Below are 57671 nucleotides of genomic sequence, written 5' to 3' on the forward strand. Positions count from 1 at the left end.
GGTGAGGGAAGGAAAAGCGGACACATCTGAAGGGGCAGCGGCCGGAAAGAAAAAAGAAAAGCCAATCACTTATCGGATGGCTTTTCGCAATCGTGCACTCATGAGTATGCTGCTGCTGCTCGTTATCGTTCAGCTATCGATTAATATGATACAGCCGCTCATTACCCTTCATATTGCCAAGCTGCAAGGGGGGCTGCAAGGAGCGGAGCTGTCAGCTGGTTTTGTGCTCTCGCTTATCGGAATAGCAGGCATTTTGGCATCGCCAGTTTGGGGAAGGCTTGGTGAGAAGAAGGGCTTCTACCGGATTCTCGTCGTATGCCTGCTCTGCGCGGGATCAATCATTAGCATGCAGTTTTTTGTCCAACAATTATGGCTATTCGCTATCGTGCAATTCATATTCGGTTTGTTTATGGCTGGCATAGCGCCTATCGTCAATACGCTGGTTGTCCAAAGCACAGATGAGCAGTTTAGAGGCAGATCATTTGGGTTAACGACAAGTGCGAATCAGTTCGGTGCGATGCTTGGTCCACTCATCGGAGGTTTGTTAGGCCTAGCCTTAGGCATCCACTGGATCTTTGTCGCCACGGGGATGATTATGGCAGCAGCCGGCGTGAGCGTATGGATAAAGCGGAGACATGAGATGGGGAAAACGAAGACAGCTTACCGAGCTTAACTCGGAGAAAAGTGAATAAATAGACAGCACAAGCCAGGCGGAGTCTAGGGGAAAGCGCTCTAGTTCCTCTTGGCTTTTGTTGTAAATAATAGGAAATGTTCGTTTCTATTTAAACAAAAGTCTGTTATTCTACTGAAGAATAGAACTTTGGACTGAGGAGTGAGCTGCTATCAAGCCGGTTACTGTATATGATATTGCTAGGGAAGCGAACGTCTCAGTAGCCACTGTGTCGCGCGTCATTAATAATACGGCTCCGGTAAAAAAGTCAACCAGAGAGCGAGTTATGGAATTAATTGCGAAACATCAGTTTCAGCCGAATGCCATTGCAAGAAGCCTGTTTAAGAAGGAAACGGGAATGATAGGCGTTATTTTGCCAGATATTACGAACCCCTTTTTTCCAGAGGTTTTGTCAGGTTTGGATCAAGAAGCGCGAAGCAAAGGCTACACTTTTTTTCTATGCGATACGGTATCAACGAACGGAGATTCAGCAGAGCAATATGTGCGAGAGTCGCAATATTTGAGTATTCTGATGGAGAAGCAAGTAGACGGCATTGTGATGATAGGCGGGCGAATTAACCTTGCTAAGCCAAGTAAAGATCTTGTAAGCGAAGTGGTTGAAGCTAGTAAACGCGTGCCGCTGCTGCTCATTAACGGCAATCTCCCCGGTGAAGGGATGACTCGTGTATATGCCGATGAGCTGGAGGGTGCAGAGCTTGCTACACAGCATTTGATTGACTTAGGGCATACGGATATTGCATTTGTTGGCGGATACAAAAACATGTCCAATACGATTCAGCGTACTCGCGGTTTTGTGAAAACGATGGAGAAAAACGGAGTCCAGACTCGCAAGGAATGGATACGCGATGGCGGTTTTTCCGTTGAAGCGGGTAAGAAGCTAATGCATCAACTGCTGGAGCTGCCCGAGCGTCCAACCGCTATATTTTGCGCGAACGATTTAGTGGCTATCGGCGTTATGAAAGTTGCTCACAAAGCTGGGCTTCGCGTGCCGCAGGACCTATCGCTGATTGGGTTTGACGATATTCCTTATGCCTCGAACAGCATTCCAGAATTAACGACGATTTCTCTAAAATGTTATGAGGTAGGCCGGAACGCAGCGGAACTGCTCCACCAAATGATTACGAAAAATAAAGTTAATAAGAGCACCAAATTAAGGCCGGAGCTCGTTGTCAGAGAGTCTACAGCTGCACCTTCAAAGCAAAATAATGCTTAAAATTGCGTTTTAAATAATTATTGACAACGCTTACAATGTTGAATACAATCAAAATGTGAAATGATAACAAGGTGTCACCTACAATAATGTAACCCGTTACATTTACAGCGAGATCGCTTCTTTCCAGAAGCTAGCACATAAATACACATCAGCGAACCGTACAGAATTGCGTTCTGTTTATCCCGGTCATGACGTGTATTTATTTTTATCTAAAAATGTAACGGGTTACATGAAACGGGTTACACATTTCGGGTTTTTAGCCTAATTCGTTGGAGGTTTTGACATGGTCATGGACATTGGAGCGAAAGCAGCCGTGCGATTTGATGCGGATGCCGTGAAGATTCAGGAAACCCCTCATATTTTGCTATGTGCTTCGCTGTTTTACTTCCGTATTCCAAGCGCGCTTTGGAAGGAGAGGATGGAGCAGTTGAAGGCATTTGGGTATAACAGCATCGATGTGTATTTTCCATGGAACTATCATGAAACAGCTGAAGGAGAATGGGATTTCAGCGGAGAGCGTGACATTGCCGCATTCCTGACAACGGCTGCCGAAGTAGGGCTATACGTCGTCGCAAGACCTGGCCCCTACATTTGCTCGGAGTGGGATGGCGGAGCGCTTCCGGCTTATCTGCTTACGAAGGGACTGAAGCTTCGCGATAACGATGCTGAGTTCCTTGTCCATGTTTCCAAATGGTTTGATCACATCCTGCCTTTGCTAAAGCAGAACCAAGCAGGTGAGGGCGGAACAGTAATCGGTGTTCAACTGGATAATGAGCTCGATTTCTATGATTGTCATGACCCCAAAGGATATATTAGTGCACTGCGCGATATGGTGCTTAATCACGGAATAACCGTGCCGCTGTTCGCTTGTGCCGGTCAGGGCGGCTTGCTGCAAGCATCGGGACTCGCAGAGGATGTGGTGCCGACCTGTAATTTCTATCCGGATAATCGAGAGGCCGAATTTGAAGACAAGGTGCTTCACTACAGTGGAACCTTAGCTAAATTAGGTTATCCGCTGCTCGTAACGGAGACGAACCGGGCACATTACCTCCTACGTAGATTGCTCTCCTGCGGCGCCAAGCTGCTCGGTCCGTATTTGCAGGTATCGGGAACGGATTTTGGCTTCACGAATGCGACGAACAACTGGGGCAAGCCGTTAGCGTTTATGACGTCTGATTATGATTTTGGCGGCATGATTTCTCCAGAAGGGCATATTCGCGAGGAAGCGTATGAGGGCAGGCTGCTTGGACGGATGATTGCAGCTTACGGTACTCCGCTCGCTGAGGCTGCAAGCCAAGGCTTAAGCACGGATTGGAAGCTGATTGGACAAAGCGATAGAGTCGTTGGCCCATATGCCCTGCAGTTAAAGGGCGGCGGAAATCTCCTATTTGTTACGAATTTAGATGATCAAGATAAAGAACTAGCCATCGTGATGGAGAATGATACGAATACAAAAGCTGCGAGCAGCTTTAAGCTCAAATCGGGCAGGTCACTGGCGCTGCCTTCACAAGTTCCTCTACAGCATTGGGGTGCCGAAGGATTACTAGAGAGCTCGACAGCGGAGCTATATATGGCAAAAACAAATGATACAGGTGCAAGTCTTGCATTTCATACAGAAGGTTATGGCGAAATTGTATTGCTGCTAGATGCAGCGCCGGTGGATATGAAAACTCTGAATGCAACTGTGGAAACGATAGAGGGAGGCAAGGTTAGAATCGCCTTTGAAGGTAAAGAAGATAGCGTCTGTTCGATTATTACCTCGGATGGGCATACGTTGAAGCTATTTATTACCGACAGAATGAAAGCGCTTTATTCTAAAAGGGTAAACGATGCTGATGACACCATTAACCATGGCAAGCCGCTCCATTACTCGGATCGCACTGAAATGGCAGCTGCTGAGTGGCGCCTAAATCATTTTGATGCGGCATCACCTATGAATAAAAAGGATAAGAGAGGCCCATCCGCTTCAAGAAAAGCAGATTACTTAGAACAGCATGAAATTTACCGAGGGTATGCTTGGTATGAAGCGACGGTTCGACTGCCTGAAGACAAAGCGGTAAAAGGTATTCTCATTCGCTCAGGCAGTGATGTTGTGTCGCTGTATGCGGGAGGAGAATACGCAGGAACGGCAGTGGCTGGCGGAGGCAGTTCTTATCTTCATTTAAGCAATGGCCTACAAGAAGGAAAGCTGCTTGCCAGAGTGGAGATATGGGGTCATTCGAACTTTGACGATGCTAGGCTTCCCGGGCTTCGATTGCATGCGATGAAAGGGATTAAAGGACTGTCAGCCATTAAAGAGGTTAGAGACCTTAGCCGTAACTGGAGTGTTTACCGGGCTGCAGATCGGATTTTGCGCAAGGAGCTGATCGAGTCGCCCGATTGCAGCATGTGGCCGATCGTTAACTTTGGCGGCTGGATGTCTCCTGATCATCCGGCTTTCGAATATTACCGAAAAACATTCCGTGCATCGGAATCGGCGGACTCGTGGACGCTGCATTTCCAAGGCATTCAATCGCTTGCTCGGCTCTTTGTAAACGGAAAGGAAATAGGCGAGGTACATCCGTTTGATCCATACTTTAATATCTCTGAGCATGTGACGGCAGGGCAATTCGTAGAGCTTACTATATTCGTTGAGAGAGTGCTCGGTTTACCATCTGGGCAGGTTTACTTGTATGAAGGCCAAGAGGCGGACAACTTTGCAGTTTATGCGGCAGAGGAGGAAGAGCTTCTGGAGCATGCGGAAAGCTTGCGGTCGCAAAGCGGAACAACCGAATTCCCCATCTCATTGGAGCCAGGAGAAACGGCATGGCTGTATGCGACTACCGTGAATTCGGAAGCAGGCAAAGGCTGGAGAGCGAAGGTTTCCGGCACTAGCCTTAAAATGACAGTGTTTCTGGAAGGAAGGATCGTTGGACGACTATGGCTGCCAAGCCAAGCGAGCAGGCCTGTCATGTCAGGCGGAAGCCCGGATTCCTTTTACTTGCCGGGAGCTTGGTATGAGGGAGGAGAAGGAAGCTTAACGATACTGCTGGAAGCGGTTGATCAAGAGAAGCAAGGGCGTTTGGAATCAATTCAATTCATATCCGTCTAGCAATGACGACAAGGGGGAAGAAGGATGGAAACGACCATAGTCGAGCGGGCTCCCCAAAGGAAGCAGAAGCGAATGAGCAGCGGCAAGCTTAGACGATTTTGGAACAACAAAACGTTATTAATCATGTGTTTGCCGGCCATCGCTTTCTTTCTTATATTCGCTTACTTGCCGATGCCCGGCTTGTATCTAGCTTTTATTAACTACAATTACTCCGATGGCATCTTCAAAAGCCCGTTTGTTGCATTTGACAACTTTCGCTTTCTCGTCATGAATGGTGATCTATGGCGGCTCTCATTTAATACGGTAGCTTACAATTTGGTATTTATCGTGCTGGGAAATGTCATGCAAATTTTTGTAGCTATTCTACTGAATGAGATTCGGCGCAAATGGTTCAAGAAGATCACGCAAACGCTTATGTTTTTACCTCACTTTATATCTGCCGTTCTAATCGGGCTTATCGCCTACAACATCTTGAGCTATGACTACGGCTTATTGAACAGCTTGCTGGAATCGTTAGGCATGGAGCCTGTCAAAACCTATTCTGATCCGAAAATATGGCCGTTTATCATCGTACTCACCTACCTATGGCAGTCCACTGGATACGGCTCGATTATTTATTTTGCAGCCATCATGGGGCTGGACAATGAAATTATCGAGGCATCCGAGATTGACGGCGCCAACGCCTTCCAACGCATTATTTACATCGTGCTTCCTTGGTTAAAGCCAACCTTCATCATCTTGATGCTGTTCTCGCTCGGCGGCATTCTTAAAGGCAACTTCGGTTTGTTTTTCAACTTAGTAGGCGCAAACAACACAGCCCTATATCCAACAACGGATATTATCGAGACTTACGTATTCCGTGCCCTGATGACAAACTTCAACTTCTCACTTGGCAGCGCAGTAAGCTTATATCAATCCTTGTTCGGTTTTGTAGTCGTCTTAACAGCCAACTGGCTTGTGAAGAAGGCTTCGCCTGAAAACTCGTTATTTTAGGAGGTGTCACATATGGAAAATAGGGATGAATCACGCAGCATTCGGACAGACATAAGTGGCATCATCGTCAAAGGTTTTGGTTATCTTTTCATTACATGTTTTTCGATATGCTGTTTGTTGCCCTTCTTGCTCGTGCTTGGCACCTCACTGACAGCAGAAGGCACGATTAAAAAGTACGGCTTCAACTTGTGGCCGCGCGATTTTAGCACCTTTGCCTACAAAATCGTGTTCGAAAACCCCGATCTCATTATTGGCTCTTACCTTGTCACGATGGGAATCACCATTGTTGGAACGGTCTTTGGTCTCTTTCTCGTGGCGATGACGGGTTATGCGCTTCAGCGCCCTGACTTCGGCTATCGAAATGGCATTTCGTTTTTCATTTATTTCACGACGCTGTTCTCCGGCGGCCTTGTGCCCTTTTACTTGCTGATGACGCAATATTTGACGCTGAAGGACAATTATCTTGCTATTCTTCTTCCGGGACTGCTCAGTCCATTTCTCATCATCATGATGAAAAGCTTTGTTCGTTCAATCCCGCATGCCATTACCGAATCAGCGAAGATCGATGGAGCAGGCGACTTTACCATTTTTCTAAAGCTGATTTTGCCGATGACTACGCCGGCGTTAGCAACCATCGGGCTGTTTATCGCCCTTGGCTACTGGAATGAGTGGTACAACTCGATGCTGTTCCTTTCGGCGGATATGAAGTACAGGCCGCTTCAGCTGTTTTTGTACAATGTCGTAACCAGCGCTGACTTTATCCGCAATTCGTCCGCTGCATCAAATGTGCAGCTTCGTGATATGCCGCTGGAATCGATGAAGATGGCTACCGCGGTGGTTGCGACGGGTCCTGTCATTTTGTTCTACCCATTCGTGCAACGGTATTTCATTAAGGGAATTACAGTAGGTGCTGTAAAAGGCTGATGTGCCGCAGGCCTGCAAAGGTCTCTTCACATAAAGGGCGAAGCCCGAATCATGAAAACAAAGGGGAGAAGTGAGATGTCGAACGTCAAGAAGATTTCCGCTCTGCTAATCGCTGTAATGATGATCATCAGCCTTGCGGCCTGTTCCGGCAGCAACGGAGATAAAAAGGAAAACGGCAATAAAGGGAGTACAAACACGGAAAGCGGCAATAAGGGGAGCACGAACACGGAAGATGGCAATAAAGCAGCTGATACGTCCAAATTCGTAAAAATCAGCTATGTCGTACTTGGCGATAAGCCGAAAAACGGTCAGTTCGAGAAGGTACTGACTGAGGTTAATAAACTGATGAAGGAAAAAATCAACGCCGAGCTGGAGTGGAAATGGGTCGAGTGGGCAGATTGGCAGACGAAATACAATCTGCTGCTGGCATCCGGCGAAGCGGTGGATTTGATTACGATTGGTACGGACTGGCTTGATACATGGGGCAATGCACAGCGTGGTGCGTTTATGAATTTGAATGATTTATTGCCGCAATATGCGCCGCAAACCTGGAATTCAATTCCTGAAGAGGACTGGTCGGAGAGCAAATATAAAGGAAATATCGTTTTGATTCCAGAAAATGATTACACACAGTGGGTTAACCATGGCTTCTTCTATCGTGGAGATTGGGCGAAGGAAGCGGGCATAACGGATCCAATTAAAGATTGGGAAGGCATTGGCAAATACCTGCAATATATTAAAGATAACAAAGAAGGCGTTATTCCTTGGGATGCTGTTGCAGCAACAAGCACATTTGGCGGGTATGCTGCGTCCTACACGGACCAATTAGAGCTACCAATTTCAACTGGATATTTGCCAGTGTACACGACCAAATCATTTGAAGAGAAATATACGGTAGTCAGCCCTGTATTCGAAGACACATTCCTTAATTTCGCAACGTTAATGAAGGAATGGGCAGATAAAGGTTACTGGCGCGAGGATGTGCTGAACAACAAAAACGACAACCGCTCCGCACTGCGCGCTGGATTGTCGGGACTAGATCAGCATCATACACAAACGTTTGGCGGGCTGCGCGTTAATATGGATAAGGATCAACCAGGTTCTGAGCTGCAAATGTTCCCATTTGCTCGAACAGGCGGCAATAACTTGACGGAGCTCTCCATCACGCACGGAGGAACATCGCTTGGAGCGCACAGCAAAAACCCTGAGCGCGCTCTAATGGCTTATGATTTAATTCGCAATGACGAGCAAATTTATCATTTGATCAACTACGGTTTGGAAGGCGTTCAATACGAAGTGAAAGACGGCAAACGCCAGCAGCCAGCAGCCTACAACGAGGCTAAGGATTCCTTCTATTCGGATTTCTGGGGTGGACGTGTCGACAAATTCGAAATTCCGAGCGTAACAACTTGGGATCAGCTCGAAGAAACATTGTACGCGGAATATGACAAAATCAAAAAACCTTACCCTTACGGCCAATTTGTATTTGATAAAACGCCGGTAGAAGCTGAATTAACGGCGATTACACAGGTGTCGGGCGAGATGGGGCCTGCGATTACGTATGGTAAAGCAGGGGATCCAGCTCAAGCCGTAGAACAATTCCGCAGCAAGCTGAAAACAGCTGGCTACGACAAGGTGCTTGCAGAATTGCAGCGTCAAATGGATGCTTACAAGAAGCTGATCGAAGGTTAATGAATAGATAAATTGCTAAGCGCAATAGGGGTTTCCAAGCACGAAAGTGCGGGGCTCCTGTTGCGCTTTTTTCAACACCTGTAAGAGAAAAGCGTCCTTTTGGTCAATTATAATCAATTGGCAGGGTATGCTTGGTTAACCTCAGTAAAGTAGCGCTTTCATTAATAATGCTACAATGAATCTATAACCATGTAAGCTAACCCAAATCTATGATAAAGGCGGCGAAGAAATGAACTTATCAAATATTGCAGTACAGTTGTACACGTTGCGTGACTATTGCCAGAATGAAGCGGATTTGGAGCAGACGCTGCGCAAGGTAAGAGAAATCGGTTATGAAGCGGTTCAAGTATCGGGAATAGGCCCTATTGCTCCAGAAAGAGTGAAGCAATTAGCAGATGCCGAAGGGCTTCGTATTTGTGCAACGCATGTAAGTCTTGATTCTATGGTCAATGACTTTGACAATACCGTGCAAATGCATAAGCTGTGGAACTGTAAGTATGTTGGGTTAGGCTCTATTCCGGATGAATACCGCACTAACGGGGAGGGCTATTCCACCTTTGCGAAGCAAGCGACAGAAATTGGAAGAAAGCTGAAGGAGCATGACTTGCAGTTTATTTACCATAATCATCAGTTTGAGTACCAGAAGTTTGCAGGCAGAACAGGAATGGATATTTTGCAGCAAGAAAGCGACCCGGCTGCAGTTGGATTCGAGCTCGACACCTATTGGGTACATGTTGGCGGAGTAAACCCGGTGGATGCGATTCATCAGGTTAAAGGCCGTATGGGTGTTGTTCATCTCAAAGATTTGGAAATCGTTGACTATAAGCAAGTGTTCGCTGAAATTGGCGAAGGTAACTTGAATTTTAAAGCGATTATTGAAGCATGCAGAGAGATTGGAGTAGAGTGGTATGTAGTCGAGCAGGATGTATGCAGACGTGATCCGTTTGAGAGCTTGGCTATTAGTTTTAACAATTTAAAACAATTTCTATAGGAGTAATGCTAATATAGAAGCGAGAGGATGATAGAGATGAAAATCGGCATTATTTGCGACGATTATTGGCACCCGGGCAAGCTGATCAAGGAAGGCTTGGAGCCGCTCGGCAAGCAAGGTTTTCAGCTCGATTATACCCAGCATGCATCAGAATGGTCGCGCGCGTGGATGGATCAGCAGGATGTGGTTGTGCTTGCCAAGTCGAACCAAGTGTCGGCAACAGACACAACGCCTTGGCTCACTGAGGAGATTCAGCTGCAATTCCAGAGCTATGTCGAGCAAGGAAAAGGATTGCTGGTGTTGCATGCAGGAACGGTGGGCTATCGTGATGAGCCTGTTTTCTTTGAGCTTGTAGGCGGGGTATTCCAGCATCATCCGGCCGCTTGTTCCGTTACGATCGTTCATAAGGACGAAACGCCATGGGACAAGGCGCATGCACAGGACTTTACAGTACATGACGAGCATTATTTTATGGAGGTTATCGACGATCGCATTCAAGTGTTGATGACTTCGGAGTCAGAGCATGGCACGCAGCCAGCAGGCTGGATAAGGGAGCAAGGTAAAGGTAGAGTTTGCGTGCTTACACCAGGGCATCTCTTATCCGTGCTGCAGATGGAAGAGTATCAAGCAACGATAAAACAGGCTTTGAAATGGTGCGGTGGAAGCGACCGATAATAGGGAGCTAACAACAAATGTACATTTTTTATTCAGAGGAGTGAATAAGGATATGTCGGTACAAACAATGAAATGGGGCATCTTGGGTCCAGGCTGGATTTCCTCAAAGTTTGTTAAAGATTTAGCATTTGCAGAGGGCGCAGAGCTAGTCGCAGTTGGTGGCAGAAACCTAGAGAAAGCAGAGCGTTTTGCCAAAGAGTATAATATTCCACGCGCTTATGGCAGCATTGAAGAGCTGACGCAAGATTCCGAGATCGATATTGTTTATGTAGGAACGCTGCATCCCATCCATAAAGATAATGTGCTCGCCTTATTGCGTGCTGGCAAAGCTGTCATTTGCGAGAAGCCATTCACAATGAATGCTGCGGAAGCAAGAGAAATCATAACATTAGCCAGAGAGAAACGAGTATTTCTTATGGAAGCGATGTGGACACGGTTTTTACCGCCAATTCTTAAGGTTATGGAATGGATTGCGGATGGTAAAATCGGAGAAGTGCGAATGCTTAAAGCTGACTTTGGCTTTGATATCGGCTGGGCGCCGGAAAGCCGTCTGCTTGATCCTGCGCTGGGCGGCGGGGCACTGCTGGATGCTGGTATTTACCCCGTTTCCTTCGCATCATTAATTTTCGGAGGGGCGCCATCCAAAATTATGAGCAGTGCTCGTCTTGGCGAGACGGGAGTAGACGAGCAGTTTTCATTGTTGTTTGAATATGAAGGTGGACGTACTGCATCGCTGAATGGAGCGGTACAGCTTGAAATGGTTAATGATGCTTATATTTATGGAACGAAGGGGCATATTCATGTGCCAAACTTCTTGTTCGGTAAATCAGCATATCTGCACCCGAAACAGGGTGCTGCAGAGTCGATCGAGGACGACCGTGAAGCAGAGGGTTATTCATTTGAAGCTGAGGAAGCGATGAATGCGCTCCGTGAGGGAAGGCTCGAAAGTTCAATCATTCCGCTGGATGAGACGCTAGCAATCATGGAGACGCTTGATACGATCAGGAAGCAGTGGGGTCTTCGTTATCCTGCTGATGAATAATTAGTAAAAAAAAGGAGTAGGCTGCGTATGCGCCTACTCCTTTCTTTATAAGTATCGCTGCCACTAAGCAGAAGCCTTCTAAATCGCTTATGCTTTGACCGCTTGAAGCCATGCTTCAGCAATGAGTGCGGCACCTGCAGGAGACGGGTGAACACCGTCGGGAGCCCAATAAGCCGGTCCTGTCTGCGTTGCAGCCTGTGCGAACAAACCATCAAGCGGAACATAAATGGCTTTAAATTCTCCAGCGAGTTCGCGGACAGCTTGAATTTTTGGATCAAGATCTTCACGCCATTGCTTCTGGCTATCATTTACTGGAAGCACGAATGGCTCGACTAGAACAAGCTTAGCGTTCAACTGCTCTTTTGCTCTGCTCAGCAAGCGGCGGTAAGTGGTATAGTATTCCTCCGTGCTAAGTGGATCATTATTGTCATAGCGGCGCCAAGTATCATTAATGCCCACATAAACAGACAACAGGCTTGGTTTCAAATTAAGGCAATCCACTTCCCATCTCCGCTCCAAATCAATGACACGGTCACCCGATATCCCGCGGTTCAGAAACGTAGCTTGTTTCTCAGGATATTTACTCGTAAACAAAGACGTTACAAGATTTGCATAACCCGATCCTAGATTTGCCCAGTCATTTCGGTTGCGGCCAGCATCCGTGATGCTGTCGCCTTGAAATAGAACAATTGCGTTTTGATCGATTAATGTCATTTTTTAGACCTCCAATGAGTTCAAATACTAGTCTTCATAAGATAAAACATGTCTTGAAGCGGGATAGCTGTGAGCGCTTTCTATTTGTCAGCAAATTCATAATACAAAGGATTCCATTCTCTGGTCAATAAGCAGCTGTTTTTTCTGCCATAAAATAAGAAACAATTATAACTGAAGTTTCTATTTAACTTTTCTGTTATTTCCTATTTAATAGTATAGAGAAGGATAAATAGATTGGGGCAGCATTTGTTAATGGTGTGTAAACATTTTTGGGAATATTCAGAAAACTTTAAAATATACTATAAACGATAAGAACAGAAACAGCTAGAATGATTTTATGTTTTTCCTCCTATTTTTTTCATAAAATCTTAATGTTCTTGCTCTATAATCGAATTAAGGGAGTGATGGGAATGATCTCTTCTTACTTCAATGAATGGCTGGATGAATATAATGATTATATGAGATTATACACGCTTTTTGGCGACGAGTATTACCTCGAACAAGCTGGTGAAGCGTTAGCTGCGCTAAAGGCTTTGGTCCTTAGAGCTGAGCGACATAAAAATATTCTTCGGAAAATCATGAGCGATAAGGTTCATGTTTATTAAGAATAACAAACGAAGAGCATAACGAAATTTAAAATTTAAAAGCCGTCATAAGAATCCAAGTGCAGGATTAATGGTATACTGATAAGTAATGATAACGAGGAACAAGATTCTGATAGATGCTTTAGCTGCATTTTATGAGGTTTAACTCGGCATAGAAGACATGATGGAGTGATAATATGAGTAGTACAAAGGGTAAAGGCGGAACCGGCAGAGGAACGGACAAAAAAGGCTGGAATCGCTGGCAAGCAGGGGAAAAAAAGAAGTTAGCGAAAAAGGTATTTGGCAAAAACCAAGGTGCTAAAGGCGCTGAAGGTGAAAAAGGTAAAACGGACGATAAAAATACGCCTAATGCTAAAAGCGCTAACATGACTAAAGGCAGTACCGTATTTAAAGGTGGAAGCGCGGCTAAGGGCAGAAAATAGAAATAACAAAGAGCAGCCCGCGCGGTGAGCCATGGCGCTCTTATGAAACGAAAGACGGTTAGACAGGGAAGCTCTCTGTTTAACCGTCTTTTTCTCGTTGTCCTGCCGATATTTAAGTTTTATAATGGTACTATTGCTTGGATAAAAATGTGAATTGTATTTTTTGAATAATGTTCAGCGAGGTGGCTTCATCATATGAGTGACTATCAATCCATAATGCTTCTGCTCTTCTTTATCTTTCCCGTCATGTATATGATTGACACCGCTTTAGTTATTATAAGACGAAACGCTAAGCATATTGAGAATCGTCTTGCCTTCCTTACCATTTGTTTGCTGGCGAGTATGATTTTTTTTCAATACCTCGAGCAGCTGTTATCTGCCGAGTATGCACTGAATATTTCTGCTTATATGGTTTACCCGGCTTCTATAGCCGCGGTAAGCATGAGCGTTTTGCTTCATCTTACGGCAACAAACAGTTATCATCGGCTTTCTCGATGGAGCACCATAGGCATAGCGTTTATACCATTTATAATGTATTTTCTGCTTCTAGCCATAAGAGGAAGAGAATATTTGCTTGAAGGGGTTCGGGTAGAAGGTTTTTGGAAGCAAATCGAAGTTGCTCCAGCTATGACTGTTATTTATGGTTTTTTGGTCATGTATTCATTGCTTAATGTAGCTATTTGTCTAATAGCCCATTATAAAGCGAATAACAGCGTTGATCGGAAACGATTTATGGTGCTGTTTAAAGCCAATCTATTTTACCAGCTGGCGACGATCGGGGTCTTAATTGTATATACTGCTTTCTCGCCTTATGTTTATATTTCAGATTCAGTCATTTTTTTGACAACTATAATATGGAGTATTTCACTTCGTGTCTATATGAAAAATGATTTCTTGCCTTCTACATCCAAAAAATATGAGCTGCTTTATCATTTTTCCCCAACCGCCATCATTATGATCGACAAAAATATGATCATGAAAGAAGTAAATCCTGGTGCGCTTCGTATACTTGGATTTGAGAAGGAAGAGGAGCTGGAAAATCGCTCTTTATCTGAATTCATCGTTATGAACGAACGCAAAGACATGGAGGAAGCCTTTGCTGCTTCCTTTCCGAAGGATGCATGGAGAAACCGTGAGCTGACCATAGTGAATCGAAAAGGCCAGAAACGTGCGATTTTGGCTGATACGGAAATGATGGCTGAGGGTAAGGACTGGTTTTTGTTAATGGTCATTCGGGATATTACGCAGCAGCAGGAAGAATCGCGTCTCATACATTTTTTGGCACATCACGATACATTGACTAAGCTGCCTAACCGCTATCATTTTAATCGAGAGCTGGAAGCTTCGTTGAAAGCTGTGAAATCATCAAAAGCGCTGCTCGGAGTCATGCTTATCGATTTGGATCGCTTTAAGCTGATAAACGATACGCTTGGACATCAGTTTGGTGATCAGGCTTTAATTGACGTTGCTCAGCGCCTGCGTCAAAATGTGGACCATCGGCATTTGCTGGCCCGCCTGGGCGGAGATGAATTTATTATTTTAATTAAAGAAGCGGAAGAATATGATGAGATCGTGTCGCTTGCCGAAAACATTCATCTAGCCTTTCAGCTGCCGATTACGCTTCAAGGGCAAGATTTTTACCTAGGCGGCAGCATTGGAATTAGTGTCCATCCATTTGATGATGACAGCTCTGATGGGCTTATCAAGAGGGCAGACATTGCCATGTATAATGCGAAACATAGCGGAGGCAATCAATATCGTTTGTATACGAATGAGATGATTGCTCTAGTACAGCGAGACGTCAAGCTGGAGAAGCATCTTCGCAAAGCACTTAAACGCAAGGAATTTGTTCTCCATTATCAGCCGCAGATTAATTTGGCAAGCGGACAGCTGATAGGGGCGGAGGCGCTTATTCGCTGGCAATCGGTTGAGCTTGGCATGGTGCACCCAGGAGAATTTATCACGCTGGCGGAGCAAACGGGATTAATTAATGAAATCGGACAATGGGTTATTGCGGAAGCTTGTCAGCAGGGTAAACTGTGGCAGGAGCAAGGCTGGAATGATTTTATGCTGTCGGTGAACGTTTCGTCGAGACAATTCATGCAGCCGGATTTCGTAAACAAGGTTCAGGAGATTTTGCGTAGCAGCGGCCTTGAGCCTGATCGGTTATGCTTGGAGATTACGGAGAGCATGGTCGTTAATAATTTAAATGTAGCTAGAAAGATGCTCGATGAGCTTGTTGCTTTAGGTATACATATTGCCATTGATGATTTTGGTACAGGTTATTCCTCATTAAGTGTGCTAAGGCAGCTGCCGATTGCTATTATCAAAATTGACCGCTCCTTTATTACTGATATGGATGCCTATCAAGGCGGCTTATCCATCGTGAAGACGATTGTGTCGATGGGGCATGACCTGCAGAAGCAGGTGGTTGCGGAGGGCGTAGAAACATTGGATCAATATGAACAGCTAAAGCAGCTTGGCTGCGACAAAGCGCAGGGCTATTACTATCATAAGCCGCTCCCATTGCTAGAGTTTAATAAACTATTAATCGCTAGGTGATAGGTTCGGAAGTACATAAACGAAGGCTGCCAGCTTTAAGCTGGCAGCCTTTTTTGTATGGCATTAGAGCATCTCGGTATCAATAATGCGCCAGTGATGCTTAAGCGTAGCTTCCAAGGCTTCTTTATCCTTCGCTTTGAACAAGTTAAGAATTTTTCGATGCTCCGCATTTACTTCCTTTAGCACATTTGCGAGCTTTGGTTTGTCTTCACTTGCATAGGATTGACGAATAAAGCTGTTTTTTAATGAATTCAACGTTTCAATTAATACAGGGTTGTCGCATTTTTTTATATAAATATCATGGAAGTTATATTGGTCCATATGATAATCGGAAAAATACAGCTTGCTAATATCAAGATCAATTTTGTCGACAAGCCTTTCCATTTCGGTGAAGTCAGGCTGCTGAAGCAAATCAATACACAAGGTAGCAGCGAGTGCATCCAACACTCCAATAATTCGGGAAAAATCGAGTTTTTTCTTGGAATCGAAGGCTTTGACCGTGAAGCCGCGTCTAGGTAAATAATCTAGGAGATTGTCGGAGGATAGTTGAAATAATGCTTCTCTGGTAGGCGTACGGCTTATATCTAGTTTTTTACAAATTTCAGCTTCATTAACTTTTTGATTCGGCAGTAATGTGCCATCTTGGATTTTTTGAGCGATATACTCGTAAACATGGTCTTTTAACGATTGGTATTTAGGTGATTGCATGTAGGTTCCCCTGTTCTAACTTACTTTAATGAGGTGAAGTTGTTTGCTGTTTAACTTTTATATGGGATAGAGAAATGTCTTAGGTAATTGAATATGCATTCGTACAGTAGATGATTTCACTATTTTATCATCTGATCCAGATATTAGACAAGCGTATGAATATGTCGAAAGGTGTCATAATAACTCACATAGAAATAACTATTTTTAATAGATTCATAAAAAAACATTGTAGATAGTGGAAACCGATGTTATAATTACTACCATCATATATGTATATTGTATACAGATTTAACTCCGTATTCAATTCGGGGGATTTTAGACTAAATCAGATAATGAATTGGGAGAGATGGAAATGAAAAAGAAATTATCATTGCTGCTTATTTCGGTTATGGTCGTCCTTTCGGCATGTGGTCAAAACAATAAGGAAAATACGCCAGCTGCAACGAACAATAACGCGGCAACAGATCCTCCAGCAGTAGAGAAAACGACGCTTACCCTTGGCACAAGTGCAGATTACGCACCCTTTGAGTTCCATAAGATAATAGACGGTAAAGATACGATCGTAGGTTTTGATATTGAAATTGCTAGAGAGATTGCAAAAGATATGAATGCTGAGCTCAAAATTCAAGATATGGACTTTGATGGTTTGCTGCTTGCACTCGATACAGGAAAAGTAGATATGGTTATTTCGGGTCTGACGCCTACGGAAGAACGTAAAAAGAACGTTGATTTCTCTGAAATCTATTACCTGACTAGCCAAGGCGTTTTGGTGAAAAAGGATCAAGCTGAGCAATTCAAGTCATTGGATGATTTAAAAGGCAAAAAAATCGGTATTCAAAAAGGTTCGATTCAAGAAGGCATTGCACAGGAAATCGCCGATGCGAAGCTAACGGCTTTAGCTAAAATTCCTGAACTGATTTTGGAGCTGAAGAGCGGTCGTGTAGATGCCATTATTCTAGAAAAACCGGTTGCGGATCAATACGCAGTGGCCCAAACGGATATTGCAGTTTCTGAAGTGAAGATTGAGCAGCCCGTAGAAGAAGCTGGCGTATCCATAGCTGTTAAGAAGGGCAACCAAGATTTGCTTAATAAAATTGATGGAACGATTGCTCGTTTGAAGGAAAGCGGCGAAATTGATCGTTATGTCGTTGAGGCCAATGAGTTGGTTGGCGAATAAAGAGCGGACGGAGTAGTTGGATATGGATTTAAACTTCGGTTTCATGGCTGAGTATTGGCCGATTTTTTTGAGAGGAGCCTTGGTCACGCTGGAGCTGTCTTTCTTCGGCGTGGCACTAGGCACAGTGCTTGGGGTTGTCTTTGCATTAATGCGAATCTCGCGCATCTGGCCGGTTAAGTTTTTGGCCTCTACCTATATCGAGATCATACGAGGAACCCCGATGCTCGTGCAAATCTTTATTATTCATTATGGACTGACTGGTTTTGGTATAAATCTTCCACCCTTTATATCCGGAGTGGTAGCGCTTACGATTAATAGTTCTGCCTATATGGCTGAGGTGTTCCGTGCGGGAATCGAAGCGATCGACAAAGGTCAGACGGAGGCGGCTCGATCCTTAGGGCTGAGCAGAGGTATGGCGCTTCGGTACATCGTGCTGCCGCAAGCTTTCCGCAATATGCTGCCGGCAATCGGCAATGAATTCATTATTATTATAAAAGATTCCTCGCTTATATCCGTCATCGGTATTGCGGAGCTGATGTTCAATGCTCGGACGGTTCAGAGCGTCACCTTCTCGCCGATGGAGCCGTTGTTAATCGCCTGCGCTTTATATTTTATCATGACATTTACATTATCCAGGCTGCTTGCTGTGCTAGAGAGGAAGTTGAGAAGCTGATGATAGTCGTAAAAGGGCTGCGCAAATCTTATGGAAAAAACGAAATATTGAAGGGGATAGACACGGTAATTCGCAAAGGCGAGGTTGTTGTTGTTATTGGACCAAGCGGATCAGGGAAAAGCACCTTTCTTCGTTGTTTGAATCGATTGGAGGAGCCGTCGGCTGGTCATATTCAGCTGAATGATCGTGAAATTATAAATAAACAGTCGGAGTTAAATCGGATTCGTCAAGAAATGGGCATGGTGTTTCAGCATTTTAATTTATTTCCGCATATGACCGTCTTGGAAAATTTGACCCTTGCTCCGCGTAAACTAAAGAAGCTGAGCAAAGAGCAGGCAAATGTAGAAGCTGTGGAGCTGCTGCGCTTAGTGGGGCTCGAAGACAAGAAAGATGCCTATCCAGATCGTCTCTCAGGCGGACAAAAGCAGCGTGTTGCGATAGCGAGAGCGCTTGCCATGCAGCCTAGCGTGATGCTGTTTGATGAACCAACGTCAGCACTTGATCCTGAGATGGTTGGCGAGGTGCTTGAAGTCATGCGGAAGCTTGCTCAAAACGGAATGACGATGGTTATTGTAACGCATGAAATGGGTTTTGCCCGCGAGGTTGGCGATAGGCTGCTGTTTATGGATGGCGGCTGCATTGTTGAAGAGGGAGTGCCGCTGAAGGTATTCCAAAATCCTCAGCATCCGAGAACAAAAGATTTTTTGGCAAAGGTTTTATAGCAGCAAGGTCGTTTAGTTTGTAAATTCCTGGTGGTTAATAATCAATCCAGGTTTTTTTATAACAGTAATTGAATATTGTATACAAATTTACAGGGAGTGATTTCATCGATATGACATCTACCAAATCTACAGCGGTTGTCATGGAGCAGTCGGATCGATACGGCGCACACAATTACCATCCGCTGCCTATCGTCATTTCGGAGGCTGAAGGTGTCTGGGTGAACGACCCTGAAGGCAATCGGTATATGGATATGCTTAGTGCGTACAGCGCTCTTAATCATGGTCATAGGCATCCAAAGATTATTCATGCACTTAAGGATCAAGCGGATAAAGTAACGCTCACTTCACGTGCTTTTCACAATGATAAGCTGGGCGAGTTTTATGAAAAGCTCGTTAATTACACGGGTAAAAATAAAATTTTGGCAATGAACACGGGGGCAGAAGCAGTGGAAACCGCTATTAAGGCGGTTCGTCGCTGGGCATATCGTGAGAAAGGCGTGGAGCACGACCAAGCGGAAATTATCGTTTGTATGGGCAATTTTCATGGTCGGACGATAACGGTCACTTCCTTCTCATCAACGGAGGAATACAAAAAGGATTTTGGGCCATTTACGCCAGGCTTCAAGCTAGTTCCTTATGGCGATTTGGCTGCTCTTGAACAGGCGATTACGCCAAATACAGCTGCCTTTCTCGTTGAGCCGATTCAAGGGGAGGCGGGCATCATTATTCCGCCGGAAGGATATTTGACAGGAGCTTATGCATTGTGCAAACAAAATGATGTGCTGTTCGTGGCCGATGAAATTCAAACCGGTTTTGGACGTACAGGCAGACGCTTTGCGTGCGATTGGGAAGATGTAACACCAGATGTTTATATTATGGGCAAAGCACTGGGCGGCGGGGTAATGCCCATTTCGGCAATCGCCGCAAACGATACGATTTTAAATGTTTTTGAGCCTGGTTCGCATGGATCTACGTTTGGCGGCAACCCGCTGGCTTGTGCGGTCTCTTCAGCAGCGATTGATGTCATTGAGGAGGAAAAGCTGGCAGAGCGTTCGGATGAACTGGGGAAATATTTTCGAGAACAATTAGCTGAAATTAGTTCACCGCATATTGTGGAAATTCGCGGTAAGGGCTTGTTTATCGGTTTGGAGCTTGATACAGCAGCGAGGCCATACTGTGAACGTCTGATGGCGGAAGGGCTTTTGTGCAAAGAAACACATGACACGACCATAAGGTTCGCGCCGCCGCTCATTATTACGAAAGAAGAGATCGATTGGGCGATAGAAAGGATTGTGCTTGTGCTTCAATCCGAATAAGGGATGAATTTGCGGACGGAGACAGCTTAAGGAAGGGATGTTCACTATGGGAAGCATTGGGGAAGCGAATCTTAACAAGACGGGGAGGACGGATTTTATGGCGAGCAAAAAAGTGAGACTCATAAGCGTTCCGTTCTGGATGGGCGGAAGCCGCGCAGGATCGGAGCTTGGACCGGAAAGCATTATTCAATCAGGGCTTGCGCGTCAAATCAGAAGCATGGGATTTGATTTAGTTGGCAACTACGAGGTCAGCTGCCCGAGGCATGGCGTGCTTGATCCGAAGCAGCCCAAGATGAAATATTTTCCTGAAGTGAAAGAGATGAGCGGGCTAGTAGGTGAACAGGTCTATCGCGCAGTGCTTGCGGACTCTTTTCCTCTCGTATTAGGGGGGGACCACAGTGTTGCAATTGGCTCGTTAGCTGGTTTGACTGGTCATTACAATAATTTGGGCATTATCTGGTTTGATGCGCATGGCGACTTGAATACAGAGGAGACCACTCCTTCCGGGAATATGCACGGTATGCCGCTTGCGGTAGCGATGGGTCTAGGGAAATTTAAGCTTTCCGATATACCGGGAGCTGGACCGCTCATTAAGAAAGAAAATGTAGTGATTATCGGAGCGCGTGATTTGGATCATTACGAGAAGGAGCTTATTCGCTCAGAAGGAATCGCTTGCTTCACGATGCATGACATTGACCGAATGGGCATGAAGGCAGTCATGGAGAAGGCGATAGAGATTGTGAGCAGCGGTACGGATGGCGTGCATGTAAGCTTTGATATGGATTGTATGGACCCGGCGGAAGCTATCGGTGTAGGAACGCCGGTTCCAGGCGGAATAAGCTATCGCGAAGCGCATTTAGCGCTGGAGCTGCTAGCTGAAACAGGCCGCGTAACCTCTATGGATATTGTGGAAGTAAATCCTCTGCTGGATGTAGGCATGCGTACTTCTCGTCTTGCGGTTGAGATGGCGACCTCTCTGCTTGGCAAACGAATCATATAGAATCTAGGCGGTTAGGGGACGAGGGTTCACTATGGAAAAAATGATGAGGAGCTTTTTTCTGACTCTCGGAAAAAGCAGTCGGATTGGGAACTTGGCGCGTAAATATGGGCTCAAGCTAGGAGCTAGCCGATTTGTAGCTGGGGTTGAAATAAGCAGCGCCATTGAAGCGGTCAAGAAGCTTAATAAACAAGGAAAAATGGCAACTTTAGATCATTTAGGTGAATTTGTTCGAGGCAAGGAAGAGGCAGCCCATTCGGCAAATATGTGCTTGCGCACGCTTAAGGCAATTGCTGCTTCTAATGCAAATGCGAACTTATCCTTAAAGCTTACAAGCTTAGGACTGGATCTGGACAGCAAGCTGTGCGAGGAGCATATGAGAACGATATTGGATGCCGCTGCAAAAATGAACATTTTTGTTCGAATCGATATGGAAGATTACTCTCACTGTCAGCCTGCTCTTGATCTATATAAGAGGCTGCGAGAGTCATATGACCATGTAGGTATCGTTATTCAAGCTTATTTGTTTCGTTCGGAGCAGGATGTTCATGAGCTAGGACTTAATCGTTCCAACCTAAGACTGGTGAAGGGCGCCTATAAAGAAGCTGAAGAGGTTGCCTATCCGCAGAAAACGGATGTCGATCAATCATTTGAGAGATTAATAAAGATGCATTTGCAGAGCGGCAGCTACACAGGGATAGCGACCCATGATCGTGCCATCATTGAGACCGCAAAAAGGTTCATCAAAGAGCAGGGAATTCCAGTGGAGCAATTCGAGTTCCAAATGCTTTATGGCATTTGCGAGGAGCTGCAGGATGAACTCGTTCGCGATGGTTATAGAGAAAGAATCTATGTTCCTTACGGTGAAGATTGGTTTGGTTATTTCATGAGAAGACTGGCAGAACGACCTGATAACGTTTGGTTTGTACTGAAAAATATGTGGAAGTAGAGGGGAATGACAATGAGAGAATGGAATGTAACGCCATTTGTTACTGAACCGATGACTGATTTTGGCAATGCTGAGAACCGTGCTGCCTTTCTGGAAGCAATTGCTCATGTGAGAACGGAATTAGGCAAGCAATATCCGCTGCATATTGGAGGTCATGCTGTTCATACCTCTGATTATATCGTATCACGCAACCCGGCAAAGTCGGATGAAGTAGTAGGCGAAGTGGCAAAAGCGAGCCGAGAATTAGCTGAACAGGCGATGAAATCAGCGCTTGCTGCTTTTGAAACGTGGAAACATACATCGGTATGGACACGGGCGAGCTGCTTGATGAAAGCCGCAGCGCTCATGCGGGAGCGGAAGCACTATTTTTCGGCGTGGCTCGTAATTGAGTCGGGTAAAAACTGGGCAGAAGCCGATGCGGATACGGCAGAAGCGATTGATTTTATGGATTATTATGCACGTGAAATGTTGAAATTAGCGGAAACCAATGAGCTAAAACCGCTGGTTAAGCTGGCAGGTGAAGACAATCGGCTGACTTATATTCCGCTGGGCGTTGGGATTGTTATTCCGCCTTGGAATTTCCCGCTGGCAATATGCGCTGGAATGGCTAGTGCCTCTATTGTTGCAGGCAACACGATTATTATGAAACCTGCATCTACAACTCCGATTATTGCTTACAAGTTCTATGAGCTGATGGTGGAGGCGGGGATGCCTGCTGATGTTATTCAGTATTTGCCGGGAAGCGGTGCAGAAATCGGCGACTACTTGACTAGCCATCCAAAGACCAGATTCATTAGCTTCACAGGCTCGAAGGAAATAGGGCTGCGTATTAATAGGCTGGCAGCTGAACAAGCGCCGGGACAAATCTGGATGAAGCGAGTTGTAGCGGAAATGGGCGGGAAAGACGGTATTGTCGTAGATGAAACGGCCAATATCGATGCTGCTGCTGATGCTATTGTAGCATCTGCATTTGGGTTTCAAGGACAGAAATGCTCGGCAGGCTCAAGAGCCATTGTTGTAGCAGATGTGTATGATGAGCTAATTGAAAAAGTGAAAGAAAGAACGAGCAAGCTTGTTATGGGTTCACCGGAAGAGAATGCGGCAATCGGGCCTGTTATTGATAAAGCTTCTTTTGACAAGATTTTGAATGCTATTGAGAGAGGCAAGAGTGAAGGTAGATTAATAGTAGGCGGAGGAAAAGGAATAGAGGGCGGCTATTTCATAGAGCCAACGGTATTCGCTGATGTTGCTCCAAAAGATTCGTTAATGCAAGAAGAGATATTCGGGCCTGTACTAGCCATAGCTAAGGCGAAGGATTGGCAGGAGGCTATTCATATTTACAATGATACGGAGTTTGGTCTGACAGGAGCTTTTTTCTCGGCAGAAGAGGATCGTATTCAAGCAGCGCTGCAGGAAATGCATTGCGGCAATCTGTATATTAATCGTAAATGTACGGGAGCGTTAGTAGGGGTTCATCCCTTTGGGGGATTTAATATGTCGGGTACAGATTCAAAGGCTGGCGGACATGATTATATGCTATTGTTCACGCAAGCTAAGCTTACGTCTATTAAACTATGAATGAATAATGGTCGGTATTCTTAAGGTTTAATGTTATATAAAATAACATAAAAGATTGATTTTTATCGAATTTTGATCGAATTTCTGAAAATATCATTGTCTATATGGAATGTTGATGTTACACTATCTCACGTAAAGAAGTATATTGTATACAAATTTTGACGCTTTACCCACATATACATAAGGCGCATCCTAGATTAAGTCAAAATTGATTAACGCAAAAGCGGAATGGGAGTGATGAGTATAGCATTGTTAATCTGTCATTTGGCTGCACTCTGTTTATTGGATTAATTGCTAGACAAAAAAGGAGGAAGAACATGTCTAAGAAGATTATCTCTCAAAAGCTTCTCGCACTCATGCTTTCCTTAATGCTCATTTTCTCTATCATTGCTCCTGGTGCTGCATATGCGCGGGAAGGTGCCGATACAGGTTCGGTTCCTGTTGAGGAGACTGCAGTCGCTCCAGAAACAACGGGGCTGGAAGAAACTTCGGATACGGAGCCGCTGATCGTCTCTGCATTTGCTGAGCCGGAAGATTCGGTTGGCAAAAGTGCTTATGATTATCTTAATTATATGGCGACCACAATCGGTGCTCGTGTTGCGGGTACAACGAAAGAGGTTGAAGCCGGAAATTATGTAAAGGCTGAATTTGAAAAATTAGGCTTTAATACTGCGGTTCAGCCGTTCAGCTATACTCGCAGTGGGACAACGGTTAATTCAAATAACATCGTAGCGACTAAAGTAGGAACCTCGCCAAAGGTTATAATCGTAGGCGCGCATTATGACTCCGTCAATGCAGGCAAAGGTGCTGATGATAATGCATCAGGTGTAGCGGTTATGCTGGAATCAGCGAAAGCAGTGTCCAAGCTAGCTACGCCGTATACGATTAAATTCATTGCGTTTGGCGCGGAAGAGCAAGGACTTAGAGGTTCTCAATATTATGTGTCTCAAATGACTGCAGAAGATAAGAAAAACACAGTTGCGATGATTAACCTCGATAGTGTGGCTGTCGGTGACAATATGTACATTTATGGCAGCAAAGGCTCAAAAGGTTTCGTTCGTGACCTAGGCCTTAGCATTGCTGATCGCCTTGATCTTTCCGTCATTACCAATCCAGGCGAAAATCCTCAGTACCCAGCTGGCACAACAGGTGACTGGAGTGATCATGCGCCATTCTCGAAAGCAGGCATTCCTTATGCCTACTTGGAAGCGACGAACTGGACCCTTGGCGACAAGGATGGTTATACGCAAACTACACTGGATGGAGAGATATGGCACACAGCAAAAGATACTCTTAATTACATCGAATCTGCTTACCCGGGAAGAATCCAAGAGCATTTAACCACATTTACAAAATTGCTGACAGGCATTCTTCTAGAAGTAGAAGAGCTTGCACCTGAGAAGCTTCAACTAAGCAAAGATAAAGCATCCATAACAGAAAAAAGAACGATTGACGTTTCTTTCGAATTGCCGGCAGGCGTAACGCTTGCAGATCTGAAATGGAGCTATGGCGAGAAACCTCTGACCGAATGGAAAAAGTGGGGCACGAACTCGTATTCGGGAGACCCATTCATCTATTTGGAAGGGACGCCAGTGCTGGATGGAACGACGGTTAAAGCGCAAGTTACGTTTGACCTTATTTACAACACAACCAACTTGTCAGGTTCTCATCGTTCCAGATACCCGGCAATGCTTGGTACTCGTGATTTTGCTGTTCTAGATCAGAATGGCCGCACCATCGCGACAGCACCAATTAAGCTTAATGTGTATGACAGCTATCATTCGTATGATGAAATTAAACCAGAGATTGACGCGATTACAGCAGAAATTAATGCGAAAAATAATCGCTATGTCGAAACGCAGGTTCTTGGCCAATCCGTGCAGGGCAGAAACATATATTTTACGATTTTGGCAAAGGACAAAGCGTCTGTAGACAAATACTTAAATGAAACGATGCCTGCTATGATGAATGATCCGAAGGGCTTGCAGGATAAAATCAAAAATGGCACGTTCACAGACTATAAAGTTCCAGTATGGCTTAACAACATCCATCCGGATGAAGCGCCTGGCGTTGACGTTATTCTTAACTTCTTCCGGGAAATGGGGATGAAGGATAACATCACGTTTAATACGAACGAGGATGCTGCTAATCCGCTGCCTGTTACGTTAAACGTAAATGATGCGCTTGAAAATGCTATTTTCTTAATGAATTTCACGGAAAATCCAGATGGACGCTCCCTGAATACGCGGGCAAATGCCAACTCGTTTGACTTGAACCGCGATAATTCCTATCAAACGCAGCCCGAAACAAAAATCGTAACGAAAGAAATTGCCAAATGGTCGCCGCTTTCCTTCTTGGATATGCATGGTTTCGTAGGCAGCTTCCTGATCGAGCCGTGTACGCCGCCGCATGATCCGAACTTCGAGTACGATCTATTGATTGGCAGCATGCTCGAGCAAGCGAATGCGATGGGTAAAGCAGGTATTGCTAATACCAAATATACAAGCTACGAAATTCCGTATGAATCTCATCAAAACAACAACGGACCTAATAAATCAGGCTGGGACGATGCATCTCCTGCGTATACAGCTGTTTATGCGATGCACCATGGTGCATTAGGTCACACGCTGGAAATACCAGAGCTTAACGAGGATTCAACGACTGCACTCTTCTATGCGAGCGTTGCTGCAACAAAATATGTAGTAGAAAACAAAGAAAAATTGTTTTTGAACCAGCTTGAAGTTTATAAACGCGGAGTCGAGAATACAGACAGCCGTACCGTTGATAAATATTTGACGAATGCTGCTGACCAAGAGATTGGCAGACCGCGCGGTGCAGAAACTAATTTCTTCCCAGACTATTATGTTCTTCCTGTAGCAAGCGAATTGCAAAAAAACCGCCTAGCAACGTATGAAATGGTTCAGTACTTGCTGAGCAATGGCGTCAAAGTTGAACAAACCACGACACCTGTGACGATTGGCGAGGTCGTTTATCCAATTGGCTCTTACGTTGTCAACATGAAGCAAGCGAAGAGGGGTTACGCTAACCTCGTCTTGTATGATGGCTTTGATGTATCGGATTTCTCTGAAATGTATGCCGAGATCGTTCAAAGCTTTGCTGATATGAGAGGTTTTGATCGTTATGTGGTACGTCAGGATGGAGCCTTCTCCGGTAAAACGACGAGCGTTACTGGAGTCGTAATTCCAGAGACGACTATTCCAGGCGACGCAGAACAGTATGTCATTAGAAATACAAGCAATGCGGCCATTAAAGCAGTAAATGAATTGCTTGCAGCTAAGAAAGCAGTAACGATGCTGAGCAAAGGTGCTGCAGGTTATGAATTAGGAGATTTCCTCGTTTCCAAAGCGGATCTCCAGTCTATTTCCAAAAAATATTTGTTAGATGTGATCGCTTTTGACAATAAGAACAGCAAGGAAGGGCCGCTGCTGAAATTAACGACAGTATCCGCAACAGGAGTCCCTGCTTTTGTTCTAAAAGATTTGGGCTTCCCTGTGACAACGGATATGGCGGCAAGCGATGTACTGATTAACACAAGCGGACAAGCAAGCACGAACCTGATCGGTGAGGGCAAGCCTTATATTGGATTCGGAAGATCGGCAATGAACACGATGAAGGGTTCGACGCTGCTGCCAGGATTCGATTTCGCAACGACAGGAAGCTCTCATGAAGGCTTGTTCAAAACAGAGCTGGATCAGACGCATTTGATTACGGCTGCGTATGATACAAAAGAATACTTCTACACCGCATCGGGTTCATGGATCACTTCTACTCCTGCAAATGCGAAGGTGTTGGCAACGGCAAGCACAGATGCTGACTTCTTTAAAGCAGGCTGGTGGCCTGGAAATGATAAAGTAAAAGGTAAAACGATTGGCTTCACCTACAAAAAAGGCAAAATTAATGTCACGTTATTTGCGAATGATTTGCTGAACAGAGCACATCCGCAAAAGCAGTTCAGAGTAGTAGCCAATGCAATATTCGCTGCGGCATCTGCTGAGGAGACGGGACCTGTTGTAACACCAACACCAACACCAACGCCAGATCCAGTCGAAACACCAATACCAACACCGACACCGGATCCAGTTGAAACACCAACACCGACACCGGACCCAGTTGAAACACCGACACCAACACCGGACCCGGTTGAAACACCGACACCAACACCAGATCCAGTTGTCACTCCGACACCGGACCCAGGCACCGGCGGACCAAATCCAGTTATAACACCAACGCCAACACCGACTCCTAAACCGACGCCAACGCCAGTTGCCGTTCCTGAGTTTAAAGATTTAGGAGCTGTCGAGGCTTGGGCTGGAGACGCAATTAAGGAGTTGGCTGGAAAAGGCATTATTACAGGTATTAGCAGCACATCATTTGCACCGCTTAAACAAGTAACGCGAGCTGAGTTTTTGACCATGCTTGTTCGCGCTTATCAACTAGGGGATGAGAGTGCTACGGCAGACTTCAGTGATGTGAAAACGTCGGATTGGTACTACGCTTCAGTAGCTGCAGCGGTGAAAGCAGGACTGGCTCAAGGTGTAGGAGAGGGCAAATTCGATCCTAACCGACCAATTACACGTGAGGAAATGGCTATTATGGCTGCCAACGCCTTGAAGCTCATCAATAAGGATGCAGCAGCAAGTGACGTAGAGGGTGCCTTAAGTAAATTTAGCGACCAAGCTAAAATGGCATCGTATGCGAAAGAAGCAATTGCCCTTCTGACAGAGCAAGGCGTGATCAACGGTATGACGGATGGCTCCTATGCTCCAAAAGGCATAGCTAATAGAGCGCAAGCAGCCGTTATCATTAGCAAGCTCCTTAAGAAAAATTAAATTATAGCAATAAATAAAGGGCTGCCAGCGGCAGCCCTTTTATTTAAAGCTTTTTCATGAAGTACATATTGCCCCGCAGAAAACGCAAGGAGGACGGCATAGATGAAATTGAATATTGGGAGCAAACGTAAATTAACGATAGCCAATAAGATATACGGCAGTTTTTTTGCTGCAATTGTTTTTATTATGCTTCTATTATGCTTTATTTTTTATAATCTCAATAACCTTAATAGATCCTATAATGATCTTATTAACAATAATGTAGCCGTCCTTATGAATATGGAGTCTATTCAAAGAAATGCCGTTCAGCTCAATAGCAGCTTTAGCGATTACTTATTGAATAAAAATAAAGACACGTTAAAAGAAATGGATGAGGTAAGTGCGGATATTGTTAGTCAAGCAAAGGCAGCACAAGCTTTAATACAAAATGAGGAAGATATTAAAGCGCTTGACGCCCTTCTGGGCTGGAACAATCAATACATGGAACGGATAGCAGCGTTTAACGATGTGGAGCAGTTAAAGGCCACTTCTTATGCCAATACACGCGTTTTCCCTTTGGCGAAGCTAATTCGCACCAATGCGATTAAACTCGCTCAAAAACAAGAGAACGTTATGGCGGAAAAGGTACTGGCAAACGATAGGGAAGTTAATCAGTCAAATATTTCTATGCTTATCGGAAGTATTCTCCTTATTGCGGTGACGCTGCTGCTGGGTACGCTGCTTTCTAGAAATATTTCCATTCCCATTAGACGTTTGTCGGGATTAGCTGTGGCCGTAGCCAGCGGTGATTTGCGCAGCACGCCTCTTCACATTCGAAATAAAGATGAAATCGGTTCATTAGCAGACTCGTTTGATAGTATGAGAAGCGGTTTGCAGGAGATGATAGAGCAGGTCAATCAGGCTGCGAAGCAGCTGGCAGCAAGCTCGGAGGAGATGCGTGAAGGAGCCAAACAAACCTCAGCAGCTACGTATTACATCGTTGAATCGACGCAGCTGGTTGCTGCATCAGCAGAGGAGCAGCTGCAAGGCTCAGAAGCAATTTCAACAGCGATGGAGGACATTGTCGAAGCAATTAGAAGCATAACATCCGCGGTAACGGTGATTTCGGAAACGTCAGAGCAAGCCATTCTTATCGTAGATGGCGGACATTCCTACATGGAGCTTGCCACCCAAGACATGAGCAGCATTGATCAAATCGTCGATGAAACTGCGAATTCGATGGAAATTGTGAAGGAAAGCGTGCAGCACATCGAGAACATCGTAGCATTAATTGCATCCATTTCGGGTCAGACTCGGCTGCTTGCATTAAATGCAACCATTGAAGCAGCAAGGGCAGGGGAACATGGCTTAGGGTTTGCTGTAGTAGCGGAAGAGGTTAGAAACTTAGCGAAACAATCGGAAGAAGCGTCAAAAAAAGCGTCTAAGCTGCTCGGCACTGTACGCAACAATACAATGCAGGCTGTTTCTATGATGGATAAAGGGAAAAATGAAGTGAAAAAGGGAAAGCGTTCATTGATCGAGACAAGCAGCCAATTCCAGCTTATCCGCAGTTCAGTGAGTGAGGTAGCGAGCCAAATTCAAGAGATTGCTGCGTCATCCATACAAATATCTACAGGCTCGCAAAACGTTGCTGCTTCCACTTCAGCCAGCGCGAAGCAGGCTAATGAATCATCAGCATTGACGCAAAGCGTATCTGCAGCAACCGAAGAGCAGCTAGCATACATGGAGGAAATAACAGCATCTGCAACAACGCTTCATGCTGCAGCAGGTGATTTGCAAAGCCATGTCTCTAAGTTCAGAATGGTATAACTGGTTGAAAGCCCCGAGCGAACCGCTTGGGGTTTCTTGCTGTCGTCCTTTTTATTTCTAGACACAGCGGCATACGCCCAAACCCAAATCAGCTCCTTGGCATAGGCTGTTATCATCACATGAAATCAAGGAGCTTAATCCGAATGCCAAAAACGACAACAAAACCGGAGATAACTGAATTATCGTCTGATGACCTTGCTATATGGGCTGCAGTTATATTAGTCATTGGCGATTTATTTGGATTGTTTGCCGTCATAAAAGCAAAAGAGGAAAAGGAAGAGCTGCTTTAAACCTTTGACCATGATGATTCAGCTTATCACATAAAAGTTTCCCCAAAAATTTCAATATAAAAGGAGAAAAGTGGATGGCAGATAAAAAAGAGATTAAGTCTGAAGAACTGGCCAAGCTTTCAGCATCGCTTTCAGCCGTTGGTTATGGATTAATCCTGCTTTCGCTTGAGAGGGCAGATCAGGAAAACCTGGAGCGCAAGGGGAAGGAAAATGAGAAGATGTCAGCAGCAGTAAATCGGTTATATCGACGTTTCAATGGATAAAGAGAGCGGGGATGAAGGGTGAACATAATCTCTCCTTCAATGATTACGTAAACAGCCCCTCGCATATGGCAAGGGGCTGTTTGCATGCTGCTTACAAAATTAACTCAAGCCATTGTTCCTTCGTTACCGGACCAAAATAGAAGGGCAGATCAATATCAGCTGTAAGCTGCTTTAGAGCAGAAGCTTCATAACGAATGCCGATCAGTTTCTGAGCAACTTCATTGCTGTCGCCACGGCCAAAAAAGTCCCCGTAAATAGCGGCGTTTACAATCAATCCTTCTTCAACCTGTAGACGAACATCAAAGGTGCCGACTCCTTCGATTCGTTTCTTCTGCTGTACATTAAAGGATGGAGAACGGCCATAGTTCCATTCCCAGCTGCGGTAGCGCTCTTCCGCCAGCTTGTGCACATTTTGCCAGTCCTGTTCAGATAACTCGTAGAACGGGATTTCAGCAGATTGCTCAAAGATGGACTGAAGCAGTCTTTGCCTAAACTGCTCTATCGTCATAGGCTCCTTCAAAAACTCTGTAATATTCGCCACGCGGCTGCGGATCGACTTCGTTGATTTTGATACATATTTCTCAGCATTTGCCTTCAGCGCAGATACAACATTTTCGATTTCAGAATTAAACAGCAGCGTTCCATGGCTGAACATTTTGCCCTTCGTCGAAAATTGCGCATTGCCGGATATTTTTCGCTCGCCAACCTGTAGATCATTTCGGCCAGTCATTTCGGCGTCTACACCCAGTTCTTGAAGCGCGCGTACAACGGGCTCGGTGAACTTCTTGAAATTGTGGAAGGACTTACCGTCATCCTTCATAATAAAGCTGAAATTCAAGTTACCGAGATCGTGGTAGACGGCTCCCCCTCCAGAGAGTCTGCGGACGACGTGAAGCCCGCTGCTCTCGACGTAATCTGCATTAACTTCCTCGACGGTATTTTGGTTTTTGCCAATGATGATGGATGGCTCATTTATGTAGAAAAGCAAGTAGTCATCGTTGTCAGGCAATGAACGCAATATATATTCCTCTAATGCCAAATTAAGCGTTGGGTCGGTGATGCCATTATTGCTTACAAAACGCATGATCTTTGTCCTCCTATGCTGTAGCTCATATTGGCATTATACCTGTACGTCCTGTTCCTTATCAAATGAAAGGTTCGTACTTAATGGGTACAACCTATGCATAAGCTGAAATAATTCGTATAATCAAATGAGATAAAAAGCTTGATGCAGAGGTGAAGCAAATGGAAGCGAAATTTTGTATGTCATGCGGTCATGAGCTCGAAACCCGTGACGTTGACGGTACGATGAGGCGGGCTTGTACGAGCTGCAGCTTTGTTCATTGGGGAAATTATAGCATTGGTGTCGGAGCACTGGTCGTTAAGGATGAGAAAATTTTGCTCGTTCGCCGAGCGCAAGAGCCTGGAAAAGGAAAATGGACGAATCCTGGCGGCTATATCGAGCAGTTGGAAGCCATTCAAGACACGATTGAGCGAGAGGTTATGGAGGAGTGCGGCGTGCAAGCAATCGTTAAAAACGTCGTAGCACTGCGTGATCAGCCGAGAAATATACATAATCTGTACGTCGCATTTGAGATGGAATATGTGAGCGGAGAGCCTGCCCCGGATTTTGTGGAGGTTGACGCTGCCGGTTTCTTCACCTTGCAGGAGCTGGAATCAATGGATGTTGCCGACTTTACACAGTGGCTGGTTGATGTTGCTTTCCATGGACAATCACAGGGACTCAAGATAGATAGGTCGCCTGTCGTGCCTTTGGACGGTTATGGATTATTTCGAGTATAAAATACAGCTATTAACCAGATGAAATGTTTATCCTATTATATATAGTAGAGACCTTCCTTGCGGAAGGTCTCTTTTTTTGCAAATTAGAACACCCAGTATACCCAATACGATAATAGAATCAACGTGAATACAACGGTAATCGGAATGACGATTGAAGTTACCTTCAAATACTGAACCCAGCTAATTGGAACCCCGCCTTTACGTACGATATGCATCCACATAAGCGTTGCCAATGTGCCAATTGGCAATAGGAGCGAACCGATGTCACTGCCGATGACACTAGCGAGATAAGCAATTTTTAACGTCAGAGGATCGAGGCCCATATTCATTAGTGTAATCGTACCGACCATAAGTGCGGGATGGTTGTTGAATAAATTGGAGAGTACGCTTAAAAGTCCGCCCATGAGAACGCTGGCGTGAAGCAGGCTTCCTGAGATGAGAGGCTGCATAAGATGAATAAGCCAATCCGTTAAACCAATGTTGTTAAGGCCATAAATGATTACATACATGCTGAAAGCGAATATGAGTATATACCAAGGAGTTTTTTTGAGCATGTCCGCCGGTGAAATTTTCAAGTGGTACCAACGCCAGCCTAGCAGAAGAGCAGACCCGATAACAGCCATTGCAGCGACGGGGAAGTGGATGTAGGATGCGACAAAGAGGCTGATACGAACACAAAATACAAAAATAAGAATATTGCGCATGAAGCGGTTGCGGTTCTCTTTAGGCAAGGTTTCCTTTAACGGATGGCTGCCGGGCATAAGATTCCACCTGGAAGCGGGAGGGAGTGTTTTTGGAAGTGTGCGATAGAAGACGGCAAACAGCAGGAGCGACAAGAGGACAAGTCCAAGCGAAGCAGGTACGAACATCATGGCGGTATGCATGTAGAGATCCATATGAACGATTTTTAACGCAATTAAATTGACGATATTGCTTACGCCGATAGGGGCACTAGATGCCGTTGCGATTAAGGCGCCAGATAATAGATAAGGTATTTTTTGATGTTTTTTTAGTCCCATATTTTGCAGCAAGAGCAGCAATATGGGCGTTGTAATTAAGATGCTTCCATCATTGTTTACAAAAAGTGTCATGAGAAAACAAAATAGGTTTGTTAGCCAAAACAAACGAATGCCGGAGCCGCGGGCTTTTTTGGTGAGCAGCTCGGCTGCCCAGTAGAAAAAACCGAAGCTTTCTAAAACAATGGCCATAACGATAGTAGCAATAATGGTGACCGCAGCCCCGCTTATCGTTTCGGTTATTTGACCGAGATCGGAAAGCGAGACGCTTCCGCTAAGAAGAACGACTGCAGCTCCGATTGTTGCGGGTATCGCTTCATTGACCTGCGGTCGCCAGAAGATGAAGCTGATTGTTAGAAGGAACGCGGAAATGGTCATAATGATCATTAAGTCATGCATGCTTTAACCTCTTTTCAGTTTTGAACCCTTTTTTTGCTTTATTGTGCAGCACTCCTTTTCTAGATTGAACCTTAGGCTACTTGGAAAACTAGCATTCTAGCAAAGCTAGAGATCCTCCTTTCTCTTATTTATTTTGTATCTATGTAGTGTAAGTATACGTACATGATAGAGTGTTCGTACTGGTCAATATCCCTATCTCTATCAAAATCTGCTAGTATCAATTGAAGATATTTGCCCCATAATGATAGATAGCTTCTATGGATTAAAGCCCAAAAAACCCTCCTAACGATGGTCGTTTGGAGGGTTTTTAGTCGCTCTTCCATACTTGCTTAAAATATTGAGTAGGAGAGAGGCCGACATATTTTTTGAATGCTTTGCTGAAATGATAGGGATCGTTGATCCCGACTAGATAACCGATTTCTCCTATGCTGAGCGGCGTCGTTTCAATCAATTGTTTCGCTTGGTTTACTCGAACCGCGTTGATGTACCGAATGATCGATTGGCCGGTAACGAGCTTAAAGGCACGGTTTAAATAATCATAGTTGCCTTCAAATGCAAGCTCAATGTCTTTGCCGGTTATTTTGCTCTGATAGTTTTGATGGATATAATCGAGCAGCGCGTTAACCTTAAAAACCGACTTCGAATGAATTCGGTCGTTGCGCTTCAGCTCATCCATAAAATATTCACGTGAGAGCTCAACGAGCCATTGCATAAATTGAAAAGCAGTTAGGCTTCTATTGTAATACCTGCGCATGTAGAGCTTCTGCATTTCATTTAATGCATGCAGGATGAGATTAAATCTGGTTTTATCAGAAATCGTATGGTATTTGGGGAAGTAGCAGTGATTTGGATGGATTCCATTAACGGTAGGCTTATGCTCAATAAACGGAGACTGGTCATGCTCAACAATAAAGTAATTGGCTAAAGCCAGCATATCATCCCTATACACAGCTTTAATATCTGAATGCTCAAAGTGAATGTAATAGTAATCGCAAATATGCTTTGCAGTCCCTTCATGATTCAAATTGGGCTCAAGAATAAGCAAGTCACCTTTACGCAGAACATAATGATTTTTCTCCTCTTTAATATGGAGTTCTCCACTTCTGATGAAATAGAGCACATACTCATTTATATTTCGTTTGAAATGAATCCACGGGCTTTTGTAAGCAATAAACCCCATAATTTTTATGCGAGGCACTAAATCCATGTTCATGGACAGCAATAGTTATGACCTCCTTCACTCCGTAAAAGTCGCTTTTGTACAAAAAGAGTCTAGATCGGACATTCCCGTTCATTCTAACACAAACTATACTGGGTTTGTAATTGAAGCCACTATAAGGACGGGATGAAGCATATGAAGAAGCTGAAAATAGGCGTTATTGGGCTTGGCGGCATTGCTAACTTTCATATTGAAGGCATCTTGGCAAGTGAGCATGCTGAAATATGGTCGATATGTGATTGTAATGAGGAAGCGCTTTTGGACAAAGGAAATGAATTGGGTATTCCGCTTGAGCGGCAGTATGTAAATCATTTGGATATGTTAAAGCAATCAGAGCTGGATGCTGTGACCATAGGCACACCAAACAGCAATCATTTTCAGATCGCGTATGACGCCATTATTCATCGCAAGCCATTTGCCCTTGAGAAGCCAATTGCCCTTGATGCGAGGGACGCAGTGATTCTTAGACAGGAATTAGCGAATCATCCCATCCCTCATATGGTGTGTTTCACGTATCGTTATAAATCCGCGGTTAGATATGCGAAGCAGCTGATTGAGCAAGGCGCGCTTGGCAAGATCAATCACGTATACAGCCAGTATTTGCAAAGCTGGGGTATTAATGAGGAAATTCCACTGCTCTGGCGATTTCGCAAGGATCTGTCAGGATCGGGTGCGCTCGGTGATTTAGGTTCTCATATTCTCGATCTTAAGCGCTTCCTTATCGGAGAAACCGTGAAGGTTATCGCAGATGCAGGAACGATTGTAAAAGAGCGGGACAACCTAAATAGAGAGGGCAAAGGCGAGGTGGATGTTGATGATTTCTGTCATGTGCTTGCCCGTTTTGAAGATGGCGGCTCCTCTACGATGAACATATCCCGTTTCGCTTTTGGTCGAGGCAATTACCAACGGATCGAGATTTATGGTACGCAAGGAGCGCTCATCTACAACCTTGAAGAAGAGGATAGCCTTGAAATCAAGCTTGGAGAGGATACGCAATTCCGTAAAATAGATATTCCAAATTCGTTCACAGCAAATCAAATGCAGTCCTTCTTTAATTTGCTGAACGGCAAGCAAGATGGTCTCGACGCATCAATTGAGGATGGTTATATCAATCAGCTGACTCTGGATTCTATTCTCCTGTCCACTCAGGAAGAGCGCTGGATTACGATAACACAGGAGGCTTCTAACAATGGCTAATATAAAGGTAACTGTCTGGAATGAATATCGGCATGAGAAGCAAAATGAACAGGTAGCAAGCATCTATCCCGAAGGAATTCATAACGCAATTGGCGGTTACTTGAAGACAGTGGATGGCTTTGAAGTAAAGACAGCGGTTCTCGATGATCCTGAACATGGGCTAAGCGATGATGTGTTGTATCATACGGATGTGCTCATCTGGTGGGGACATCTCGCTCATGCTGAGGTGCGGGACGATATTGTCGAGAAAGTGCGCGCACGCGTCATGGAGGGCATGGGGTTAATCGTTCTTCATTCTGGCCATGGCTCCAAAATATTTGAGCGTTTGTTAGGCACTAAAACAGGAGATCTCAAATGGCGCGATGATGGCGAGAAAGAGCGGGTTTGGGTTATCGAGCACGGCCATCCGATTGCGGACGGCTTAAATGATTATATTGAAATTCCGAAGGAAGAAATGTACGGGGAGCGCTTTGACATACCCGCACCGGATGAGCTCGTATTTATTTCCTGGTTCGAGGGGGGAGAGGTATTTCGAAGCGGCTGCTGCTACCGAAGAGGAAAAGGCAAGTTGTTTTATTTCCGGCCTGGACATGAAACATTCCCGATCTACCATCATCCAGATGTGCTGAAAGTCATTGCGAATGGCGTACGATGGGCGGCTCCTGTTCAAGGCGCAAGCATATCGTTAGGACGTGTTGCTCCGCTCGAGCCAATTGGAAAGTAAATGGTGAAGGTGTCTTATCTTTCTGTTTAGACAGAAAGATAAGACACCTTCTTTATTTTTCTAAAAAAGCGGCATTTAAAACGGAGTGAAATACGACACCTTTTCCGCAATGAAAACGGTTTCTAGCGAAGAATGATTTAAGCATAATGAAGGAGAAGCATAAATATGAGGAGGGTCAATCCTATGAAATGGTACAAAACAATTTCGTACGGGGTACTAGCGGCGGTAATGGCTTTTACGATTACGGCGTGTGGAAACGGAAATAACGCACCTGCCAATAGCGGAGGAAATGCTCCGAAAAATGAAAGCGGTAACGCTCCGGCAGCGGGTGGCAAAAAAATTACTATTGAATACTGGCATACCTATAGCGATCAAGAAGAGAAGGTGCTCACGGAAAATATTAAGCCGCTCTTTGAGAAAGAAAACCCGGGTATCGAGCTCAAGCTGACAAGAATGCCATACGAGGGCTTGAAAGAGCAGGTTATTGCCGGAGTAGCGGGCGATGCAGCACCTGACCTCATGCGAATGGATATTATTTGGGTTCCTGAATTTGCCAAGATGGGAGCGCTGCAAGATATAAGCAAGAATGAGGGTTTTGATGCATTAAAAGCAAATACGTTCGAAGCGCCTATGGAAACGAATGCCTATAACGGCGGCTACTATGGCGTTCCAGTAAACACAAATACAAAAATTGCTATCTACAATAAAGCGGTTTTGGATGAAATCGGCGTAAAAGAAGCTCCTGCGACAATGGATGAGTTCGTTGCAGCAGCCAAGCTTGCGGTCGCAAAAGGCAAACCGGGCGGTATTGGCATCGGCGGAGCGAACGTATGGGCAGCATCGCCTTACTTCTGGAGCCTTGGCGGTTCATTGACGAACGAGGACTATACAAAGGTTGAAGGCTACTTGAATAGCCCGGAGAGCGTAAAAGCGCTCGAAATGATTGTACAGTGGAATAAAGACGGACTTGTAACGCCTACGATTCTTGGCGGCGAGCCAGGCGCATGGGACGGTATGAAAAACAATGATTATATGATGATTGATGACGGCCCTTGGTTTTACAGCATTCTGATGAACGAAGCAGAATCGAAATTCAAACCGCTGGAGCAAACGGTTCGCGGCTTGATTCCTGCTGGTGCAGGCGGCAGCCGATCTGTTGTAGGCGGCGAGGATCTTGTTATCTTTGCAAACTCAAAGCATCCGCAAGAGGCGTGGACATTTGCAAAATGGATGCTTGGCGACGAGCCGCAAAAGATCATGAGCAAGCTTGGTCTTATCCCTACAAACAAAACGGCAGCAAACGATCCGGCATTTCTTGAGCAGCCATTCGTTACAGAATACGTGAAGCAGCTTGAAACTGCACTGCCGCGCACACCGATTCCACAATACGGCGAAATGGAAGGAATCGTTAATCTTGCTTTTGAGAAAGCGGTCCGTGGAGAGCTTAAACCAAAAGAAGCGCTCGATGAGGCAGCGAAAAACATTGAAGCTATTTTGAAGAAATAAGTGAAATGCTAGAGCCTTCATCTGCTGCAAAGGTAGATGAAGGCTCTAGTGAGATGAAGGATAGGGAAGGAGCATCAATATGTCTATACCAGTGACGGGGCAGCCGAAACAAGAGCAGCGAATTCCGGCAGGCGTAAAGTTGAAAAAGGGCATTCAGCAGTGGATAAAGGTTATGCCTTATATCTTTCTTGGTGTTTTAGGAACGGCCGTATTCGTTATTTATCCGATGATCAAAAACATAATTATAAGCTTCCAGGAATACAGCATTATGCCTAATGCAGAAAATCCATTCATTGGCTTTGCAAACTACGTATCCGCATTTACGGATCCGAACAATAAAGTGTTAATGGCAATCCGAAATACGGTTCTGAACGTCGCGGTAACGGTACCCATTAACTGGTTTCTTGCCATCGTGTTTGCGGTCTTAATTAATATCCACTTCGTTAGGCATAAGATTGTGTTCCGCACGATTTATTATTTGCCCATCATCACATCTTGGATCGTGGTCGCGTTCTTGTTCCGGTTCATGTTCGCTGGCGGTGAATATGGCTTGATCAACTATATCTTTTATAAGCAGCTTGGCATATTCCATGAACCGATTAATTTTTTATCAAATTATTGGACGGCTATGATTGTCATCTGGTTGTTTCATATTTGGAAAACGGTTGGTTGGGGCGTAGTCATTTATTTGGCGGCCTTGCAGGGCATTTCGAAGGAATATTATGAAGCGGCGCAAATTGACGGCGCTAACGGAACGAAGCAGTTCTGGAGCATTACGGTTCCGATGTTAGGTCCTGTCACCGCATTCGTTCTTATTAACCTAATTAACGGAGCATTCAACTTCTTTCCACAAGTGTACTTTATTACCCGCGGCGGCCCGATGGATCAGACACAGACGCTGCCAAGCCTTATGTACATGCAAGCATTTAAGAACTTTAACTTTGGTTATGCATCTGCGGTAGCCGTCATGATGGGGATTGCAGTGTTTTTACTCACCTATTCTCAGATGAAAAAATTCGGCAATCAGCGGTTTTTGTAGGAGGGAGAAGAAATGAAAACTAAATGGCATATTCAGCTTCTAGTTTACAGCATTATCGTGCTTGGAGCGTTGGCTTTTCTATTTCCCTTCGTATATATGATTATGACGAGCTTCATAAAAGGGGCATACTCGCTGCCGCGGCCTAAGGAAGTATTCTCTGTCATCCCAAACCTATATAATTACCAGCTAGTATGGAGCAAAAATAATTTTGCAAGGTATTTCCTGAACAGCTCGCTCGTTACCATCGTGTCTATGACAGGAAGTTTGTTTCTCGGCTGTTTAACCGCCTACGGGTTTGCCAGATTTACGTTTCCGGGCAAAGAGTTTCTATTTCGAATGTTTCTTCTGACCATGATGATTCCCGGAGTGATCAACATTATTCCACAGTTTCTAATTATCAAATCATTTGGTTTGGTTAACACCTACTGGGGGCTATGGTTAATTTATATCGGCGGCGGTGTTGTTGGCAGCACGTTCTTCTTGCGTGGATTCTTTCAAAGCATTCCGAAGGAGTACGAGGAGTCCGTGTTGATCGATGGCGGTGGCAGCTGGCGCATTTTCTGGAATATTTACCTGCCTCAGTCGATGCCGGCGATTGCGACGCTTGCAGTTCTTTCCTTTCAAGGCACATGGGAGGAGTATTTCACGGCTCTAGTCATTATTAAGGATGAGGCGCTTCGGACGCTGCCAATTGCACTGCTGATGTTCAACGATAAATATGCGACAAACTATTCATGGGTATTTGCTGCTTCCATTATAGCGCTCATTCCGACGATCATCCTTTATATTATTTTCCAAAAAAGATTCGTACAGGGTGGATTTAACGAAGGCGGAGTGAAGGGTTAAATCTAAAAACAGGAGCTATCAAATGAAACGGAAAAGAAATCGAAATAGAATAAGTTCATCAGTCATTGTTGTCATTACCTCTTTTATGATTCTTGCTTCCGGCTGCAGCGAGCAGAAGGAAATAAAGGCGGAGCTTGTGAATAGCCAAGGTATAATAAGTCGCTTGTCGACCGACAAATCGGCTTATCGTCCCGGCGACAACGTTCATTTTACGTTGGATTTGGCTAAAACGGAGTCAAAAGCGAAGGTGATTGTCCAGTATCGCCATCTAGGGGAGAAGATCGCTGAGCAAGAAGTCAAGGTGGACGGCAATTCATTGGAATGGGATTGGACGCCTCCAAAGGAAGATGGCCGAGGTTATATGGCTGAGGTTTTCTTTGCAACGAAGGAAGAAGTGAAGGATCATCAGAACATCGCAGTTGACGTGTCCACAGACTGGAGCAAATTTCCTCGTTATGGTTATTTGGCGGACTTCCACAGCATGAATGGGGAAGAGATGGCAACAGTAATCGAACGTCTGAATCGGTTCCATATTAACGGCGTTCAGTTTTATGATTGGCAGTATAAACATCATCAGCCTCTGAAGCTGGAAGGCAATCAACCAGCGTCGGAATGGCCGGATATTGCAAACAGGCCTGTCGCCTTGGATACAATTAAAGGCTATATTGACCTTGCGCACAGCAAAAACATGAAGGCGATGAACTACAATTTATTGTTCGGGGCATATGAGGGGGCAGAGGCGGACGGCGTCAAAAAAGCGTGGGCGCTGTACAAAGATCCTTCGCAAGCGAATCAGGATAAGCATCCATTGCCAGACAGCTGGGCCAGCGACATTATGCTCTATGACCCAAATAACGTGGAGTGGCAAAACTATCTGATCGATAAAGAAATTGAAGTATTTAACCAATTGAAATTCGACGGCTGGCATGTTGATCAATTAGGCGATCGCGGAGCGCTTTGGAATGCCAAAGGAGAAAGTGTAAAGCTGGCGCCTGGCTATGTATCATTCCTGAAAGCAGCCAAGGAGAAGCTGGATGTCGACTATGTAATGAACGCTGTCGGACAGTATGGGCAAGCCTTTATGGCTCCTCAAGCACCTCTCTCATTCCTATATACCGAAGTATGGGACGGGCATCCGAAGTATGGCAACCTGAAGGGGATTATCGATCAAAACAACCAGTTTAGCAAAAATAAGCTAAACACGGTGCTTGCTGCTTATATGAACTATGATTTGGCAAACGCGAGCGGCGAATTTAATACGCCAGGTGTTCTGCTTACAGACGCAGTCATCTTCGCATCCGGCGGATCCCATCTAGAGCTTGGGGAAAATATGCTGGCCAAAGAGTATTTCCCTAATCGAAATCTCTCCATTCCAGCTGAACTGGAAGAGCAGCTTATTCGCTATTACGATTTCCTTGTCGCTTATCAGAACATTTTGCGAGATGGAGTAGAGGAATCTGAACTAATCGTATCAAGTACAGGGGACACAAGTGTTTCCGCTGCTCCAGAGCAAGGCAAAATATGGTCCTTTGCGAAGCAGAAAAGCGGAAGCGACATCGTTCACTTCATTAACTTCACTGGTGCTAAAACGATGGAGTGGAATGATAGCAAGGGCGAGCAAGCTGTACCTAATGAGCGTAAAGAAATAGACATTTCCATTGAGACAGAGCGTGAAGTTGCAAGTATCCTATTCGCCTCACCAGACTATTATCAAGGATCACCTATTAAGCTGAGCTTCAAGCAGCAAGAAGGCAAGGTTACACTTAAGCTTCCAGTCCTGAAATACTGGGATCTACTAACCATTAATTACAAGTGAGGTTGCAATAGCAGGCATAAACAAGCGATACGAAAGATAGTTTTCGTGCGCTTTGTTTTGTACACTGGTATGAAAGCGCTTGCCGATATAAAAGTAATGCATGGGAATGAATGGAGCGAAGCCAGCATAGCTGCGCTCCTCTACTATAAAACCTTCTATTTTAATCGTGTTGATTTAGGTAAACTAGGAGTATCTTCTTTAACAAGGTGGGCAGCTTATGGCGCGCTTCGAGAAAATAACGAACCGATTTGCTTCAAAAATGATTTTAGCGTTTTTACTCATTATTTTGATTCCGACCACTTTATCGGGTTTCTCTTTCTATTTGGAATCTTCCGCGCTTGTAAAACGAAATGTTAGAGCATCTACCGTCCAGGTTACCAAGCAAACCGCAGATGCCTTGTCTTCTATTTTCAACGCGGGAAGCGACACATCCGATTTAATATACAGTGATTTGAAGGTGCAAAAATCAGCGATGCAATATACCTTGAGTCCGCTTAGCGAGCAGATCGAGATGACGCAATCATTAAATACGCTGCTTAATAACGTCGTTTATTCAAGCTCATTTGTAAGAATTGTTTATATCATTAAAAGTGGGGGCATCGGCTGGGGGAGCGGCACATTTTCTACACCCAAACTGCGAAAGGTTGACTTGAATTATCAAGAGTGGGTAGCGGAGTCGAAAAAGCAGGATGGCGGGTTCGTATGGCAGCCGATGCGGAAGGATCCTTTTAGCGGCGGCGGGGAAAATACTGATCTTGTTCTCCCGATCAGCCGTGCGTTAAAAGACTTTGAATCGCTTCAGCAAATCGGCCTGCTGGTCGTTAATTTAAATGGCGAGGCCATTATTAATACGATTAAGCAAGTGAAGCTGGGGGAAACCGGACGTTATATGGTCGTTAACCCCAAAGGTGAAATTATGATCGATGCGGATCTTTCACGAATTGGTCAAATTGTGGAGGATGCCAAACTGCATGAGTTGATTGTACATAATGATGCAGTTGAATTCGAGTACGCCAATAAGGGCGTCCATTATTATGGCGTAAAACAGCTGCTAAGCAATGGTTGGCTGCTGGTTGGCACAGTTCCTACGCTTGAAATAACGGGGGCGCTGGATAAGCTGCATACACGTATTTTAATAACCTCAGCATGCTTCGCTTTGCTTGCGGTGCTCGTTGGTCTTATCATCGCGAAGAAGGTTACGAAACCTATCAAGCAATTAACGTTAGAGATGAGGAGAGTTCAGCAGGGAGATCTATCTGTTCGAACAGCGTTAACGTCTACAGACGAGATTGGGCTCATGAGTAGGCATTTTAATAAAATGCTGGATGAAATTGAACAGCTGATGCTACGAGTGGAGCAGGAGCAAAACGAGAAGCTTGAGGCCGAGGTGCGTGCGGTCACTTACCGGATTCATCCGCATTTTCTCTACAATACGCTTAGTACGCTCAGATGGCTGATTCGAGCAGGAGAGATGGAGCGAGCCGATCAAGGGCTAGCGGCTCTAACTAGACTGCTTCAAGCGAATATGGGCAAGAACGGGCAAATGATTACACTTGCGGAAGAGCTGGAGATCATTCAGAAATATATCGTTATTTTAGAAATGCGGTATGAGCAAAAATATGCTTTGGCTATAGAGGTACAGCCTGGGGCGGATCAAGTGAAAATTCCAAGGATGCTGCTTCAGCCGCTCGTTGAGAATGCGATCTTCCACGGCTTCGTGCCGCTTAATCGCGGAGGAGATATTACGATTAAGGTGACAGAGCAGCAGGGAGAGTTGCGGATTGTGATCCATGATGATGGCTCAGGAATATCAGAAGAGAAGTTGAAACAATTGAATGCAAAGGAAGGTATGACGATAGCAGGCATAGGAATGAAGCATGTTTATGATTCCTTAAGGCTTTATTATGGCGCAGGCTCGGGCATATCTGTTACGAGTGATATTGGACTCGGTACTCATATTCATATCGTCATCCGTTTATAAAGCTAAAGCTTCCGAGTTCAGATATTGCTGCCTACAACTTCGAGGAGGAAATGACGTGAACGATTATGTTTTGATTGTGGACGACGAGCCGATTATTCGAAACGGGCTTAAAAACTTCATAAATTGGGATGAGCAAGGGCTGACCTTAGTGGGAGATTGTGCAAATGGCCTTGAAGCATTTGAACGGCTTCGATCTCAGCCTATTGATATTTTGATAACGGATATTAAGATGCCAGTTATGGATGGCCTGGAGCTAACGCGAAAGGCGCTGGAGGTTAATCCGCTAACCAAGGTTATCCTAATTAGCAGCTACAATGAATTCGAATATGTCCGTGAGGGGATGAAGCAGGGTGCTGTCGATTACTTGCTTAAGCCGTCACTGGAAGCGGGGGAACTCATTGCTGTACTCGTGCGATGTAAAGAAATGCTGCAGCAAAACCGCAGACAAGTCGTGCAAAATCAACAGTTCGATGAGCAATTGGTTTTCCTTGCGAGAAGACGTTCTGAGCAGGAAATCATACGCTTGCTCGCAACCAGCGAGTCTGAATCTAAATTAGTTGATCTTTTTGATCAGCCAAATGACCGCTACGTTTGTGCTTTTGTTATATCGGATGGTCTAAACGAGTGGCGGGAACGATACGGGGATTTGCATATTAGCATCATGTATGAGGATATGCAGGCTTTATTTTATGAGCAATTCCAGTATGGCAGTGCGCCGATTTTGATAGGAGAAGGTCTCTTTATGATCTTACCTCTTGTGGGGAATGCAGAAGGTGAGCTTGAGCGCTTCAAGAACCGGGTTGCTGCTGAACTATCGACCTCAACTTCTATTGGTTACTGTGTGGAGCAGGAAACAGAGCGGGTGGAAACAGGACTCAGAAAAAGCCGAGCTGCAGGGGAACGAAGATTTTTTGAAGGTACGGGCAAACTCTTTGCCTATGAACAAATACCGGATGAGAGCGAAGCGGGGTCTAATTATGAGAGAATGAACATGCAGGTTATGGTTGAGCAATTTCGCACCGAGGACCATACAAAAACAGTCATCGATCGCTTCGTTTCAAGCTGGACGAAGGGTGCTCAAACACCGGAGCACGTAAGAAAAGAAGCATATGAGCTGCTCTCCGCCTATGCTTTTGTGAACGGAGGCCCAAAAACGCTATCAGATTTCCGAGAACACATTTGGCGCTGTGAGACGGTTGTTCAGCTCGAATCGACTATCCGTCAATTGTTTGAGGAAATGGAGCATCCCAATCAGCTAAGGTTGGCTGATAAAGGCCATAGCGGACAGTTAATCACTAAAGCCATCGCCTACATTAAGCTCCATTACAGAGAAGATTTAACACTGCAACAAGTAGCGGATAACATACATGTAAGCAAAAGCTATTTTTCGAATTTGTTCAAAAAACAGGCAGGTCAAAATTTCATCGATTATTTAATCGATTTGAGGCTGCATGAAGCAAAACGGATGCTGGTTAAAAACGAGTACAAGATTTATGAGGTAGCTGAAAAATCCGGTTTTAACGATGTGAAATATTTTAGCAAGCTGTTTAAAAAGATGACTCAGATGACACCTGTAGAGTATCGAGATAAGCATCAACAATAGTTGATGGAGGAGATTGCCATGCTTATAAATAGGCTGATAATAATAGTGTGTTTACTTGCAATCAGCTCAGGCTGCAGCCAGCAGTCTATTCTTACAAATGACAGCAAGGTCGAGAAGTTAACAAATACCGAGAATACGGAGCTCGAGTTCTGGCATACGTACAGTGATCAAGAGACTCGAATTTTGGAGGATATACTTATTCCTGCGTTTGAGGAGGCGTACCCCGCTATTCACGTCGTTCCTGTTCGGCAAAGCAACAATATGGAAATGAAATACACGCTCATCTCCAAGGCATCTTCCAATAGAGCGCCTGATGTAGTGCGTATGGATATTGTATGGGTGCCTGAGTTTTCCCAAAGCGGATTGCTGCTACCCCTGAGCGAATACGATGATTTTGGCAAAATAACGCAATCGCTGCAGAGCAATACAGGCTCAGCAGGTTATTATAAGGGTGCCCAATATTCTCTTCCCGTTAATATGAACACGAAAATTGCTATATTTAATCGTACATTGTTGGAACAGGCGGGCTTGTCAAAGCCGCCTGCAACTTTCCAGGAAGTGATTGATCTTGCTAAAAAACATCGATTCATGATTGGTATAGGGGGGCTTGAGTCGTGGAAGAGCTTGCCTTATATTTATGCGCTGGGCGGACGTATGACAGATGATTCATATTCGAAGGCATCCGGCTATTTGAATGGAGAAGCGACAATCAAGGCGGTTGAGCAGCTTTTATTGCTATATAAAGAGCAGTTGATTGATCGTACGGTTATTAACGGCGGCGGAGATAATTGGGAGGGGGTAAAGTCAGGAAAAATATTGGTCACAGATGATGGACCTTGGTTTTACAGCGTTTTTCAAGGCGAAGAGCTGGAGAGGGCGATTAACACAACAATAGCAGTTCCGTTTCCGCCGGTTTTTGGTCCTGCCTCCATATTGGGAGGAGAAGATTTAGTCATTATGAAGGGCTCGAAAAACCCATTGCAGGCCTGGACATTTATGAAATGGATGGTCAATACGCAATCACAAATTGCAATGTCGCAAACAGGCATAATTCCGACTAACTTGAAGGCCAAAGAGATAAAGGCGCAGGGTGAATCCTTTATTCATCCATACACGGAGGCGCTTGATCATACATTTCTTCGTCCGCCAGTGAAAAGGTATAGTCGAATTGACGCTACTTATATAAAATATATGACCAAAATTTTTCAAGAGGAACTTTCGGTTAAACAGGGATTAACGGAAGCAGCCGCTGAGATTGATCGTTTGTTAAAGCAGTAAAATAGATTGATCCTCTAGACGAGACATGTTGTATGCAAAAAAAAGTAGGAATCTATTTGTGATTCCTACTTTTTTTATTTCGAAGCGGCAGTCTGCTCCTTAACGGAGCTGAGCCATGCACCTTTAATATGAATTGAATTCACATCACTCAATCATCAGAATTTCACGAATATCCTTTTCCGATAGAGAGGATAGAGCCTCCTGACCAGGCTGGATAACCTCGTCAATCAGGTTCATTTTCTTTTGCTGAAGCTCATACATTTTGTCCTCGACCGTGCCTTGCGTTACGAGCCGGATGACCTGTACGACGTTTTTCTGTCCAATGCGATGTGCACGATCCGCTGCTTGCTGCTCGACGGCGGGGTTCCACCAAAGGTCGTAGAGAATAACAGTGTCGGCACCCGTTAGGTTTAGTCCAGTGCCCCCGGCTTTTAACGAGAGCAGGAAGAGGTCACGCTCACCGTCGTTGAATCGATTACAAAGCTCGACGCGCTCGGAGGCTTTTGTTTGCCCGTCCAAATAAAAATGAGTAATGCCTCGGTAACCCAGCTCCCGTGCGATTAGGCCGAGCATCTCTGTAAATTGTGAGAAGATGAGCAGCCGCTTGCCAGCACTCTGGCATTCCTCGATAATTTCGAGGAGCTGCTCAAATTTGGCGGAGCTTCCTCGGTAATCTTCTACGAATAAGGCAGGATGGCAGCAGAGCTGGCGAAGCCTTGTTATTCCAGCCAAAATTCGAATTCGATTTTGCTGGAAACTTTCATCGTTCAAATGCTTCACTGTCTCCTGCTGCAGCTTGGCTAGGAAGCCAACATACAGCTGTTTCTGTTCAGGCAGCAGCTCCGATGCTTGAATCGACTCGATTTTGTCAGGCAGCTCCTTTAATACATCACTTTTCAGCCTGCGCAGCAAGAACGGACGAACCCGCTTGGCGACAGCTTCTCGCGATAGCTCATTGAAAGCTTGCTTGCTGGGAAATAACGCAGGGAAAACGGCTCCGAAAATAGACCAAAGCTCCTCCAGCGTATTTTCCACGGGCGTGCCGGTCAATGCGAAGCGATACCCGGCATCAATTGCCTTAACGGCTTGCGCGGTTTGAGTCGTATGGTTTTTGAAATATTGCGCCTCATCCAAAATCAGCGTGTGGAAGCTTTGCTTCATATAATCTTTAATATCTTTGCGCAGCAAGGGATATGAAGTTATGATCACATCCGCCGAAGAATCGCCTGTCAGCAGGCCGCTGCGCTCTGACTTGGTGCCATCGGCAATAACGGCGCGAACCTCTGGTGCGAATTTTTTCAGCTCATTCAGCCAGTTGTAGGCGAGTGAAGCAGGAGCAACAATTAATGCAGGCTGCTCTCGCTTCCGAATCTCCGGCAGTACGGAGACGACAAATGTGATCGCCTGCACTGTTTTCCCGAGCCCCATATCATCGGCAAGAATGCCGCCGAAATGGTAATGGGCAAGCGTCTTCATCCATTGATAGCCATACTGTTGATAATCCCGCAGCACGTTCGCGAGATTGTCCGGCACTGGGAAATCCAAATTGTCGGGGTTACGCATGTTTTCCAGCAGCCGGCGGAACGATTTGCCAAGTCTTACCGCATTTCCGTTCTCATGTGAACCAATGAGATGCAGGCCGCGTGCTGTAGGTATCCGAAATTCAGATCCTTGAATATCGCTCTGGCGCAAGCCGACTTCATTTAAGAAATGGATAATTTCTTGAAACTCGGCGCCATCAAGCGGCAATAACGAGCCGTTTGGCAAGCGGTGGTATTTGCGCTGCACTTCAAGCGACTTCAGCAGGTTCCGAATTTCCGATTCAGGAATGCCGTCCATATCGAACTTGAATTCCAGCCAGTCTGTACGCTCATCTACATTAATCGTTACTTTTGGCGCTGCATGCTTAGTCACAATTCGCACTTTAACAGCAGAGGTAGCGTACACGGTCAGCAGCTTCTCAAGCCGCGGGATGATATGGTGCAGAAATTCGAATTCCGAATCCTCGTCCTCCATGAAATAGCCGCCCTCTGTTTTGGCAAAGGGAACCAGCTCCATCAGTTCGAGAATGAGCCGCTCTTGTTCTCCGTCCCGCATGAGAATGCGATCAGTACCGCGTGATTTCTCGCTTCCTTCTAAAGGATTAATAATAATGTCGCCATATTGGAACTCAAGCCCTGCGACCAGCCGATCCCTTACTCGGTCCAAGTAAAGCTTCGCTTTAAGCTGCGTTTGCAGCACGCGGTCAGATATTGATTCCGCAATTCCGACACTGCCCAGCTTCATTAGTCCCGGGATGACCCTTTCCATAAACGGCTCCATTTGCGCAGGGGCAATATGAATCTTTGGCTTGCGGGAAGTGTCGAGCAGCTGCTTCATCTCCATAAGCCGTGTGCAAGATTCCGGTTTCAGCTCGATCAGCTTGCCGTTTGTGATAACCAGCTCATAATCTTCCATGATGATGATCTGATCAAGTCCCTGAATATCCAATTGATAGCCGTCGCTCGTCGCTTGATCAAACGCAAAATGGAGCGGGAGCGCTTCGTCACTCCGTTCAATGCCATGAAACGTTTGATTGTTATAGAGCAGCTGTACGGTCGGTGCAGCAGTTAGCAGAGGAAGCGTCTTCTCCCATGAGGAGGGAGGTACAAGCAGCATACGGTCTCCGCCGGCCGGAGCCTCTCTTAGAAATGAGCGGGACAGCGATTCCCTGAATATCTTTTCATTTCGGTAGATTTGAATAAGCCTCGCAAGCACCGCATCATTCTCCTGCTGAAAGCTGTGAACGGCTGGATCATAGGTGAAATGTTTCGAGAAGACGTAAGGCTCCCGCCGATCGACCTTTTCCAGAAATTCTCGTATTTGTTGTACGATATATAACCGTTTTGGGCCAACCTTAAGCTCAATGCCGAACATATGCTTTCGGAAGCCGTAGGGGAAAAGCTTAACAGAAATCTCTACTTCCAGAGTGGTGCGCATGTCCAAAAGCGACCGGCTTCCGCTTGTGCGAATCGGACGGTGGCTGAACAAGCCTAACATGCCGTTAGCCAGCCGAGTATCGGCTGCTTCTAACCCCGCATGCGCCGCATATCGATTACGGAGATGGGTTGTATCTGCTTCGTCATCATCATAGTAAGGCCTATCCTCTGGATGAAGGAGTGAGGGATAGATACGGGCAGGAGTATCATACTCATTTTGAAAATGATGAATTTGCAGCAGCGCCGCAGCAACATGCTGGCAATACTTATCGTAGGTGCTGAAAGCGAGACAGGAGCACTCCGCTTCGACGTCTCCATCCAGGTCAATATCAATCGTAACCTCATAGCGATGGTTGCCGATTACGATAGCTTTAAAGCTGCTTGCCTCAGGACCTCGGTCCGCAAGCGTAACTTTTCCATCTTTATAGTAGGCTTCGCCGCGTTCGTAGAAGGTATCGCCGCATAGCAGCTTAATGACTCGCTCGGACAACTGTACGCTCATGGTATGGTTCCTTTCCGCTAGCGGAACGCTTGTTCCGATGTGTAAGTTAATTCTTATCATATCAGAATATGTACAGCAGGTCACAATTCAAAATGTGGGCATTGTGCTTTTGAAATAAAAGCCTAACATGAAACAAGGTTATTGCTAGCTCTATTTTTGATGTGGTCTAGGCAGCTCTTACTGAAATCGAATGCAATCAACGGTATAATGTAGGAAAAGAAGCTAAGCTTGATTATGGGAAAAGGAGCTGGACAACCATGCATTACCGACGACTTGGAAATAGCGGCCTCAAAGTATCCGCGCTCGGTTTAGGTACCAACGCTTTTGGCAAACGCGCAGATTATGAGGCTTCAAAACAAATCATTCATAGCGCGATAGACAATGGAATCAACTTTATCGATACAGCCAACATCTATGCAGCCACCGAATCCGAAAAAATTATTGGGCAGGTGCTTGAGGGACAGCGTCAACATGTTGTTTTAGCTACAAAAGCAGGGCTAGTTCGGGGAGCAGGCGTAAATGAGCGCGGCTCATCCAGATTTCATTTGCAGACGGAATTGGAACAGAGCTTAAAACGTCTAAAAACCGACTATATCGATCTATATCAAATTCATACGTTTGATCCTGAAACACCGCTTGAGGAAACACTTCGAGCGCTAGAGGATATGGTACGCTCTGGCAAGGTGCGCTACATCGGAGCTTCCAATTACTTTGCGTGGGAGCTGATGAAGGCGCTCGGAATCAGTGATCGGCTTGGGATAAACCGCTTCGTATCGACACAAGTAAGCTACTCCTTAGCGGATCGAACGCCGGAAAACGAGCTGGTTCCGATGTGTCTAGACCAAGGCGTAGGCATCATTCCGTATTTTCCGCTGGCAGGCGGCATTTTGTCAGGGAAATACAGCGCAGCCGAGCAAGCGCCAGAGGGCTCTCGCGCTCAGACCGACCCGAGTTTCCAGCGATTTATCGATACTAAAACCATTGCGCTAGGTGAAAATGTAGCGAAGCTTGCGGGACAATTGGACTGTACGCCAAGCGTATTATCACTCGCGTGGCTCATGCATCAGCCTATCGTATCTACAGTCATTGTGGGAGCGACAAAGGTGGAGCAGCTCAAAGAAAACTTGAAGAGTGTATCCTTGCAGCTGACCGCAGATACAGAAGAGGAATTGCAGAAGATTAGCCGCCCATTCCGTACGGGTGAACCTTTTGCATGGTATCGCTTGCCGTAGAGATTGACACAACAGGTACCCACATGCAAAACACTTTGAAAAAGGTGCATAGCTTGTGGGTGCTTTTTTGTATCGAAGTCTTGTTATTGTTGCATTCGTGGGAAAATTGTAGATGCGGCCTTGTTTCATCTCTATCCGATTTGTTTTATAAGTTATTATCGAATAGGAGGAGAGTGAGAGGCATGACGGAGAAGCAAACCTATTATGTATCGATTTCTGGAAAGCGGGTCGAGCCTGAACCTTCCATCAATGATCAGTTAACGGTAACAGCAACGCAGGCGGAGATCAGCGAGCTTCAGCAGCTGCTCGACCAAATTCAGCGGGATGATGAAAAAACACAATTTCGCGCACCAATCCCTTATAAATCAGCTGATAATGACAAAGCAACCGACAAGTTTAATGAGGATATCATCAAGGTGTACGAAGCTGTGTACGCGTTAGGCACGGCAGAAACGAGAGATCATATTCGCCAAATGAATATTTTAAACAAGCTGCACGACTCTGATTACGACTATCCCGGATATGAGCGTTAAAACGGTAAGCCGGTAAACAGATAAGAGGCTGTCACTATAGGCAAATTGCCTTAATGAGACAGCCTCTTTGCTTTTGAATTGGATAAATGATGAAGAACAATGGTTTATTCAGATTAATATTGATGCCGCTCTAAGTCGTCTACGTAGTCCTTGGCCTCTTTGAGGCTGACGCCACTTTTTTTTCTAAATTCTTTGATTGCTTGAACTCTCTTTCCCGAAGCAACCAGCATGCGTAATCTATCATCGATATTTATAGGAATATTTTGGCGGGGCAGTCCGGGTGAGGAAGGAGGGGAATTCAGGTTTGGCTTGGGTGATCCCGAAAAATCCGAGTGATTGTTAGCCCGTTGAAGCTCCAATTTTATTTCGTCAACCTGTCTCTGCAGGCTGAACACTTTCAGCCCAAGCAGGACGGATAGAACTAATGCACTCACAGCAACAATTTCGATCGTTTCCATTACGAATCTCCCCCTCCTATTTTGAAAACCTATTATAACATAATTACAATTATTGCAAGGGTGATTTCGAGATGCGGAGCAAGAATGTTTTGATAATGAGAATGATTATTAATATAATAAGAGAGGTGGAAATTGTATATAGACATGGAAGGTGAACATGATGACATTACAGGAACATATACCATTATGGAATCATGCTGCTATAAGGGTGCTTGATGTTCGTCGGTCTATTTTGCGATCGGGTGAGAGTTTGCAAGGCTTCCGATTGCCAGCTAGTGCCTTCTTATTCACTGCTGCTGGTGATGCAAAAATTCTCATCGACGGAATGGAGCATATGGTGAATCGTTTTTATATGTGCCATGCCGGAAAAGGCGCTACGATTGATATTGTGCAAGTGAATGAAAAACTCGATTATTATTTTATTTTTTACAAAGCAGTCCTCGTTTTACCAGCTCGTAAAGAACTGTTAAATGTATATAGAGACAATAATCCTTTTCAAATGCAATATGGTTTTGCCCCTGCCTATCCGCTAGGTCTTCTGACGAGAGTCGAGCAAATGTATTCGCACTGGAGGCTCGATATGCAATTGGAAAGATTTCATGTGAGAGCGTTGTTTCACCAATTGGTATACGATCTTATGAAGCAGCTCCATGCCGCTGAGGGTACAGCCAAGACTCAGCCGGATTACGTCAGCCAAACGATTCGCTTCATGGAGGAACGTTATGCTGAGACGATCAGTCTTCAAGAATTGGCGAGTACTCTTCATTGCAATGAGAGAAAGCTGCAGCGATTATTTAAAGCGCAGCTTCGGATTGGGCCACTGGAGTATCTCATTCAGGTTCGAATGGATCATGCGCAAACGATGTTATTGAATACGAATATGCCGCTTAAAGCCATTGCAGAATCAGTAGGTTATGGTGATAGTTATTATTTTAGCCGAGCCTTTAAGAAGCATATTGGCGTTTCTCCTCTTTACTTCAGAAAGCACCGTCGGATAAGTTCATCCTCTATGTCGCAAAATTCCATTGTCGCAGCTAATTCTCTCTCGTATGATAGTGATTGTGATAATCATTATCAACAATTAGACGGAGGAGTTATACGGATGAATAGGAGTAAGAGGTCGATTTTAGCGGTTAGCTTGATGCTCAGTTTAATTTTATTGTTGAGTGCATGTTCGACGGGAAATAGCACGGGAAACAATACGGGAGGGGCTAGTCCAGCTGGAGCTGAATCTAGTGCAGCTTCTACAAATACAAATGTATCGCAGACAGCGCAACAGGCGTATCCTGTTGTTATTAAACATATGAAGGGCGAAACAACGCTGGAGCAGCGCCCACTTAAAATTGCGGTGCTTGATACAAAATTTGTGGATCAATTGGTAACTTTAGAAGAGCAGCCAGCGGGCAGTGTAAAAGCTGCTGCAGATAAAACAGACTTCCCAGCTTATTTAATGGATAAGCTGAAGGATGTTAAATTGCTCGGTACAAGGGATGAGCCCAACCTTGAGGCCATTACGGCCATGGAACCCGATTTAATTATTTGTACGGAATTCCAAGAAGAAGTGTATGAGAGCTTGTCCAAAATTGCTCCAACGATCATGCTCGAATTTAATGAGGATTGGCGCGTCACATTAGATACTTTTGGAAAAATTGTAGGGAAGTCTGAAGAAGCGAAGGCTGTCTTGGAGGCCTACAACGAGAAAACAGAGAAGCTGAAGGTAGAGCTAAAGGCTAAGCTAGGAGATCAGACTGTTGCATTAGCGCGTCCACGTGATGAGGGGATACGGATACATACACCAATCCACCGTACAGGAGCTATTTTATACAATGATTTAGGCTTGAATGCCCCAGAATCGGTTTTGAAGGAAAAGGATACCGCTTATGAAATTGCATTAGAGGCTTTCCCGGAGGTTGGCGCTAATCATTATTTCCTCGTAAAAGATGATATGTTCAAGGCGGCAGTGGACGAAATCCAGAAGACGGAAACGTGGAAAAATGTTGAAGCTGTGAAAAACAATCAAGTCTATGATGTGGATTCAAACATATGGATTGCCTATTATGGCCCGATTGCCATTAATATGATTGTTGACCGGGTAGCAGAAATTTTCCTTGGTAAGGCTTAACATGTCGGCAACGCTTTCAAAGTCGGAGTGGGGCAATTTAAAAAGCAGATATAACTTCTCTTATGAGAATAATACTGACTCCGCTGATCGCTCCATTTATTCGAGAAATTTATTGAATAAGGAGCTATGCGAAACCTATCTGGATCGGCTAGGGAGCGAAATCGCTTCGCCATCAAGAAGAGTAACTGCGTCGATGCTCGCGAAGCGATATGCTTATCTAGTCGTTGCTCCTGTTCTGTATGCGATGACGGTATACAACAAGAATCTGACCATGACGTTGGACAATTGCCGCTTGGTTACACCTAGCGACAACGAGTTCAATGTGACTAAATCCAAGTTTCCTAATTTAAGCTTTGAAGAACCAAGCGTTACGGAATCGGTAGCAGGGGAGCGGAAAGAGTGGCGGGATCAGGTAATAAGAGAACTTTTTGCAGAGCATATTTCTCCATTATTTCGTGCTTTATCTATGGTTGGCGGAATACCTATAGTGATCTTATGGGAGAATGCGATGGTACGAATTGCTCCGCTTTATGAGGACGGACTGGAGGAAGAAATGAATCCGGCAATCTTACAACGGCTTCATGAAGATTTCACGTTTATTACGCAGACTGCACCTGGGAGCACATTTGGAGAACGTCGCAATCCGTTTACGAGGTTTATGAGCAAAACGAATATAGGCACGATGAGCGAGCTGCCTGATATTCGCCAAACCTGCTGCTTCTATTATGAAATGTCTTCGGCGGAATATTGCAGAGCTTGTCCGAAACCTTTCGAATGCCATAAATAGCTGGACATCGAGCAATCGTCTTGTCACCTTTTGGGGCAAGGAGATTGCTTTTTTTAATTATTGGTTCTTAATATAAGGGATTTTGGAATATAATTCGATTCCACATATGCGACTTGACGGCCGGTGTCATAAAGTTGAAGCTTGGGATTTCTTAAGCAGCTTACAAACATTATTCATCCGGATTTATGTTAAATAGGAAAGAATGGTTTCTCCTGTTACAGCTATGAACATTTGAGCGAAGTAATGGCAGTTAAAGGGGTCATTTCGGCGGCGTCCGCTAGGGAATCTTTTATAAATTTTTTCGGATGCTGAACATGTCCTCGTGGGGATGCTTCCACCACAAATAGCGAATAGCAAACAGCAGGAGCTTTTCCTGCTATTTTTAATTTAGCTGGAAAAGCTCCAGTTAATTTTAAGATGCGCGCTTATATGTGTTAATTAGCAGGAAAAGCTCCATGTAATTTTGCTGCAAAGCGGCTTTTTAGCGATTATGTGTTGAATTAGCAGGAGTAAATCCTGTTAATTGCTATTTTAGGTTGCTTCCGCGTCAAATAGCAGGAGCTTTTCCTGTTAATTGCTAATTTGAGATGCTTCCATCACAAATAGCAGGAGCTTTTCCTGCTATTTTATATTTAGCTGGAAAAGCTCCAGTTAATTTTAAGCTGCGCACTCATTTGAGTTAATTAGCAGGAAATTCTCTATGAAATTTTGCTGGAGAGCAGCTTTTTAGCGATTATACGTTGAATTAGCAGGAGTAAATCCTGTTAATTGCTAATTTGGGCTGCTTCCATCACAAATAGAAGGAGCTTTTCCTGCTATTTTTAATTTAGCAGGAAAAGCTCCAGTTAATTTTAAGCTGCGCGCTCATTTGAGTGAATTAGCAGGAAATTCTCCAGGTAATTTTGCTGCAAAGCGGCTTTTTTGCGAATATGTGTTTAATTAGCAGGAGTAAATCCTGTTAATCGCTAAATTGGGCTGCTTCCATTACAAATAGCAGGAGCTTTTCCTGCTATTTTCGTTTTAGCTGGAAAAGCTCCAGTTAGTTTTAAGCTGCGCACTCATTTGAGTTAATTAGCAGGAAAAGCTCCATGTAATTTTGCTGGAGAGCAGCTTTTTAGCGATTATACGTTGAATTAGCAGGAGTAAATCCTGTTAATTGCTATTTTAGGTTGCTTCCGCGTCAAATAGCAGGAGCTTTTCCTGCTATTTTCGTTTTAGCTGGAAAAGCTCCTGTTAAATTTTTGCTGTGTGCTCAGCCCACGCAATGAGCTGGAAGTGCCATGCTGAGCATTCTGCAGACTCCATATTATAATAAGTTCGTTTTAATACTTAGTGTGTAGATAGATGTTCAGTTTTTCCCGTGCGCTGTTCGATTAGTACTGCTAATTAGGCACGTATTATGTAAGTTTGACCTGCTGCTCGCTCCATGCCCAAAGCTTAGCCGCAAGCTCAGGATTGCTCGCTTTGCTTGCCGTTTGAACGCTCTTGCTGTCGATAAAATATTGGCCGGTCTGATTTGCCGCTTCATCGCTGGATGCTAAATAAATAGCCGTCTTTGCCCCTTCAAGCGGCGTTCTGAAAAAAGGCTTGAGCAGCTTATGCACCGACTTACCGAAGCCGCTCTTGCGATCTACGCCAATATTGGTCGCTACCGCCCCGGGATGAAGACTGTTAACCGTCACCCT

General features: G+C 44.9%; 44 protein-coding genes and 1 pseudogene (2 of these 45 cut by a window edge). 37 read left to right on the forward strand and 8 right to left on the reverse strand.

Going from position 1 to position 57671, the window contains the following annotated elements; all coding sequences use genetic code 11:
- From BK120_RS25660 to BK120_RS25700, 9 genes are all read left to right on the forward strand, one after another.
- A protein-coding gene (locus tag BK120_RS25660; RefSeq protein ID WP_076270352.1) for an MFS transporter crosses the window boundary here: on the forward strand, positions 1-673 show its 3' portion. 548 nt of this gene lie to the left of the window's left edge; the window shows 673 of its 1221 coding nt (coding positions 549-1221); its start codon lies beyond the left edge, outside the window; the stop codon is at positions 671-673.
- A 169-nt stretch (positions 674-842) separates the two neighbouring features.
- Positions 843-1904: a LacI family DNA-binding transcriptional regulator gene (locus BK120_RS25665; RefSeq protein ID WP_076270353.1), complete on the forward strand. Its 1062-nt coding sequence runs from the start codon at positions 843-845 to the stop codon at positions 1902-1904.
- A 283-nt stretch (positions 1905-2187) separates the two neighbouring features.
- Entirely contained in the window at positions 2188-4995 is a 2808-nt protein-coding gene (locus BK120_RS25670) for a beta-galactosidase (RefSeq protein ID WP_076270354.1), read from the forward strand.
- Positions 4996-5067: 72 nt separating this feature from the next.
- Positions 5068-5988 carry an ABC transporter permease gene (locus BK120_RS25675; RefSeq protein ID WP_076270425.1) on the forward strand — a complete coding sequence of 307 codons (921 nt, stop codon included), beginning with the start codon at positions 5068-5070 and terminating at the stop codon, positions 5986-5988.
- A gap of 12 nt (positions 5989-6000) precedes the next feature.
- Positions 6001-6912, forward strand: coding sequence for a carbohydrate ABC transporter permease (locus tag BK120_RS25680; RefSeq protein WP_076270355.1), 912 nt, complete (start codon positions 6001-6003; stop codon positions 6910-6912).
- Between the two features lie 75 nt (positions 6913-6987).
- Positions 6988-8604 carry an ABC transporter substrate-binding protein gene (locus BK120_RS25685; RefSeq protein ID WP_076270356.1) on the forward strand — a complete coding sequence of 539 codons (1617 nt, stop codon included), beginning with the start codon at positions 6988-6990 and terminating at the stop codon, positions 8602-8604.
- 229 nt (positions 8605-8833) lie between these two features.
- Complete coding sequence (locus BK120_RS25690) at positions 8834-9595, forward strand: sugar phosphate isomerase/epimerase family protein (RefSeq protein WP_076270357.1); 762 nt, start codon at positions 8834-8836, stop codon at positions 9593-9595.
- 36 nt (positions 9596-9631) lie between these two features.
- Entirely contained in the window at positions 9632-10270 is a 639-nt protein-coding gene (locus BK120_RS25695) for a ThuA domain-containing protein (RefSeq protein WP_076270358.1), read from the forward strand.
- 52 nt (positions 10271-10322) lie between these two features.
- Positions 10323-11312 (forward strand): Gfo/Idh/MocA family protein, encoded by a 990-nt coding sequence (locus BK120_RS25700; RefSeq protein ID WP_076270359.1) that lies wholly within the window; start codon positions 10323-10325, stop codon positions 11310-11312.
- 87 nt (positions 11313-11399) lie between these two features.
- On the opposite strand, the gene BK120_RS25705 is transcribed toward BK120_RS25700, so the two are convergent.
- Positions 11400-12026: an SGNH/GDSL hydrolase family protein gene (locus BK120_RS25705; RefSeq protein ID WP_076270360.1), complete on the reverse strand. Its 627-nt coding sequence runs from the start codon at positions 12024-12026 to the stop codon at positions 11400-11402.
- A 410-nt stretch (positions 12027-12436) separates the two neighbouring features.
- Here BK120_RS25705 and BK120_RS25710 point away from each other — a divergent pair, with 410 nt between their 5' ends.
- The 3 genes and pseudogenes from BK120_RS25710 to BK120_RS25720 all read left to right on the forward strand — a co-directional run bounded on the left by BK120_RS25710 (position 12437) and on the right by BK120_RS25720 (position 15615).
- On the forward strand, positions 12437-12631 hold the full coding sequence (locus tag BK120_RS25710; protein WP_076270361.1) for a hypothetical protein: 195 nt from the start codon (positions 12437-12439) through the stop codon (positions 12629-12631).
- Between the two features lie 176 nt (positions 12632-12807).
- Positions 12808-12883 (forward strand): annotated as a pseudogene (locus BK120_RS36480) (DUF3934 family protein); the annotation flags it as partial.
- A gap of 365 nt (positions 12884-13248) precedes the next feature.
- Positions 13249-15615 (forward strand): EAL domain-containing protein, encoded by a 2367-nt coding sequence (locus tag BK120_RS25720; protein ID WP_076270363.1) that lies wholly within the window; start codon positions 13249-13251, stop codon positions 15613-15615.
- 63 nt (positions 15616-15678) lie between these two features.
- Here BK120_RS25720 and BK120_RS25725 read toward each other — a convergent pair whose 3' ends face one another.
- Positions 15679-16323: a GntR family transcriptional regulator gene (locus BK120_RS25725; RefSeq protein ID WP_076270364.1), complete on the reverse strand. Its 645-nt coding sequence runs from the start codon at positions 16321-16323 to the stop codon at positions 15679-15681.
- 352 nt (positions 16324-16675) lie between these two features.
- On the opposite strand from BK120_RS25725, the gene BK120_RS25730 reads away from it, so the two are divergent.
- The 11 genes from BK120_RS25730 (at position 16676) to BK120_RS25775 (ending at position 30947) form a co-directional block, all read left to right on the forward strand.
- Complete coding sequence (locus BK120_RS25730; protein ID WP_076270365.1) at positions 16676-17500, forward strand: transporter substrate-binding domain-containing protein; 825 nt, start codon at positions 16676-16678, stop codon at positions 17498-17500.
- A gap of 22 nt (positions 17501-17522) precedes the next feature.
- Positions 17523-18173 (forward strand): amino acid ABC transporter permease, encoded by a 651-nt coding sequence (locus BK120_RS25735; RefSeq protein WP_076270366.1) that lies wholly within the window; start codon positions 17523-17525, stop codon positions 18171-18173.
- On the forward strand, positions 18173-18895 hold the full coding sequence (locus BK120_RS25740) for an amino acid ABC transporter ATP-binding protein (protein WP_076270367.1): 723 nt from the start codon (positions 18173-18175) through the stop codon (positions 18893-18895). The genes BK120_RS25735 and BK120_RS25740 overlap by 1 nt, the downstream gene beginning before the upstream one ends.
- A 110-nt stretch (positions 18896-19005) precedes the next feature.
- Complete coding sequence (locus tag BK120_RS25745) at positions 19006-20211, forward strand: ornithine--oxo-acid transaminase (RefSeq protein WP_076270368.1); 1206 nt, start codon at positions 19006-19008, stop codon at positions 20209-20211.
- 97 nt (positions 20212-20308) lie between these two features.
- Positions 20309-21211: an arginase gene (gene rocF / locus BK120_RS25750; protein ID WP_076270426.1), complete on the forward strand. Its 903-nt coding sequence runs from the start codon at positions 20309-20311 to the stop codon at positions 21209-21211.
- 31 nt (positions 21212-21242) lie between these two features.
- The gene (locus BK120_RS25755; protein WP_076270369.1) at positions 21243-22157 is read left to right on the forward strand and encodes a proline dehydrogenase family protein; all 915 of its coding nucleotides are present in this window, start codon (positions 21243-21245) and stop codon (positions 22155-22157) included.
- Between the two features lie 12 nt (positions 22158-22169).
- Entirely contained in the window at positions 22170-23735 is a 1566-nt protein-coding gene (gene pruA / locus BK120_RS25760) for an L-glutamate gamma-semialdehyde dehydrogenase (RefSeq protein WP_372239026.1), read from the forward strand.
- A gap of 317 nt (positions 23736-24052) precedes the next feature.
- Positions 24053-28585, forward strand: coding sequence for a M20/M25/M40 family metallo-hydrolase (locus BK120_RS25765; RefSeq protein WP_076270371.1), 4533 nt, complete (start codon positions 24053-24055; stop codon positions 28583-28585).
- A 102-nt stretch (positions 28586-28687) separates the two neighbouring features.
- Positions 28688-30394, forward strand: coding sequence for a methyl-accepting chemotaxis protein (locus BK120_RS25770; protein WP_076270372.1), 1707 nt, complete (start codon positions 28688-28690; stop codon positions 30392-30394).
- 143 nt (positions 30395-30537) lie between these two features.
- On the forward strand, positions 30538-30684 hold the full coding sequence (locus BK120_RS35530; RefSeq protein WP_179089894.1) for a hypothetical protein: 147 nt from the start codon (positions 30538-30540) through the stop codon (positions 30682-30684).
- A 74-nt stretch (positions 30685-30758) separates the two neighbouring features.
- Complete coding sequence (locus tag BK120_RS25775; protein ID WP_076270373.1) at positions 30759-30947, forward strand: hypothetical protein; 189 nt, start codon at positions 30759-30761, stop codon at positions 30945-30947.
- Positions 30948-31038: 91 nt separating this feature from the next.
- Here BK120_RS25775 and lplA read toward each other — a convergent pair whose 3' ends face one another.
- Positions 31039-32031 (reverse strand): lipoate--protein ligase, encoded by a 993-nt coding sequence (lplA, locus tag BK120_RS25780; RefSeq protein WP_076270374.1) that lies wholly within the window; start codon positions 32029-32031, stop codon positions 31039-31041.
- Positions 32032-32192: 161 nt separating this feature from the next.
- On the opposite strand from lplA, the gene BK120_RS25785 reads away from it, so the two are divergent.
- Positions 32193-32750 (forward strand): NUDIX hydrolase, encoded by a 558-nt coding sequence (locus BK120_RS25785; protein ID WP_076270375.1) that lies wholly within the window; start codon positions 32193-32195, stop codon positions 32748-32750.
- Positions 32751-32833: 83 nt separating this feature from the next.
- Here the strand turns inward: BK120_RS25785 and BK120_RS25790 are convergent, their stop codons facing one another.
- Together BK120_RS25790 and BK120_RS25795 are read right to left on the reverse strand one after the other, a co-directional pair.
- Entirely contained in the window at positions 32834-34165 is a 1332-nt protein-coding gene (locus BK120_RS25790; protein WP_076270376.1) for an ArsB/NhaD family transporter, read from the reverse strand.
- 307 nt (positions 34166-34472) lie between these two features.
- Positions 34473-35378, reverse strand: a complete 906-nt coding sequence (locus BK120_RS25795) for an AraC family transcriptional regulator (RefSeq protein WP_305953906.1) — start codon at positions 35376-35378, stop codon at positions 34473-34475.
- A gap of 141 nt (positions 35379-35519) precedes the next feature.
- Here BK120_RS25795 and BK120_RS25800 point away from each other — a divergent pair, with 141 nt between their 5' ends.
- The 9 genes from BK120_RS25800 (at position 35520) to BK120_RS25840 (ending at position 47374) form a co-directional block, all read left to right on the forward strand.
- Complete coding sequence (locus tag BK120_RS25800; protein ID WP_256711025.1) at positions 35520-36581, forward strand: Gfo/Idh/MocA family protein; 1062 nt, start codon at positions 35520-35522, stop codon at positions 36579-36581.
- Positions 36574-37305 (forward strand): ThuA domain-containing protein, encoded by a 732-nt coding sequence (locus BK120_RS25805; protein ID WP_076270379.1) that lies wholly within the window; start codon positions 36574-36576, stop codon positions 37303-37305. Before BK120_RS25800 ends, BK120_RS25805 begins: the two co-directional genes overlap by 8 nt.
- Positions 37306-37488: 183 nt before the next feature.
- A complete protein-coding gene (locus BK120_RS25810; RefSeq protein ID WP_083682442.1) occupies positions 37489-38811 on the forward strand; it encodes an extracellular solute-binding protein in 1323 nt (440 codons plus the stop codon).
- 79 nt (positions 38812-38890) lie between these two features.
- Positions 38891-39850: a carbohydrate ABC transporter permease gene (locus BK120_RS25815; RefSeq protein ID WP_076270381.1), complete on the forward strand. Its 960-nt coding sequence runs from the start codon at positions 38891-38893 to the stop codon at positions 39848-39850.
- A 12-nt stretch (positions 39851-39862) separates the two neighbouring features.
- On the forward strand, positions 39863-40696 hold the full coding sequence (locus BK120_RS25820) for a carbohydrate ABC transporter permease (RefSeq protein ID WP_076270382.1): 834 nt from the start codon (positions 39863-39865) through the stop codon (positions 40694-40696).
- 22 nt (positions 40697-40718) lie between these two features.
- Positions 40719-42512: a glycoside hydrolase family 66 protein gene (locus tag BK120_RS25825; RefSeq protein WP_076270383.1), complete on the forward strand. Its 1794-nt coding sequence runs from the start codon at positions 40719-40721 to the stop codon at positions 42510-42512.
- A 217-nt stretch (positions 42513-42729) separates the two neighbouring features.
- A complete protein-coding gene (locus BK120_RS25830) occupies positions 42730-44493 on the forward strand; it encodes a cache domain-containing sensor histidine kinase (protein WP_076270384.1) in 1764 nt (587 codons plus the stop codon).
- Positions 44494-44548: 55 nt separating this feature from the next.
- Complete coding sequence (locus BK120_RS25835) at positions 44549-46096, forward strand: response regulator transcription factor (protein WP_076270385.1); 1548 nt, start codon at positions 44549-44551, stop codon at positions 46094-46096.
- Positions 46097-46114: 18 nt separating this feature from the next.
- Positions 46115-47374 (forward strand): extracellular solute-binding protein, encoded by a 1260-nt coding sequence (locus BK120_RS25840; RefSeq protein ID WP_076270386.1) that lies wholly within the window; start codon positions 46115-46117, stop codon positions 47372-47374.
- 144 nt (positions 47375-47518) lie between these two features.
- On the opposite strand, the gene BK120_RS25845 is transcribed toward BK120_RS25840, so the two are convergent.
- The gene (locus tag BK120_RS25845; RefSeq protein WP_076270387.1) at positions 47519-50854 is read right to left on the reverse strand and encodes a DEAD/DEAH box helicase; all 3336 of its coding nucleotides are present in this window, start codon (positions 50852-50854) and stop codon (positions 47519-47521) included.
- A 257-nt stretch (positions 50855-51111) separates the two neighbouring features.
- Here BK120_RS25845 and BK120_RS25850 point away from each other — a divergent pair, with 257 nt between their 5' ends.
- Both BK120_RS25850 and BK120_RS25855 read left to right on the forward strand, forming a co-directional pair.
- Positions 51112-52086 carry an aldo/keto reductase gene (locus tag BK120_RS25850; RefSeq protein WP_076270388.1) on the forward strand — a complete coding sequence of 325 codons (975 nt, stop codon included), beginning with the start codon at positions 51112-51114 and terminating at the stop codon, positions 52084-52086.
- A 182-nt stretch (positions 52087-52268) separates the two neighbouring features.
- Positions 52269-52619 carry a hypothetical protein gene (locus BK120_RS25855; RefSeq protein ID WP_076270389.1) on the forward strand — a complete coding sequence of 117 codons (351 nt, stop codon included), beginning with the start codon at positions 52269-52271 and terminating at the stop codon, positions 52617-52619.
- Positions 52620-52732: 113 nt separating this feature from the next.
- On the opposite strand, the gene BK120_RS25860 is transcribed toward BK120_RS25855, so the two are convergent.
- Positions 52733-53077: a hypothetical protein gene (locus tag BK120_RS25860; RefSeq protein ID WP_076270390.1), complete on the reverse strand. Its 345-nt coding sequence runs from the start codon at positions 53075-53077 to the stop codon at positions 52733-52735.
- Positions 53078-53234: 157 nt separating this feature from the next.
- Here BK120_RS25860 and BK120_RS25865 point away from each other — a divergent pair, with 157 nt between their 5' ends.
- Together BK120_RS25865 and BK120_RS25870 are read left to right on the forward strand one after the other, a co-directional pair.
- Positions 53235-55199 carry an AraC family transcriptional regulator gene (locus BK120_RS25865; RefSeq protein ID WP_256711026.1) on the forward strand — a complete coding sequence of 655 codons (1965 nt, stop codon included), beginning with the start codon at positions 53235-53237 and terminating at the stop codon, positions 55197-55199.
- A 1-nt stretch (position 55200) separates the two neighbouring features.
- A complete protein-coding gene (locus BK120_RS25870) occupies positions 55201-55986 on the forward strand; it encodes an IucA/IucC family C-terminal-domain containing protein (protein ID WP_076270392.1) in 786 nt (261 codons plus the stop codon).
- A 1397-nt stretch (positions 55987-57383) separates the two neighbouring features.
- Here BK120_RS25870 and BK120_RS25875 read toward each other — a convergent pair.
- Positions 57384-57671: the final stretch of an SDR family oxidoreductase gene (locus tag BK120_RS25875; protein WP_076270427.1), read on the reverse strand. 555 nt of this gene lie beyond the right edge of the window; the window shows 288 of its 843 coding nt (coding positions 556-843); its start codon lies off the right edge, out of view — the gene reads right to left on this strand; its stop codon occupies positions 57384-57386.

This window comes from Paenibacillus sp. FSL A5-0031 (genome assembly GCF_001956295.1).
Taxonomy (GTDB): Bacteria; Bacillota; Bacilli; order Paenibacillales; family Paenibacillaceae; genus Pristimantibacillus.

Bases quoted from the DNA above. Each gene is read 5' to 3' on its own strand.
- BK120_RS25670 (WP_076270354.1), top strand. From the start codon at position 2,188: ATGGTCATGGACATTGGAGCGAAAGCAGCCGTGCGATTTGATGCGGAT.
- BK120_RS25675 (WP_076270425.1), top strand. From the start codon at position 5,068: ATGAGCAGCGGCAAGCTTAGACGATTTTGGAACAACAAAACGTTATTA.
- BK120_RS25680 (WP_076270355.1), top strand. From the start codon at position 6,001: ATGGAAAATAGGGATGAATCACGCAGCATTCGGACAGACATAAGTGGC.
- BK120_RS25685 (WP_076270356.1), top strand. From the start codon at position 6,988: ATGTCGAACGTCAAGAAGATTTCCGCTCTGCTAATCGCTGTAATGATG.
- BK120_RS25690 (WP_076270357.1), top strand. From the start codon at position 8,834: ATGAACTTATCAAATATTGCAGTACAGTTGTACACGTTGCGTGACTAT.
- BK120_RS25695 (WP_076270358.1), top strand. From the start codon at position 9,632: ATGAAAATCGGCATTATTTGCGACGATTATTGGCACCCGGGCAAGCTG.
- BK120_RS25700 (WP_076270359.1), top strand. From the start codon at position 10,323: ATGTCGGTACAAACAATGAAATGGGGCATCTTGGGTCCAGGCTGGATT.
- BK120_RS25705 (WP_076270360.1), bottom strand. From the start codon at position 12,026: ATGACATTAATCGATCAAAACGCAATTGTTCTATTTCAAGGCGACAGC.
- BK120_RS25710 (WP_076270361.1), top strand. From the start codon at position 12,437: ATGATCTCTTCTTACTTCAATGAATGGCTGGATGAATATAATGATTAT.
- BK120_RS25720 (WP_076270363.1), top strand. From the start codon at position 13,249: ATGAGTGACTATCAATCCATAATGCTTCTGCTCTTCTTTATCTTTCCC.
- BK120_RS25725 (WP_076270364.1), bottom strand. From the start codon at position 16,323: ATGCAATCACCTAAATACCAATCGTTAAAAGACCATGTTTACGAGTAT.
- BK120_RS25730 (WP_076270365.1), top strand. From the start codon at position 16,676: ATGAAAAAGAAATTATCATTGCTGCTTATTTCGGTTATGGTCGTCCTT.
- BK120_RS25735 (WP_076270366.1), top strand. From the start codon at position 17,523: ATGGATTTAAACTTCGGTTTCATGGCTGAGTATTGGCCGATTTTTTTG.
- BK120_RS25740 (WP_076270367.1), top strand. From the start codon at position 18,173: ATGATAGTCGTAAAAGGGCTGCGCAAATCTTATGGAAAAAACGAAATA.
- BK120_RS25745 (WP_076270368.1), top strand. From the start codon at position 19,006: ATGACATCTACCAAATCTACAGCGGTTGTCATGGAGCAGTCGGATCGA.
- rocF (WP_076270426.1), top strand. From the start codon at position 20,309: ATGGCGAGCAAAAAAGTGAGACTCATAAGCGTTCCGTTCTGGATGGGC.
- BK120_RS25755 (WP_076270369.1), top strand. From the start codon at position 21,243: ATGGAAAAAATGATGAGGAGCTTTTTTCTGACTCTCGGAAAAAGCAGT.
- pruA (WP_372239026.1), top strand. From the start codon at position 22,170: ATGAGAGAATGGAATGTAACGCCATTTGTTACTGAACCGATGACTGAT.
- BK120_RS25765 (WP_076270371.1), top strand. From the start codon at position 24,053: ATGTCTAAGAAGATTATCTCTCAAAAGCTTCTCGCACTCATGCTTTCC.
- BK120_RS25770 (WP_076270372.1), top strand. From the start codon at position 28,688: ATGAAATTGAATATTGGGAGCAAACGTAAATTAACGATAGCCAATAAG.
- BK120_RS35530 (WP_179089894.1), top strand. From the start codon at position 30,538: ATGCCAAAAACGACAACAAAACCGGAGATAACTGAATTATCGTCTGAT.
- BK120_RS25775 (WP_076270373.1), top strand. From the start codon at position 30,759: ATGGCAGATAAAAAAGAGATTAAGTCTGAAGAACTGGCCAAGCTTTCA.
- lplA (WP_076270374.1), bottom strand. From the start codon at position 32,031: ATGCGTTTTGTAAGCAATAATGGCATCACCGACCCAACGCTTAATTTG.
- BK120_RS25785 (WP_076270375.1), top strand. From the start codon at position 32,193: ATGGAAGCGAAATTTTGTATGTCATGCGGTCATGAGCTCGAAACCCGT.
- BK120_RS25790 (WP_076270376.1), bottom strand. From the start codon at position 34,165: ATGCATGACTTAATGATCATTATGACCATTTCCGCGTTCCTTCTAACA.
- BK120_RS25795 (WP_305953906.1), bottom strand. From the start codon at position 35,378: ATGAACATGGATTTAGTGCCTCGCATAAAAATTATGGGGTTTATTGCT.
- BK120_RS25800 (WP_256711025.1), top strand. From the start codon at position 35,520: ATGAAGAAGCTGAAAATAGGCGTTATTGGGCTTGGCGGCATTGCTAAC.
- BK120_RS25805 (WP_076270379.1), top strand. From the start codon at position 36,574: ATGGCTAATATAAAGGTAACTGTCTGGAATGAATATCGGCATGAGAAG.
- BK120_RS25810 (WP_083682442.1), top strand. From the start codon at position 37,489: ATGAAATGGTACAAAACAATTTCGTACGGGGTACTAGCGGCGGTAATG.
- BK120_RS25815 (WP_076270381.1), top strand. From the start codon at position 38,891: ATGTCTATACCAGTGACGGGGCAGCCGAAACAAGAGCAGCGAATTCCG.
- BK120_RS25820 (WP_076270382.1), top strand. From the start codon at position 39,863: ATGAAAACTAAATGGCATATTCAGCTTCTAGTTTACAGCATTATCGTG.
- BK120_RS25825 (WP_076270383.1), top strand. From the start codon at position 40,719: ATGAAACGGAAAAGAAATCGAAATAGAATAAGTTCATCAGTCATTGTT.
- BK120_RS25830 (WP_076270384.1), top strand. From the start codon at position 42,730: ATGGCGCGCTTCGAGAAAATAACGAACCGATTTGCTTCAAAAATGATT.
- BK120_RS25840 (WP_076270386.1), top strand. From the start codon at position 46,115: ATGCTTATAAATAGGCTGATAATAATAGTGTGTTTACTTGCAATCAGC.
- BK120_RS25845 (WP_076270387.1), bottom strand. From the start codon at position 50,854: ATGAGCGTACAGTTGTCCGAGCGAGTCATTAAGCTGCTATGCGGCGAT.
- BK120_RS25850 (WP_076270388.1), top strand. From the start codon at position 51,112: ATGCATTACCGACGACTTGGAAATAGCGGCCTCAAAGTATCCGCGCTC.
- BK120_RS25855 (WP_076270389.1), top strand. From the start codon at position 52,269: ATGACGGAGAAGCAAACCTATTATGTATCGATTTCTGGAAAGCGGGTC.
- BK120_RS25860 (WP_076270390.1), bottom strand. From the start codon at position 53,077: ATGGAAACGATCGAAATTGTTGCTGTGAGTGCATTAGTTCTATCCGTC.
- BK120_RS25865 (WP_256711026.1), top strand. From the start codon at position 53,235: ATGATGACATTACAGGAACATATACCATTATGGAATCATGCTGCTATA.
- BK120_RS25870 (WP_076270392.1), top strand. From the start codon at position 55,201: ATGTCGGCAACGCTTTCAAAGTCGGAGTGGGGCAATTTAAAAAGCAGA.